40 protein-coding genes and 1 tRNA gene (1 of these 41 only partly in view) are annotated in these 42296 nt (G+C 72.6%); 17 read left to right on the top strand and 24 right to left on the bottom strand.

The window, feature by feature from the left end:
• Window positions 1-302: 302 nt before the first annotated feature.
• Window positions 303-1649, top strand: a complete 1347-nt coding sequence (locus ACZ60B_RS27095; RefSeq protein WP_469391275.1) for a UDP-glucose dehydrogenase family protein — start codon at window positions 303-305, stop codon at window positions 1647-1649.
• Between the two features lie 152 nt (window positions 1650-1801).
• Here ACZ60B_RS27095 and ACZ60B_RS27090 read toward each other — a convergent pair whose 3' ends face one another.
• Window positions 1802-2308 (bottom strand): CGNR zinc finger domain-containing protein, encoded by a 507-nt coding sequence (locus ACZ60B_RS27090; protein ID WP_469391273.1) that lies wholly within the window; start codon window positions 2306-2308, stop codon window positions 1802-1804.
• A 120-nt stretch (window positions 2309-2428) separates the two neighbouring features.
• Here ACZ60B_RS27090 and ACZ60B_RS27085 point away from each other — a divergent pair, with 120 nt between their 5' ends.
• Window positions 2429-2788 carry a VOC family protein gene (locus ACZ60B_RS27085; RefSeq protein WP_469391271.1) on the top strand — a complete coding sequence of 120 codons (360 nt, stop codon included), beginning with the start codon at window positions 2429-2431 and terminating at the stop codon, window positions 2786-2788.
• Between the two features lie 91 nt (window positions 2789-2879).
• Here ACZ60B_RS27085 and ACZ60B_RS27080 read toward each other — a convergent pair whose 3' ends face one another.
• The 3 genes from ACZ60B_RS27080 to ACZ60B_RS27070 are packed head-to-tail and all read right to left on the bottom strand — an operon-like array spanning window position 2880 to window position 5730.
• Window positions 2880-4061 carry a dipeptidase gene (locus ACZ60B_RS27080; protein WP_469391269.1) on the bottom strand — a complete coding sequence of 394 codons (1182 nt, stop codon included), beginning with the start codon at window positions 4059-4061 and terminating at the stop codon, window positions 2880-2882.
• An 8-nt stretch (window positions 4062-4069) separates the two neighbouring features.
• Complete coding sequence (purE, locus tag ACZ60B_RS27075; protein WP_469391266.1) at window positions 4070-4594, bottom strand: 5-(carboxyamino)imidazole ribonucleotide mutase; 525 nt, start codon at window positions 4592-4594, stop codon at window positions 4070-4072.
• Window positions 4591-5730, bottom strand: a complete 1140-nt coding sequence (locus ACZ60B_RS27070; protein ID WP_469391263.1) for a 5-(carboxyamino)imidazole ribonucleotide synthase — start codon at window positions 5728-5730, stop codon at window positions 4591-4593. The genes purE and ACZ60B_RS27070 overlap by 4 nt, the downstream gene beginning before the upstream one ends.
• A 197-nt stretch (window positions 5731-5927) precedes the next feature.
• Here ACZ60B_RS27070 and ACZ60B_RS27065 point away from each other — a divergent pair, with 197 nt between their 5' ends.
• Window positions 5928-6428, top strand: a complete 501-nt coding sequence (locus ACZ60B_RS27065; RefSeq protein ID WP_469391261.1) for a GtrA family protein — start codon at window positions 5928-5930, stop codon at window positions 6426-6428.
• A gap of 35 nt (window positions 6429-6463) precedes the next feature.
• Here the strand turns inward: ACZ60B_RS27065 and ACZ60B_RS27060 are convergent, their stop codons facing one another.
• Window positions 6464-7741, bottom strand: a complete 1278-nt coding sequence (locus ACZ60B_RS27060; protein WP_469391259.1) for an ATP-binding protein — start codon at window positions 7739-7741, stop codon at window positions 6464-6466.
• A gap of 45 nt (window positions 7742-7786) precedes the next feature.
• A complete protein-coding gene (locus tag ACZ60B_RS27055) occupies window positions 7787-8464 on the bottom strand; it encodes a response regulator transcription factor (RefSeq protein WP_064533465.1) in 678 nt (225 codons plus the stop codon).
• 564 nt (window positions 8465-9028) lie between these two features.
• Between ACZ60B_RS27055 and ACZ60B_RS27050 the strand changes: the two genes are divergently transcribed.
• Entirely contained in the window at window positions 9029-10525 is a 1497-nt protein-coding gene (locus ACZ60B_RS27050; protein WP_469391256.1) for an oligopeptide:H+ symporter, read from the top strand.
• 117 nt (window positions 10526-10642) lie between these two features.
• On the opposite strand, the gene ACZ60B_RS27045 is transcribed toward ACZ60B_RS27050, so the two are convergent.
• The 6 genes from ACZ60B_RS27045 to ACZ60B_RS27020 form a co-directional block, all read right to left on the bottom strand.
• A complete protein-coding gene (locus ACZ60B_RS27045) occupies window positions 10643-11884 on the bottom strand; it encodes a hypothetical protein (RefSeq protein WP_469391283.1) in 1242 nt (413 codons plus the stop codon).
• Window positions 11885-11958: 74 nt separating this feature from the next.
• Window positions 11959-13140, bottom strand: a complete 1182-nt coding sequence (locus tag ACZ60B_RS27040; RefSeq protein WP_469391254.1) for a hypothetical protein — start codon at window positions 13138-13140, stop codon at window positions 11959-11961.
• A complete protein-coding gene (locus ACZ60B_RS27035) occupies window positions 13137-13973 on the bottom strand; it encodes a COG1470 family protein (protein WP_469391252.1) in 837 nt (278 codons plus the stop codon). The genes ACZ60B_RS27040 and ACZ60B_RS27035 overlap by 4 nt, the downstream gene beginning before the upstream one ends.
• Window positions 13974-14010: 37 nt before the next feature.
• Window positions 14011-14724 carry an LPXTG cell wall anchor domain-containing protein gene (locus ACZ60B_RS27030; protein ID WP_469391250.1) on the bottom strand — a complete coding sequence of 238 codons (714 nt, stop codon included), beginning with the start codon at window positions 14722-14724 and terminating at the stop codon, window positions 14011-14013.
• Window positions 14725-15024: 300 nt separating this feature from the next.
• Window positions 15025-15561, bottom strand: a complete 537-nt coding sequence (locus ACZ60B_RS27025; protein WP_469391248.1) for an ATP-binding protein — start codon at window positions 15559-15561, stop codon at window positions 15025-15027.
• A 257-nt stretch (window positions 15562-15818) separates the two neighbouring features.
• The gene (locus ACZ60B_RS27020; protein ID WP_469391246.1) at window positions 15819-16271 is read right to left on the bottom strand and encodes an STAS domain-containing protein; all 453 of its coding nucleotides are present in this window, start codon (window positions 16269-16271) and stop codon (window positions 15819-15821) included.
• 249 nt (window positions 16272-16520) lie between these two features.
• Between ACZ60B_RS27020 and ACZ60B_RS27015 the strand changes: the two genes are divergently transcribed.
• Both ACZ60B_RS27015 and ACZ60B_RS27010 read left to right on the top strand, forming a co-directional pair.
• The gene (locus tag ACZ60B_RS27015) at window positions 16521-17438 is read left to right on the top strand and encodes an RNA polymerase sigma factor SigF (RefSeq protein ID WP_469391244.1); all 918 of its coding nucleotides are present in this window, start codon (window positions 16521-16523) and stop codon (window positions 17436-17438) included.
• 218 nt (window positions 17439-17656) lie between these two features.
• Complete coding sequence (locus ACZ60B_RS27010) at window positions 17657-19204, top strand: RICIN domain-containing protein (protein ID WP_469391242.1); 1548 nt, start codon at window positions 17657-17659, stop codon at window positions 19202-19204.
• 6 nt (window positions 19205-19210) lie between these two features.
• Here ACZ60B_RS27010 and hutI read toward each other — a convergent pair whose 3' ends face one another.
• The 4 genes from hutI to hutU all read right to left on the bottom strand — a co-directional run bounded on the left by hutI (window position 19211) and on the right by hutU (window position 24700).
• A complete protein-coding gene (gene hutI, locus ACZ60B_RS27005) occupies window positions 19211-20395 on the bottom strand; it encodes an imidazolonepropionase (protein WP_469391240.1) in 1185 nt (394 codons plus the stop codon).
• 62 nt (window positions 20396-20457) lie between these two features.
• Window positions 20458-21816 carry a formimidoylglutamate deiminase gene (locus tag ACZ60B_RS27000; RefSeq protein WP_469391238.1) on the bottom strand — a complete coding sequence of 453 codons (1359 nt, stop codon included), beginning with the start codon at window positions 21814-21816 and terminating at the stop codon, window positions 20458-20460.
• Window positions 21813-23030, bottom strand: coding sequence for an allantoate amidohydrolase (locus tag ACZ60B_RS26995; protein ID WP_469391236.1), 1218 nt, complete (start codon window positions 23028-23030; stop codon window positions 21813-21815). Before ACZ60B_RS26995 ends, ACZ60B_RS27000 begins: the two co-directional genes overlap by 4 nt.
• Window positions 23027-24700 carry a urocanate hydratase gene (gene hutU / locus ACZ60B_RS26990; protein WP_469391234.1) on the bottom strand — a complete coding sequence of 558 codons (1674 nt, stop codon included), beginning with the start codon at window positions 24698-24700 and terminating at the stop codon, window positions 23027-23029. Before hutU ends, ACZ60B_RS26995 begins: the two co-directional genes overlap by 4 nt.
• Window positions 24701-24815: 115 nt before the next feature.
• On the opposite strand from hutU, the gene ACZ60B_RS26985 reads away from it, so the two are divergent.
• From ACZ60B_RS26985 to ACZ60B_RS26965, 5 genes are all read left to right on the top strand, one after another.
• Complete coding sequence (locus ACZ60B_RS26985) at window positions 24816-26234, top strand: type III PLP-dependent enzyme domain-containing protein (RefSeq protein ID WP_469391232.1); 1419 nt, start codon at window positions 24816-24818, stop codon at window positions 26232-26234.
• Between the two features lie 266 nt (window positions 26235-26500).
• The gene (locus ACZ60B_RS26980; RefSeq protein ID WP_450663255.1) at window positions 26501-26908 is read left to right on the top strand and encodes a hypothetical protein; all 408 of its coding nucleotides are present in this window, start codon (window positions 26501-26503) and stop codon (window positions 26906-26908) included.
• Window positions 26905-27723 (top strand): transcriptional regulator, encoded by an 819-nt coding sequence (locus tag ACZ60B_RS26975; protein WP_469391229.1) that lies wholly within the window; start codon window positions 26905-26907, stop codon window positions 27721-27723. Before ACZ60B_RS26980 ends, ACZ60B_RS26975 begins: the two co-directional genes overlap by 4 nt.
• A gap of 46 nt (window positions 27724-27769) precedes the next feature.
• Window positions 27770-28441, top strand: a complete 672-nt coding sequence (locus ACZ60B_RS26970; RefSeq protein ID WP_469391227.1) for a roadblock/LC7 domain-containing protein — start codon at window positions 27770-27772, stop codon at window positions 28439-28441.
• A gap of 20 nt (window positions 28442-28461) precedes the next feature.
• Window positions 28462-28836, top strand: a complete 375-nt coding sequence (locus ACZ60B_RS26965; RefSeq protein ID WP_450663252.1) for a roadblock/LC7 domain-containing protein — start codon at window positions 28462-28464, stop codon at window positions 28834-28836.
• A 74-nt stretch (window positions 28837-28910) separates the two neighbouring features.
• On the opposite strand, the gene ACZ60B_RS26960 is transcribed toward ACZ60B_RS26965, so the two are convergent.
• The 3 genes from ACZ60B_RS26960 to ACZ60B_RS26950 form a co-directional block, all read right to left on the bottom strand.
• On the bottom strand, window positions 28911-29510 hold the full coding sequence (locus ACZ60B_RS26960) for a hypothetical protein (protein ID WP_469391225.1): 600 nt from the start codon (window positions 29508-29510) through the stop codon (window positions 28911-28913).
• A 104-nt stretch (window positions 29511-29614) separates the two neighbouring features.
• Window positions 29615-30487 (bottom strand): MurR/RpiR family transcriptional regulator, encoded by an 873-nt coding sequence (locus ACZ60B_RS26955; RefSeq protein ID WP_469391223.1) that lies wholly within the window; start codon window positions 30485-30487, stop codon window positions 29615-29617.
• Window positions 30487-32025, bottom strand: coding sequence for an aromatic amino acid ammonia-lyase (locus ACZ60B_RS26950; protein ID WP_469391221.1), 1539 nt, complete (start codon window positions 32023-32025; stop codon window positions 30487-30489). Before ACZ60B_RS26950 ends, ACZ60B_RS26955 begins: the two co-directional genes overlap by 1 nt.
• A gap of 252 nt (window positions 32026-32277) precedes the next feature.
• Between ACZ60B_RS26950 and ACZ60B_RS26945 the strand changes: the two genes are divergently transcribed.
• The gene (locus ACZ60B_RS26945) at window positions 32278-32700 is read left to right on the top strand and encodes a hypothetical protein (RefSeq protein WP_469391281.1); all 423 of its coding nucleotides are present in this window, start codon (window positions 32278-32280) and stop codon (window positions 32698-32700) included.
• Window positions 32701-33107: 407 nt separating this feature from the next.
• Here the strand turns inward: ACZ60B_RS26945 and ACZ60B_RS26940 are convergent, their stop codons facing one another.
• Entirely contained in the window at window positions 33108-34496 is a 1389-nt protein-coding gene (locus ACZ60B_RS26940; RefSeq protein ID WP_469391218.1) for a cystathionine beta-synthase, read from the bottom strand.
• 149 nt (window positions 34497-34645) lie between these two features.
• On the opposite strand from ACZ60B_RS26940, the gene ACZ60B_RS26935 reads away from it, so the two are divergent.
• The 3 genes from ACZ60B_RS26935 to ACZ60B_RS26925 all read left to right on the top strand — a co-directional run bounded on the left by ACZ60B_RS26935 (window position 34646) and on the right by ACZ60B_RS26925 (window position 38195).
• Window positions 34646-35701, top strand: coding sequence for an SGNH/GDSL hydrolase family protein (locus tag ACZ60B_RS26935; RefSeq protein WP_469391216.1), 1056 nt, complete (start codon window positions 34646-34648; stop codon window positions 35699-35701).
• Window positions 35702-35827: 126 nt separating this feature from the next.
• Window positions 35828-37048: an acetyl-CoA C-acetyltransferase gene (locus ACZ60B_RS26930; protein ID WP_469391214.1), complete on the top strand. Its 1221-nt coding sequence runs from the start codon at window positions 35828-35830 to the stop codon at window positions 37046-37048.
• 364 nt (window positions 37049-37412) lie between these two features.
• Window positions 37413-38195 (top strand): hypothetical protein, encoded by a 783-nt coding sequence (locus tag ACZ60B_RS26925; protein ID WP_469391279.1) that lies wholly within the window; start codon window positions 37413-37415, stop codon window positions 38193-38195.
• 21 nt (window positions 38196-38216) lie between these two features.
• Here ACZ60B_RS26925 and ACZ60B_RS26920 read toward each other — a convergent pair whose 3' ends face one another.
• Window positions 38217-38528 carry a hypothetical protein gene (locus tag ACZ60B_RS26920; RefSeq protein WP_469391212.1) on the bottom strand — a complete coding sequence of 104 codons (312 nt, stop codon included), beginning with the start codon at window positions 38526-38528 and terminating at the stop codon, window positions 38217-38219.
• Window positions 38529-38631: 103 nt separating this feature from the next.
• Here ACZ60B_RS26920 and ACZ60B_RS26915 point away from each other — a divergent pair, with 103 nt between their 5' ends.
• The gene (locus ACZ60B_RS26915) at window positions 38632-38862 is read left to right on the top strand and encodes a DUF4287 domain-containing protein (protein ID WP_450663244.1); all 231 of its coding nucleotides are present in this window, start codon (window positions 38632-38634) and stop codon (window positions 38860-38862) included.
• A gap of 127 nt (window positions 38863-38989) precedes the next feature.
• Here ACZ60B_RS26915 and ACZ60B_RS26910 read toward each other — a convergent pair whose 3' ends face one another.
• From ACZ60B_RS26910 to ACZ60B_RS26900, 3 genes are all read right to left on the bottom strand, one after another.
• Window positions 38990-39898: a Bax inhibitor-1/YccA family protein gene (locus tag ACZ60B_RS26910; RefSeq protein WP_469391209.1), complete on the bottom strand. Its 909-nt coding sequence runs from the start codon at window positions 39896-39898 to the stop codon at window positions 38990-38992.
• 216 nt (window positions 39899-40114) lie between these two features.
• Complete coding sequence (locus tag ACZ60B_RS26905; RefSeq protein ID WP_469391207.1) at window positions 40115-41290, bottom strand: 4-hydroxybenzoate 3-monooxygenase; 1176 nt, start codon at window positions 41288-41290, stop codon at window positions 40115-40117.
• Between the two features lie 163 nt (window positions 41291-41453).
• A tRNA-Leu gene (locus tag ACZ60B_RS26900) sits at window positions 41454-41536 on the bottom strand.
• 427 nt (window positions 41537-41963) lie between these two features.
• On the opposite strand from ACZ60B_RS26900, the gene ACZ60B_RS26895 reads away from it, so the two are divergent.
• Window positions 41964-42296, top strand: partial view of an ABC transporter ATP-binding protein gene (locus ACZ60B_RS26895; protein ID WP_469391205.1) — the beginning only. Its footprint extends 468 nt past the window's final position; the window shows 333 of its 801 coding nt (coding positions 1-333); the start codon lies at window positions 41964-41966; its stop codon lies beyond the right edge, outside the window.

The raw sequence follows: 42296 nt of genomic DNA, 5'->3' as shown, positions 1-42296 counted from the left end.
GGCCGCGAACGGGGCTATCTTCGCCTCGGCCAGCGAACGGATCGCGTCACGGAGCATGTCGTGCTCCTCGGACGGGCGGTACAGGTCGAAGTCAGCCGATCCGGCCAAGGTCTCTCACGCTCCAAGGAAACTGCGCTAACTACCGTTAAGTAACTCAAATTTTAGGGGCCCGCCCACCGGGCGGATACGTGAGCTTGGCGACAGGAGGGAATCTGCCCGTTGAAGAGGCGCGGGACGCCCCGACTATGCTCGGGCGGCACCGCCCAGCGCGTATCCGACGCCGTACACCCCAGGAGCACTGCATGGCCGCCCTCAGGATCACCGTGATCGGCACCGGTTATCTCGGCGCCACGCACGCCGCGGCCATGGCCGAGCTCGGCTTCGAGGTGCTCGCGCTCGACGTGGTGCGCGAGAAGATCGAGATGCTGGAGCGGGGCGAGACCCCGATGTACGAGCCGGGGCTCGAGGAACTGCTGCGCCGGCACGTCGCGGGGTTCGAGGGCACCACCGGCCGCCTGCGCTTCACCCAGGACTGGGCCGAGGTCGGGGCGTTCGGCGACGTCCACTTCGTGTGTGTGAACACGCCGCAGAAGCACGGCGAGTACGCCTGCGACATGTCGTACGTCGAGTCTGCCCTCTCCTCCCTCGCGCCACACCTGACCAGGCCCGCCCTCGTGGTCGGCAAGTCCACCGTGCCCGTCGGCTCCGCCGACCGGCTGGCCCGCATGGTCGCCGGACTCGCACCGGCCGGCGCGGACGCCGAGCTGGCCTGGAACCCGGAGTTCCTGCGCGAGGGCTTCGCCGTCCAGGACACCCTGCACCCCGACCGGATCGTGGTGGGCGTGCGCAGCGAGCGGGCGGAGAAGCTGCTGCGTCAGGTGTACGCCACCCCCGTCGGGGAGGGCTCGCCGTTCGTCGTCACCGACTTCCCCACCGCCGAGCTCGTGAAGACCTCCGCGAACTCCTTCCTCGCCACCAAGATCTCCTTCATCAACGCGATGGCGGAGATGTGCGAGGCAGCGGGCGGCGACGTGGTCAAGCTGGCGGAGGCGATCGGGCACGACGACCGGATCGGCAAGAAGTTCCTGCGGGCCGGGATCGGCTTCGGCGGCGGGTGCCTGCCCAAGGACATCCGGGCCTTCATGGCGCGGGCCGGCGAGCTCGGCGCCGACCAGGCGCTGACCTTCCTGCGCGAGATCGACTCCATCAACATGCGCCAGCGCGGGCAGATGGTGGAGCTGGCCCGCGAGGCGCTGGGCGGCGGTTCCTTCCTGGGCAGGCGGGTCGCCGTGCTCGGCGCCACCTTCAAGCCCGACTCCGACGACGTCCGGGACTCGCCCGCGCTGAACGTCGCCGGTCAGATACACCTCCAGGGCGGCCAGGTGACCGTCTACGACCCCAAGGGCATGGACAACGCCCGGCGGGTCTTCCCCACGCTCGGCTACGCCGACTCGGCGCTGGAGGCCGTGCGGGGCGCCGATGTCGTCCTGCACCTGACCGAGTGGCGGGAGTTCCGCGAGCTGGACCCGGCGCGGCTCGGCGAGGTCGCGAAGGCCCGGCTGATCCTCGACGGGCGCAACGCCCTCGACCCCGAGCTGTGGCGGAAGGCCGGCTGGACCTACCGGGCGATGGGGCGTCCGACCGCCTGACCGGGACGGAACACGAGGCGACGCCGGTTCGGCCGAGGCTCAGTCGGCCGAACCGGCGTACCGCTGCATTCTGCCGCACCCGGACCGCACGTGACGTAAGAACTTCCTGTGCGTCGCCGCCCGGGGCCGCACACGACGCCCCGGGCCGGCCCTCACCGGTCCTTGGCCCGGTACCGGCGCATCTTCGCGCGGGCCCCGCACACCGACATCGAGCACCAGCGGGCCCGGCCGGCCGGGCTGCGGTCGTAGTACGCCCAGTGACAGGTCACGTCCTCGCAGGCCTTCAGCCGGGTCCAGGTGCCCGCGACCAGGGAGTCCGCCACGGCTGCCGCGATCCGGGACCGCAGGGACGCCCCTGCGCCGGGTATCAGCCGCGCGGAGCCGTCCCGGGCGTCGACCGCCACGTACAGCGGCGCCGCCGCCAGCAGGGCCCCCAGGCCGGTCACCTCGCGGTGCGGCGGACGGCCCGCGTGGGCGAGCAGCGCGACACGCAGGGACTCACGCAGGTCGCGGGCGTCCGCCAGGTCGTCCGGGGCGAGTCCGAAGCGCGCCCTGCCGTCGGGCGTGTCGAGCGCGTCGGCGCCGGTCCCGAGGTCCAGCGTGTTCACCAGGGACTCGATCAGCGCCAGGCCGCCCGGTGCGGGCGATCTCTCACTCATGGCGGCGCGCCACCTCCGGCTCCCGGTATTTCCCTTGTGACGTTACCTCCGGTGCGGCAGCATGAGGTGCCGGTTACCGGTTACCCGTCTCTACAGGTAACGCCGATCGAGGAGGAAGTCATGGCTCTCGCCAAGCTGGACACCGTCGTCCTGGACTGTCCCGACCCCCGCGCCCTGGCCGGTTTCTACGCCGCGCTGCTCGGCGGCACCCCGGAGGAGCAGGAGGGCTGGATCGACCTGAGGATCGACGGCGCCCAGGCCCTGGCGTTCCAGGCCGCTCCCGGCCACGTACCGCCGAAGTGGCCCTCGCCCGACGGGTCGCAGCAGTTCCACCTGGACCTGACCGTCGACGACCTGGACACGGCCGAGCAGGAGGTCCTGAGGCTCGGCGCCCGCACCCTGGACGCCGACGACCGCTCGCGCAGCTTCCGGGTGTACGCGGACCCGGCGGGACACCCGTTCTGCCTCTGCCGGGCCTAGTACCGGTACGGGATCCGGCAGGAATGCGGGAGCGGGGCGGCCGTGTCGGCCGCCCCGCTCCGTTCCGTCAGCTGCCGGACGACCCGTCCGGTCAGCCGTCCAGCGACTCGATCGTCGCGTTGGACGGCGCGCGGGTGGCCCGCAGATCGCGGGCCACGTCCTCCGCCGCACCCAGTACCCGCACCGAGTTCTGCCAGGTCAGCTTGGCCAGGTCGGACCTGGACCAGCCGCGGTCGAGCAGTTCGGCGATCAGGTTGGGGTAGCCGGAGACGTCGTTCAGCCCGTCGGGGGTGAACGCCGTGCCGTCGTAGTCGCCGCCGATGCCGAGGTGGTCGATCCCGGCGACCTCGCGCATGTGGTCGAGGTGGTCGGCGACCGTCGCGACCGTGGCGACCGGCCGCGGGTTGTCCTCCTCGAAGGCCCGGTGCACCCGCATGGCCTCGGCCGTGGTGTCGAGGTGGTGGAAGCCGTGCGCACGCATGTTCGCGTCGGCGGCGACCGTCCAGTCCACCGCCGCCTGGAGCACGAACTTCGGCACGAACGTCACCATCGCGACGCCGCCGTTGGCGGGCAGCCGCTCCAGCACGTCGTCCGGGATGTTGCGCGGGTGGTCGCAGACGGCCCGGGACGAGGAGTGCGAGAAGATCACCGGCGCGGTCGAGGTGTCCAGCGCGTCGCGCATGGTCGTCGCCGCCACGTGGGAGAGGTCGACGAGCATGCCCAGGCGGTTCATCTCCCGGACCACCTCGCGGCCGAACGCCGACAGTCCGCCGACCGCCGGCTTGTCGGTCGCCGAGTCCGCCCAGGCCACGTTGTCGTTGTGGGTGAGGGTCAGATAGCGCACGCCGAGGTCGTACAGCCCGCGCAGGGTGCCGAGCGAGTTGGCGATCGAGTGGCCGCCCTCCGCCCCCATGAGGGAGGCGATACGGCCCTCGGCGCGCGCGGCCTCCATGTCGGCCGCCGTCAGCGCCCGGCGCAGGTCCCCGGGGTGGCGGTCGAGCAGCTGGCGTACGCAGTCGATCTGTTCCAGCGTCGAGGGCACCGCGTCGGGCAGGTCCGAGCGGACGTACACCGACCAGTACTGCGCGCCGACCCCGCCCTCGCGCAGGCGGGGGATGTCGGTGTGCAGGTGGGCGCCCTGCGGGGCGGCGATGTCGCGGGCGTCCAGGTCGTAGCGGACCTGCTCGCGCAGGGCCCAGGGCAGGTCGTTGTGACCGTCCACGACCGGGAACTCGGCGAGCAGCGCGCGGGCTTCTTCGAGGGACGTCGTCATCCGCGCGCTCACTTCCGGAAGCCGAAGCCGCCGGCCGAGCCCTCGACCTTGGCGCGCAGTCGCTTGCCCTTCTCGGTGGCCTGGTCGTTCAGCTCCTGCTGGAACTCGCGCATCCGGGTGAGGAGGTCCTCGTCGTGGGTGGCGAGGATCCGGGCCGCGAGCAGACCGGCGTTGCGGGCGCCGGCGACGGAGACGGTCGCGACCGGCACACCGGCCGGCATCTGCACGATCGACAGCAGCGAGTCCATGCCGTCGAGGTACTTCAGCGGCACGGGGACGCCGATGACCGGCAGCGGGGTGACCGAGGCCAGCATCCCGGGCAGGTGGGCGGCGCCGCCGGCGCCCGCGATGATCACCTTGAGACCCCGGTCGGCGGCCTGCTCGCCGTACGCCACCATCTCGCGCGGCATCCGGTGCGCGGAGACGACGTCGACCTCGTAGCCGATCTCGAACTCGTCGAGGGCCTGGGCGGCGGCCTCCATGACGGGCCAGTCGGAGTCCGACCCCATGACGATGCCTACGACAGGGCTCATTCGGTGATCGTGCCTCTCAGGTAGCCGGCTGCGTGACGGGCGCGCTCCAGCACGTCGTCGAGGTCGTCGCCGTAGGTGTTGACGTGACCGACCTTGCGGCCCTGCTTCACGTCCTTGCCGTACATGTGGATCTTCAGCCGGGGGTCGCGGGCCATGCAGTGCAGGTACGCCGCGTACATGTCCGGGTAGTCGCCGCCCAGGACGTTGACCATGACCGTCCACGGCGCGCGCGGACGCGGGTCGCCGAGGGGCAGGTCGAGCACGGCCCGGACGTGGTTGGCGAACTGGGACGTGATCGCGCCGTCCTGCGTCCAGTGGCCCGAGTTGTGCGGGCGCATGGCGAGTTCGTTGACGAGTATCCGGCCGTCCCTGGTCTGGAACAGCTCGACGGCGAGGTGGCCGACGACGCCGAGTTCCTTGGCGATGCGCAGCGCCATCTCCTCGGCCTTCAGGCCCACGGCCGGGTCGAGGTCGGGGGCGGGGGCGATGACCGTGTCGCAGACCCCGTTCACCTGGCGGGACTCCACCACGGGGTAGGCGACGGCCTGGCCGTGCGGGGAGCGCACGACGTTCGCCGCCAGCTCCCGGACGAAGTCGACCTTCTCCTCCGCGAGGACCGGGACACCGGCCCGGAAGGGTTCGGCGGCCTCCTCCACGGAGTCCACGACCCACACGCCCTTGCCGTCGTACCCGCCGCGGACGGTCTTGAGGACGACGGGGAATCCCTCGCCCTCGGCCGCGAAGGCGGCCACGTCCTGCGGATCGGAGACGATGCGGTGCCGCGGGCACGGCACGCCGATCGCGTCGAGTCTGGCCCTCATCACGCCCTTGTCCTGGGCGTGCACGAGCGCGTCGGGGCCCGGACGGACGGGGATGCCGTCCGCCTCCAGGGCCCTGAGGTGCTCGGTGGGCACATGTTCGTGATCGAAGGTGATCACATCGCACCCGCGGGCGAACGCGCGCAGCGTGTCCAGGTCGCGATAGTCGCCGATGACGACGTCGCTCACGACCTGTGCCGCGGAATCCTGAGGGGTGTCACTGAGGAGCTTGAACCTGATGCCGAGCGGAATGCCTGCCTCGTGTGTCATACGAGCGAGCTGGCCACCGCCGACCATGCCGACTACCGGGAACGTCACGCCCCTAGGGTATCGGCCACGCCCGGACGGCCGGTTCCATCCCTCTTACCGACGCCTTTCCCGTCTCATACCGGGCGTTTTCCGGGTTCTTTCCAAGCTGTTCCCGGCCTGTGGGCCCGTCCACAGGAAAGCCCGCAGGGGGCCGGTTAGCATGGCTGGGTTGACGTAAACCGACCCGGACGGGGGCACGCACAGCCATGGAACACGGTTCCTCGGGGCTGCGACGACTCGTGCGCGAGGTCGCGAAGTTCGGCGCCGTCGGCGGCGCCGGGCTTCTGGTCAATCTGGGTGTGTTCAACCTGGTGCGCCATACGACGGAGCTGCCCGTCGTGCGGGCCAGTGTCATCGCCACGATCGTCGCCATCATCTTCAACTACCTGGGCTTCCGCTACTTCACCTACCGGGACCGCGACCGCACCGGCCGCACCCGGGAGCTGACCCTGTTCCTGCTGTTCAGCGCGGTCGGTCTCGTGATCGAGAACGGCGTGCTGTACGCGGCGACGTACGGGTTCGGCTGGGACAGCCCGCTCCAGAGCAACGTCTTCAAGTTCATCGGCATCGGCGTCGCCACGCTGTTCCGGTTCTGGTCGTACCGCTCGTGGGTGTTCCGGACGCTGCCCGCGCGGGAGGCCGTCGCGGACGCGGAGTCGCTGCTGAAGGCGGAGTCGAAGAAGACGCGGACCCAGCGGGTGAGCTGACCCGGCCGACGCCTCGCACCCCCGCCGGACACGCCCTAGCGGACCGTCGGCTCGTCGTCCTCCGTCACGCGCGTGCGCTTCAGCGGCGTACGCGACAGGAACAGGCCGAAGACCGGCGGCTGCGCCTGGAGCATCTCCAGCCGGCCGCCGTCCGCCTCCGCGAGGTCACGGGCGACGGCGAGACCGATGCCCGTCGAGTTGCGGCCGCTGATCGTCCGCTCGAAGATCCGCGCCCCCAGATCGGCCGGGACGCCGGGTCCCTCGTCCGTCACCTCGATGACCGCCTGGTTGCCGGTGACCCGGGTGCGCAGGGCGACCGTGCCCCCGCCGTGCATGAGCGAGTTCTCGATCAGCGCCGCCAGCACCTGGGCCACCGCGCCGGGCGTGCCCACGGCCCGCAGATGGCGCTTGCCGGAGCTGACGATGGCGCGGCCCGCGCTGCGGTACGCCGGACGCCACTCCGCGAGCTGCTGCTGGATGACCTGGTCGAGGTCGAAGGAGACCGCCGAGCCGGTACGGGGGTCCCGGGCGTTGGTCAGCAGCCGCTCCACCACGTCCGTCAGGCGCTCCACCTGCGTCAGCGCGATGGTCGCCTCCTCCTTCACGATGTCCGGGTCGTCGGTGAGGGTGATCTCCTCCAGCCGCATGGACAGCGCGGTCAGCGGCGTACGGAGCTGGTGGGAGGCGTCGGCCGCCAGGCGCCGCTCGGCGGTCAGCATCCGGCCGATGCGCTCGGCGGAGGCGTCGAGGACGTCCGCGACCCGGTCCAGCTCGGGGACGCCGTACCGCTTGTGCCGGGGGCGCGGGTCGCCCGAGCCGAGCCGCTCGGCGGTCTCCGCGAGGTCGGTGAGCGGTGAGGCGAGGCGGTTGGCCTGGCGGACCGCGAGCAGGACCGCGGCCACCACGGCCAGCAGCGCCACCGCCCCGATGATCAGCAGGGTGCGGCCGACCTCCCGGGTCACGGACGAGCGCGGCTCCTCGACCGTGACCGTCTCGCCCTCCTCGCCCTTGGCGGTGGAGCGGATCACCTCACCGGTCGGCCTGGTGCCGATCTCGATCGGCCGCTGGCCGGGCATCACGATGCGGGCGTAGCGCTCCTGGGCGACCTGACCGCGCAGTATCCCCGCGGTGACGGTCTCCTCGCCGAGCAGCCGGCTGTCCACGATGCTGGCCAGCCGCAGGGCCTCGGAGTCCACCCGTTCCTGGGCGCTGTTGCTGATCGTCCGGGTCTCGACGATCACCAGGGACACGCCGAAGACGGCGATGACGACGAGCACCACGGCGAGCGTGGACTGGATCAGTCGGCGGCGCATGACCTCTTACCTAGGACCTGGACGCGTCACCTGGCGGACGCGGCCTCAGCTCTTCTCGAAGCGGAAGCCCACGCCTCGTACCGTCGCGATGTAACGGGGGTTGGCGGCGTCGTCGCCCAGCTTCTTGCGCAGCCAGGAGATGTGCATGTCGAGGGTCTTGGTCGACGACCACCAGGTGGTGTCCCAGACCTCGCGCATCAGCTGGTCGCGGGTCACGACCCGGCCCGCGTCCCGGACCAGCACCCGCAGCAGGTCGAACTCCTTGGCGGTGAGCTGGAGTTCCTCGTCGCCCATCCACGCGCGGTGCGACTCGACGTCGATGCGCACGCCGTGGGTGGCGGGCGGCTGCTGCGGCTCGGCGGCGCCGCGCCGCAGCAGGGCGCGGACGCGGGCGAGCAGTTCGGCGAGCCGGAAGGGCTTGGTGACGTAGTCGTCGGCGCCCGCGTCGAGACCGACGACGGTGTCCACCTCGTCGGCGCGCGCGGTCAGGATGAGGATGGGCACGGCGTGGCCCTCGGCGCGCAGCCGGCGGGCCACTTCCAGGCCGTCCATGCCGGGCAGGCCCAGGTCCAGCACGACCAGGTCGACGCCGCCCTGCATTCCTGCGTCGAGCGCGGTGGGGCCGTCCTCACGCACCTCGACCTCGTACCCTTCCCGGCGCAGTGCGCGGGCCAGCGGCTCCGAGATGGACGCGTCGTCCTCGGCGAGCAGTACACGGGTCATGAGGTGATGGTAGTCCGCCCCGGACCGGCGCCGAGGTGTGATCGCCCTTGCGGTTTCTTACCGAGGGACATGCCGGACATGGTCAGGGATCGACCGCCACGCGAACTTCCCCGGACGCGCCCGCGATCTTGTTACGGATCCTGGAACAGAAGATGTCATCCTTGGATCGGCCCGTCGGCCTTCGAATGAACGTGAATGGTTCCAAGATCGCCTGTGATCCCGGTCTCAAGTCCTTCCATATCAGGCACTGTACTGACGTATGGTGAATCAACGCCTCTAGCACTGCGGGGACCTTTGGCGAGCGGTTCGAACGCTGAGGGTCCCTTTCATGTGCGGGCTGGCCTCGCCAGCCTCCAGAAGGAATGACCTGTGGCCGGGCCTCTCAGCGCATCGACGCGCGTAGAGGCGTGGATCCCGGTGGTCGCCGTCCACCGCTCCGTGATCCGGAGCGGAACCCCCTGTGGGCGTGGGGCGGACATGACAGGACCGCCGGTGCCGGCCGCCCCCCACCGGGCGCCGCGACGCTCCAGCAGCGCGCGCGTCCCGAGCAGCAAGGAACGACCAATGGCGTCCAGCCTGACGAAGGATTCGGTCCGTCCGGGCACCCCCGGCTCCGCGAAGACCTTCTTCGGCCACCCCCGCGGACTGGCCACTCTCTTCATGACCGAGATGTGGGAGCGTTTCTCCTACTACGGCATGAAGGCCCTGCTCCCGCTGTACCTGGTGGCACCGGGGGGCCTGCACATGAGCGCGGCCACCGCCACGGCCATCTACTCGGTGTACCTGTCCCTCGTGTACCTGCTCGCCCTCCCCGGCGGCTGGTTCGCGGACCGGGTCCTCGGCCCCCGCAAGACCGTCGCCGTCGCCGGCCTGGTCATCATGCTGGGACACCTCACCCTGGCCCTGCCCTCGTCCGGCACCTTCTTCGCGGGCCTCGGCCTGGTCGCGATCGGTTCCGGTCTGCTGAAGTCCAACATCTCCACGATGGTCGGCCACCTGTACAAGGGTGCGGACGACCCCCGTCGTGACGGTGGCTTCACGCTCTTCTACATCGGCATCAACCTCGGCGCGTTCGCCGCGCCGCTGGTCATCGGCACCGTCGGCGAGAACGTCAACTGGCACCTGGGCTTCGCGCTCGCCGCGCTCGGCATGGCGCTGGGTCTCGCCCAGTACCTGCTCGGCAGCCGTCACCTCGACGCCCGGTCGAGCGTCGTCCCCACCCCGCTGTCCCCCGCGGAGAAGGCGGCCACGCTGCGCAAGTCGGCCCTGTGGGCGGTCGTCGCGGCCGTCTTCTACACGGTCGTCGTCGTCTCCGGGCACTACACGCTGAACTGGCTGCTGGTCCCGATCACCATCGCCGGTCTGCTCATCCCGGTCCTGGTCATCGCCCGGATCAAGCGGGACAAGGACCTCGACCGCACCGAGCAGTCGAAGATGTCCGCGTACATCTGGTTCTTCGTCGCCGCGGCCGTGTTCTGGATGATCTACGACCAGGGCGGCTCCACGGTGTCGCTGTTCGCCGACTCCTCGGCGAAGAACACCATCTTCGGCTGGGACTTCCCGGTCTCCTGGTACCAGTCGGTCAACCCGGTCATGATCATGGCGCTGGCCCCGGTCTTCGCCTGGGCGTGGCTGGCGCTCGCCCGGCGCGGCAAGGAGCCGAGCACCGCGGTGAAGTTCGCCATGGGCCTGATCCTCGTCGGCGCGTCGTTCTTCCTGTTCCTCGCCCCGCTGGCGATCGCCGACGGCGGTCACAAGGCGGCCGCGATGTGGCTGGTGGCGATCTACTTCGTGCAGACCGTCGGTGAGCTGACCCTCTCCCCGGTGGGCCTCTCGGTCACCACGAAGATGGCGCCCGCGAAGTACGCCTCCCAGATGATGGGCGTCTGGTTCCTGGCCGTCACCGCCGGTGACGCCACGACCGGTCTGCTCTCCATCGCCGGCGTCGACCTCAACAAGACGGGCATCGTGACCTTCCAGGCCGTGCTCGCCGTGGCCGCCGGTGTCGCGGTGTGGATGTACCGCAAGAAGGTCAAGGAGCTCATGGGCGACGTCCACTGACGTCCCTCCCCTGCGGCCGACGCCCACCGGCGTCCGGCCGGGGCTGATCCGTACGAGGGCCGCCGCACCCCACCGGGGTGCGGCGGCCCTCGCGCGTGCCGGGGCGGACCCGCCGCGCTACCGCGTCCGTCGGCGCGGCATGAACGTGAACACCGCGCCGCCCAGCAGGATCGCCGTCCCGGCGACCAGGCCGAGGGCCTTCAGGGCGCCGTGGTCGCCCGCGCCCGTCTCCGCGAGGCCGCCGGTGGAGGTGCTGCCGGAGGAGGTGCTGCCGGAGCCGGTGGACCCGGAGGCGCCGCTCGCCTGCTCGGTGGTGTCCAGGGTCAGGGAGACCTCGGACGACGTCGGCGTGCAGGTCGTGGTCGTACCCAGGGCCTCGATCGTCAGGACGCCCGGGGACAGCGTCGACTCACCGCTCGCGCCCGGCTTGTAGGTGCCGGTCAGGTCGGGGATCTCGATCGGGTCGCCGGACTTGATCACGTCCGCGTTGAGCGGGCCCTCCACGTGCACCGTGCCGTGGTCGGCGCCGCCGAGCACGACCTCCATCGACGGCTTGACCGAGCCCGCCGGGATGTCCGCGGGGCTGTCCATCACCGACTGTCCGAACTTCACCGTGAGCGCGAAGTTCCCGCCGTCCTTCCTGGCGTCGATCTGCACGGCCGAGGTGGCGTTCTTGTCGCCGATGGGCGTCCTGCACGCGTACGGGACCTGCACCTGCTTGCCGGTGAACTCGGTCTGCCCGGTGCCGTCGCTCGCCGAGGCGGACGCGGAGGCCGAGGCGGACCCGGTCGGGGACGCCGTGACCGTCGGGGACCCCGAGGGCGACCCGGTCGCGCTGGACGAGGGGCTCGACGTGCCCCCGCTCCCCGCCGACACCTCGATGGTCGCCGCCTGCTGCACCGTCGACGTCGGTGTGCACCTGGTGTCCGTCGACATGGCGTTGACGGTGTAGGCGCCCGGGGTCAGCGTCACCGTCCCGGCCGTCGTGAGCTTCAGGGTGCCCTTCATGTCGGACAGCACCATGGCGGCGCCCTTGGGGATCGCCGGGTTCTCGCGCGGCCCCTGCATCGCGATGTCGGCGCTCTGCGCGCCGGCCGCCTCGAGGGTGCCGGACGGCTGCACGGAGTTCGCGGGCAGGTCGATGATGTCGGGGTTCCTCGACGCGGCCTGGACGAACTTCCACACCACGTCGACCGTGTCGCCCACCTTCGCGGTGGCCGGCGCGGTGATCTCGACCTTGGTGGTGCCGTCCACGGGGTCGAGGCCGGCGGGCGGCACGCAGTGCGTCGCGAACGACACCTCGGCGGCCTGGGCGGGCGTCGCCGCCACACCCAGCAGGAGTCCCGCCCCGCCCAGCATCAACGCGGCCCCCGCCGCCCCGGCTCTGCGTACGCCGCCGGGGCGGCCCACCGGTGTGACTCTCCTTCGCATGCTCACGTGGGTCCCTTCGTGACGGGAGTCGTAGGACTCGCCGGGTTGTCGTCGTGCGGTGCGGAGAGCCGACCGGCCGCCGGGCCCGGAGCGGAGTCCGGGACGAACCACGGCAGGGTCGAGGTCGGGGCGGGCTCGGCGGCCGTCGTGGCGCTCGCGTACGACCCGTCCCGCGCGTCCGGTGCGTCCGGCACGTCCGGCGCGTCCGTGCGGTCGCCGCGGCGCAGCCCCGCCAGCCACGGGAGACGGGCCGCCCGGCCGGGGGACCGGCCGCCGTGCGCCCGTCGCGGCCGTCGTGCCCGGTGCGGCCGTCGTGCCCGGTGCGGCCGGACGCGGTCCACCACCGCCATCCCGATCCGGAACACCGCCACCGGTACGACCACGCAGAGCAGGATCCAGAACAGGGTCACGCCCCAGGGGCGGCCGACGCCCCACGGCTGCTCGCCGAGCACCCGCCCGTCGTACGCGAGGGAGACGGTGTAGTCGCCGTGCGCGCCGGCGGAGAGCTCGACCGGCAGCCTGATCCGTGCCTTCCCGCCGGGCGCGAGGGTGCCCCGCCACTGCTGCTCGTCCCACTGCGGGGCGAACACACCGTGGGAGACGCCGACCCGGAAGACCGGGTCCGTCACGGCGTCGGAGCCGACGTTGCCGACGGTGAGGACCAGCGTGCGGGAGGGCGGGGCGCCGAACCAGGTCAGCACGCCGCTCGATCCGTCGAGCCGGATGTCGGTGAGGACGGACAGCCGTCCGCCGCCGGTCGGCGCGGGCAGCGGCCGCACCGGATGCCCGGCCACCCGCAGGACCGCGTCGGCCTGCGCCTTCGCGCCGGTCACGGTGGCCACATGCACCACGCACGGGCACGGCACCGGCGGTTCGGTCACCGGCAGCACGCGGCTGAAGCGGCCGTCGGCGTCGGTGGTGACGGCCCGTCCGTCGGCGTTCGCGCAGGAGTTGGTGCCGCCGAGCACGCCCCGCGAGGGCGCCGACCGCCCGCACACCAGCAGCATCAGCAGGGCGTGCGACCGCCAGCCGCTGCCGCTGACGGTGATCGAACCGCCGGTTCCGGCCTGCGCCTGCGACAGTTGGACGGTGGGCCCGGCGGCCGCCGCCGGTGCCGTGGGGGTCAGCAGGAGCAGTGCCGCGAACGCCACCACCAGTACCCCGATCCGCTGTCCGCCGCTCATCGCAGCCCTCCCGTCGACTCGACCCGCGCACCCGGCCGCCGCACCCCGGGGCGCGCCGTACGGGCCCCGCGCCGCCGTACGACGAGAAGTCCGGCGGCGGCCGCCCCCGCCACGCCCGCCGTCCCGCCGACCGCGCCCCAGGGCACGAACCGCGCCGACCCGCTCGCCGTGTCCCGGGCGCCGCCCGCCGCCGTCGCGGTCAGCGTCACGTCCACCGCGTCGAGGACGGGCCGGCCGGGCCAGGGTTCGCTGAGCTTCAGCCGTCGCCCCGGAGGCAGTTCGACGGGCAGGGCGCGCGGGGCGCGGTCCAGGAGCCGGCGGCCGAACACGCCGTCCGCGCGCACCGCCAGCCGCGGGGCGAGCACCGTGGTGCCACGGTTGACCAGTTCGTAGGTGATGCGGTCGGCGCGCACGGTGACGTGTTCGACGGTCAGCGCGGACAACTCGGGCCCGCCGACCCGCAGTCGCAGCGGCACCGTCGCCGTACGGCCGTCGCCGCCGCGCGCCACGATCGTGCCGGAGCGGTCGCCGGGGGCCGCGTCCGCCGGGACGGTCACCGTGAAGGGGACGTCGGCCCGGGTGCGGGCGGGGACGCGCACCTCGGCACCGGCGAAGGTCACCGGCACACCGGTCCCGCGCAGCCGTACGGTGACCGGGCGCTGTCCGCGGTTGGTCAGGGACACCGTGTCCTGCTGGACGGCGCCGGGCGCGCCCTCCACGTAGAAGGCGGGGCGGCCGCCGCCCGCGGGCGCGGCCGACCAGCCGCCGTCGGCGGGCGCGGCACCCAGCAGCAGCAGGACGGACAGGGGCAGGACACGGGCGGCGTACGACATCGGCGGCTCCATCGGGCAGGGGCGTCGCGACGGACGGTCAGTGGCGTTGCCGTGCCGTCCGGTCACGGCGTGTCAGCCACAGCACGCCCGCCGCGCCGGCCAGGAACACCGTGCCGCCGAGCGTGCCGAGGGCGACGGCCGAGTCCGCGGGCCCGGTCTGCGGAAGGGCCGTACCGGAACCGCTGTCGCTGTGTGTGCCCCCGCTCGTGCTCCCGGTCGAGCCGCCGCTCGTGCCGCCGCCCGCCGGGGTCACGTCGAGGGAGAGCGAGGGCCCGGGGTTGCCGGAGGGCGTGCACGTGGTGGTCGTGCCGAGCGCCTTGATGGTGAGCACGCCCGCCGTGAAGGTGACCTTGCCGGTCTTCTTCGGGGTGTACGTCCCGCTCAAGTCATTGATCTTTATCGGTGTGTTGGCCGGGATCGCGGCCTGGTTGGCGGCGCCCGTGACGGTGAGGGTGCCGCTGTCGGCGCCGCCCAGCCTGACGGTGGCGCTCGGGTTCATCGCGCCCTTGCCCAGTTCGACCGGGCTGGACGAGACGCCCTTCTGCCAGGACATGGTGATCCGGTAGCCGCTGCCGCTCTTGACGCCCTTGATGTCGATGGGCGAGACGGCGCTCTTGTCGCCGATGGGCGTCTTGCACTGGTAGTTGACGTTCACGACCTCGGCCCGGGCCGCCGGGGCGGTGAGCAGGACCGCCGAGCCGGCCAGGGCCGCGACGGACGCGAACGCGGCGGTTCGTTTCTGGTACGACACGGTCCCCTCGTTTCTGACGGCACATCAGATCGGCCGTCAAGGTACGCCCGGGGCCGCGAGGAGGGAAGACAAGGCGCACACCGGAGTTGCGCCGGTCCGGTGGACGCGGGGCGGGGGTCGCGCGAGCGGCCGGGGAGCCCGGAACGGGAGCCCGGCCCGAGGGTGCGACCTGAAGGTAACCGCGGGTAAGGGTCTGGGGGCGATCAGGGACGCAGGGTCGGCCGGGGCCTGAGGGGCGGTCAGGCCCCGAGGGGGGCGACTCCCCCGGGACCGGGCGCGGCGGAACGGTCCCTCACCGGCTCACGCCGGCGCGCCCAGTTCCGCCCACACGGTCTTGCCGGTCACGCCCGGCGCGCGGACGACCCCCCAGTCCAGACACAGCCGCTGCACGATGAACATGCCGTGCCCCCCGGGCCGGCCGGCGCGGTGCGGGCTGCGGGGAGCCGGCTGGCCGGCGCCGCGGTCGACGACCTCGACCCGGATGACCTTGTTGTCGCAGGAGATCCGGAGCGACTCGGGTCCCTCGGCGTGCAGGCAGGCGTTGGTGACCAGCTCGGACACGACGAGCAGCACGTCCTCGGCGGCCGCCCGGCGGTCCGCGGTGGCGGCCGGCAACCAGCCCCACGCGTACAGCGCCTGGCGCGCGAAGTCGCGGGCGAGCGGCACGACGCCGCTCTGGCCTTCCAGGCTCAGCCGGCGGACCTGACGTCCCGTCGACGACGCGACCGCGTCCTCGCGGGACATGCCGCCACCTGGCACGTCACCCTCGGACGCCCCCGAAGCGCCGATCGGCTCCGGGCCTCGGTCGCCCGGCGAGCAGGGCCGGGTGGTGCTCATCAGCGCTTCACCTCACCGATTCACCAGTTCACGATTCAAGAGTCAGTACGTAGATCGACGGCGATTCCGTCGACGCGGCGCCGACACGGTCAGGATGTCTCCTGCCCGACCGGACGGACCGAACACCCCCCTGTCGGTACGAGCCGAGGTCACCCGAAGCCCCCTCCACGAGCGGACGCACAGGTTCACCCGGGCGGCGGCCGGACCGCACCCGGACGCGAGGGCCGGGAGCGCCGACGGCCGGTCCGCGGACCGGCTCAGGCCGACTCGCCGGAGTCCCCCGCCGCACGGCCACCTCCGGTGTCCTTCGTCACATCGCCGCCGTCGGCGCCGTTCGCGCCGTCGTCGGCCAGAGCCGAATCGACCGAGTCGTGGACGGCGAAGACCGCCTCGGCCCCGGTGATCTCGAACACGCGCGCCACCACGGGCAGCATCCCCGCGAGGTGCACCCCGCCCCCGGCGGCCTCCGCCTTCAGCCGCGCGCCCAGGAGCACGTTCAACCCCGTGGAGTCGCAGAACTCCAGGCGTGAGCAGTCCACGACCAGCTTGCCGAAGCCCTTGGAGAGGCAGTCGTCGAGCGGGTCGCGCAACAGATCGGCGGTGTGGTGATCGAGCTCACCCACCGGTGTCACGACGGCGCTGGAGCCCTCTTCCCGCACCTCCACCAGAAGCCGGCCCGACTGTGCACTGCCGACCGTCCCGCGGTCCATGCCTCTCCCACTCCCGAGCTCGTGACTACTGACAGATGCTCTCGAACACTACGCCTTCTCCACACACCCCGACACCCGAACAACCGCCCACAAACGGACATTTCCCACTGAAACGGACTTGCGGTGAACTCGGTGGAACGGGTAGGGCTAGTAGAGACACGCACCCGACACGGCCGGCTTTGGAGGCGCCGCACACCGCTGTGCAGCACTGGCTTCGGCAGCCATATGCCGAGAACGATGGAGGACATCATGTCACCCCGGCTCGACGCGTCGCATACCCATCGGACGACGCCGACACCCCTTCCGGAACATCTGGATCCCATCGAGCGGAACCACCCCGCGCCCGTCCCGCAGGACGACGCGCTCGCCGGGCTTCCGGAGATCCCGCCGTACGAAGAGGTCGGCCCCGTCGACGCGCGGGCCCTGTCCAAGACGCTGTTCGAGCGACTGGAGTCACTCGAGGAAGGGACGCACGAGTATTCGTACGTCCGTAACACCCTCGTCGAACTCAACCTCGCCCTGGTCAAGTTCGCCGCCTCCCGCTTCCGCTCGCGCAGCGAGCCGATGGAGGACATCGTCCAGGTCGGCACCATCGGCCTGATCAAGGCGATCGACCGCTTCGACCTGGCCCGCGGCGTCGAGTTCCCCACCTTCGCGATGCCGACCGTCATCGGCGAGATCAAGCGCTTCTTCCGCGACACCTCCTGGTCCGTGCGCGTCCCGCGCCGGCTCCAGGAACTCCGGCTCGACCTGGCCAAGGCCGGCGACGAACTGGCCCAGCGGCTCGACCGCGCCCCGACGGTGGCGGAGCTCGCCGAGCACCTCGGCATCGACAAGGACCAGGTCGTGGAGGGCATGGCGGCGTCGAACGCGTACACCGCCGCGTCACTGGACGCGCAGCCCGAGGAGGACGACTCCGAGGGGACGCTCGCCGACCGCATCGGGTACGAGGACCACGGGATCGAGGGCATCGAGTACGTCGAGTCCCTGAAGCCGCTGATCGCCGGACTGCCGCCGCGGGACCGGCACATCCTCTCGCTGCGCTTCGTCGCCAACATGACCCAGTCGCAGATCGGCGAGGAACTCGGCATCTCCCAGATGCACGTGTCGCGCCTGCTGTCACGGACGCTGGTGCGGCTGCGGAAGGGCCTGACGGCCGAGGAGTGACGGCCGCGGTGGACAGCCGCGGCGTGCCGGTCGTCGGGTGACGGCCGGGGAGTGACGGGTGCTCGGTACTGTCCCGACTCCCCGCACCAGCAGCCACTTTGATTACCCGGAGATAACCCTTTACCCAAAGCCTCTCCTCCCTCACCATGGGCATCCCAAACTGGCTGGTACGTCAGGACGGTCGGGCGACCGCCGGGGTGCGAGGAGGGCCGGAGAACATGGCACAAGGCGGCGACGATGTCCACGCGGGGGCGCCCGACGCCCGGCTGACCGAACTGCTGCGCGCCGACACCGCGTCCGCCTATCCGGCGCTCCAGGAACTCCGGGCCCGCCACCAGCCGTCGGTCCTCGCCTACGCCCGTCTGTGCGTGACGGGCGAGGCCGCGGCACGGCAGCTGGCGGCACAGACCTTCACCGCCGCGGCCCGCGAGACGGCCCGCGGCACCGACCCCGACGTCCCGTTGCGGCACCGGCTCCTGCTGCTCACCGGCGGCTCGGCCGCGTCCTGGGCCACCGACGGGCGGGCCGCCGGCCTCGACTCCGGGCTGCTGCTGGTCCTGAACACCGCCCGGCCGGGCGGCCCCGTCCCGCCCATGCTCGCCGCGTTCCGCTCCCTGCCGTCCCGCGCGCAGGGCCTGCTCTGGTACGGCGTCGTGGACCGGGAGCCGGAGAGCCGGACCGCCGGATTCCTCGGGCTCACCGAGTGGGACGTCCGGCACGGCACCCCCCAGGCGCTGCTGGCGCTGGGTCAGGCCTGTCTGCGCGCCCGGCTGGCCGCCTCCGACGACCCGCGCTGCGGCGACTTCCGCCGGCTGATCGAGGAGTCCGCGCGGCCGGACAACCCCCGGCACAGTCCCGACCTGCACGCCCACATGGCGCACTGTCCGTACTGCACGAGCGCGTACGAGGAGCTGTCCGCCCTGCGCGACGACCCGCGCACGGCGCTGGCCGAGGGCCTGCTGCCGTGGGGCGGCACCGCGTACGCCCGGACCGCCGCGGCTGCCGCGACGCGCGCCGTCCCGCGGGTCGACGCGGGCGTCACGGATCCGTCCGCGCCCCGGACCCGGCCGCAGTCCCGCCGCATCGTCGTGGCCTCCGCGGCGCTCAGCGCGGTCCTGGTGCCGCTGCTGCTGTTCCTGAACTCGTCGGACGACTCGCGGGACCGGCAGCAGTCGGCGGGTGCGGCGACCCTCCCCTCCAGCCCCGCGGTGACGGTCACGGCGACGGCCACGTACTCCGCGCCGGCCCCGTCCGCGTCCCCGACGCGCACCTCGCCGTCGCCGAGCCACAGTTCGGCCCGCCCGAGGCCGACCACCCGCAGGCCGACGCCGACCCCGCCCCCCTCGCCCGCCGCGCGGCCGCCGGGCGCGGCCTACGCCCAGGTCGTGAACGTCTCCACGGGCCGCTGTCTGGACGTCGGCGGGGACTTCGACAACGGCACGGACGTCGTCACCGCCCCCTGTTCGGGCGCGGACACCCAGCGCTGGCGGGTCGACGCGGACCGCGGTGTCCTCCAGTCGTACGCCGACCCGGACTTCTGCCTCGACAGCCGCGGCGACGTCGACAACGGCGTCGGGGTCTGGAACTGCGACTCGGTCGACGGCCGCAACGGCCAGAACCTCACCTTCACGGTCGACGACGACGGGGTGATCCGCCCCGCGATCGCGATCGAGACCGGGGTGACCCCGCAGTCCTACGGCGACGGGGTGTCGCTGGAGCCGCTGAGCGGGGGTCCGGCCCAGCGGTGGCGGGCGGGATCCGCCTGAGCGGACTCAGCGCACCCGCGTGCCCCGCCGCCACACCCCGCTGACCAGGGGCACGCCCGGCCGGTAGGCGAGATGGACATGGCTCGGCGCGTCGAGGAGGGTCAGGTCGGCGTACGCGCCGGGGCCGACCCGGCCGACGTCGTCGCGGCGCAGGGCCGCCGCGCCGCCCGCCGTGGCCGACCAGACCGCCTCGTCCGGCGTCATCCCCATGTCCCGTACCGCGAGCGCGATGCAGAAGGGCACGGAGGACGTGAAGGACGATCCCGGGTTGCAGTCCGTCGACAGGGCGACCGTGACGCCCGCGTCCAGGAGGCGGCGGGCGTCGGGCCACTGCGCGCGGGTGGAGAACTCGGCGCCGGGCAGCAGGGTGGCGACGGTACGGCTGTGCGCGAGGGCGTCCACGTCGGCGTCGGTGAGGTGGGTGCAGTGGTCGGCGCTGGCCGCGTCGAGTTCGACCGCGAGCTGCACGCCGGGGCCGTGGGAGAGCTGGTTGGCGTGGACGCGCGGGTGCAGGCCCTTGGCCTTGCCCGCCGTGAGGATCGCGCGGGCCTGGTCGCCGTCGAAGGCGCCCTTCTCGCAGAAGACGTCGATCCAACGGGCGTACGGGGCGCAGGCGTCGAGCATCTCGCCGGTGACCAGGGCGACGTAGGCGGCCGGGTCGTCGGCGAAATCGGGCGGGACGATGTGCGCGCCCAGGTAGGTCACCTCGTCGGTGTGCCGGGCCGCGATGCGCAGCGCACGGGCCTCGTCGGCGACCGTCAGGCCGTAGCCGGACTTCGTCTCGAAGGTCGTGGTGCCCTGGCGCAGGGCCTCGTCGAGGTAGCGGGTGAGGTTGCGTTCGAGGTCCTCGTCGCCGGCCGCCCGGGTCGCCGCGACGGTCGTGCGGATGCCGCCGGCGCTGTAGGCCCGGCCGGACATGCGGGCGTTGAACTCCTCGGTGCGGTCGCCCGCGAAGACCAGGTGGGAGTGGGAGTCGACGAAGCCGGGCAGCATCGTGCGGCCGCCGGCGTCGACCCGGTTGTCGGTGGCGGGTGCTTCGCTCGATTCACCGGTCCACACGACACGGTCGCCCTCGATGACGACGGCCGCGTCCCGGACCAGACCGAGCGGCGAGCCGTCGCCCTGGGAGGGATCGTTGGTGACCAGAGTGGCGATGTCGGTGACGACGGTGCTGACCGTGCTGCTGCTCATGGCGTCCTCGTGGGGGGCGGCGGGGCTGGATGCGGGTCGGGGGGCGGGCGCCTGGCGGCCCGTCAGGCGTGCAGGGCCGCGACGGCGGCCGCCAGTTCGCGCGGCACGTCGGGGACGAGCGTGTGCGCCCCGTCCCGTACGACCTGGCGTCCACCGACGACCGTGTGGCGTACGTCCGCGGCGGTCGCCGCGAATACGGCCGTCTCGGCGCCGAGCCTGGGCACCGGTCCCGCTGTCCTGACCGAGTCGAGCGCGACCGTCGTGAAGTCGGCGAGGGCGCCCGGCCGGAGGACGCCCGCGTCGGTCCAGCCCAGTGCGGTGTGGCCGTCGGCGGAGGCGGCGCGCAGCAGTGCGGCGGCCGTCCAGTGGCCGCGGGTGCGGGTGCGCAGCCGCTCGTTCAGCTCCATCGCGCGCGCCTCTTCGAGCAGGTCGATGACGGCGTGGCTGTCGGAGCCGAGGGAGAGCGGGGAGCCGGCCCGCTGGAGGGCGACCGCGGGGCCGATGCCGTCGGCCAGGTCGCGTTCGGTGGTGGGGCACATGCAGGTGCCGGTGCCCGAGTCGCCGAGCAGCGCGATGTCGGTGTCGGTGAGGTGGGTGTTGTGCACGCCGGTGGTGTGCGGGCCGAGCACGCCGTGGTCGGCGAGCAGCTGCGTCGGGGTGCGGCCGTGGGCGGCCCGGCAGGCGTCGTTCTCGGCGGTCTGCTCGGACAGGTGCACGTGCAGCGGGGCACGCCGCTCCTGGGCCCACCGCGCCACGGTGGCCAGCTGGTCCGCGGGCACGGCCCGGACGGAGTGGATCGCGGCCCCGATCCGTACGTGATCCCGTTCCTTGAGAGCCGAACAGCGTTCGGCCCAGGCGGCCGCGCTGCCGTCGGAGAAGCGCAGCTGGTGGTGGCTGGGCGGCTCGCCGAAGCCGGCCGAGAGGTAGGCGGTGTCGAGGAGGGTGATGCGCACGCCGGCTTCGGCGGCGGCCGCGATCAGGGCCTCCCCCATCGCGTTGGGGTCGGCGTAGGGGGTGCCGCCCGGGGCGTGGTGCACGTAGTGGAACTCGCCGACCGCGGTGATGCCCGCCAGTGCCATCTCGGCGTACACGGCGCGGGCGAGCGCGTGGTAGGTCTCCGGGGTCAGCCGGTCGGCGACGGAGTACATCACCTCGCGCCAGGTCCAGAAGGTGCCGGACCCCACCTGGACGGTGCCGCGCAGGGCGCGGTGGAAGGCGTGGCTGTGGGCGTTGGCGAGGCCGGGGAGGGTGAGGCCGCGCAGGATCTCGGCGCCGGGCGGCGGGGTGGCGACGCCGGTGCGGACGGCCGTGATCCGGCCGTCGGACACCTCCAGGGCCACGCCCGGCTCGACATGGGTGTCGAGCCAGGCGTGCTCCAGCCAGTACGTCCGTGTGTGGGTCTGCGGGTGGTTCCGGTTCACCTGCGGGCCAGCCCTTCCAGTACGTCGGCGAGCGCGCTCACCCCGGCCGTGCAGTCGTCCTCGGCCGCGGACTCGGACGGGGAGTGCGAGACGCCCGTGGGGTTGCGCACGAACAGCATGGCGGTCGGGACGCTGCCGGAGAGGATGCCGGCGTCGTGTCCCGCTCCGGTGCCGAGGACGGGCACCTTCAGATCGGTGTCGGTGCCCAGGATGCGGGCGAGTTCGTCGCGCAGGGCGTGGTCGAACTCGACGACCGGCGTGAACGACTCGCGGACGATGTCCAGGTCGACGCCGTGGCTCTCGGCGTGGGCGCGGGCCGCCTTCTCGATGCCGGCGAGCACGGTGTCGAGGGCCTCCTGCCCGGCGGCCCGCGAGTCGAGCCAGCCGCGCACCAGGGAGGGGATGGCGTTGACACCGTTCGGCTCGACGGAGATCTTGCCGAAGGTGGCGACGGCTCCGGCGAGTTCGGCCTCGCGGCGGGCGGCGAGGACGGTCTCGGCGTACGGCAGCATGGGGTCGCGCCGGTCGGCCGGCCGGGTGGTGCCGGCGTGGTTGGCCTCGCCGCGGAAGTCGAACCGCCAGCGTCCGTGCGGCCAGATGGCGCTGGCGATGCCGACCCGGTCGCCGGACAGGTCCAGCGCCCGCCCCTGCTCGATGTGCAGCTCGACGAAGGCGCCGATCCGGGCGAGCCGTTCGGGGTCGGGGCCGATGGTCTCGGGGTCGTGCCCCGCGGCCTCCATCGCCTGCGGCAGGGTGATGCCGTCGCCGTCGGTGAGGCGGTGCGCCTGCTCGACGGTGAGCGCTCCTGCGGTGAGCCGGGAGCCGACGCAGGCCAGCCCGAACCGGGCGCCCTCCTCGTCACCGAAGTTGACGACGGCCAGCGGCCGGTCGAGCCGTGCGCCGCGGGCGCGCAGCTCGTCCAGGGCCGCGAAGGAGGACACCACGCCCAGCGGCCCGTCGAAGGCACCGCCGTCGGGCACGGAGTCGAGGTGCGACCCGGTGACCACCGCGTCCCCCTGGGCGGGGTCGCCGAGCCAGGCCCACTGGTTGCCGTTGCGGTCGAGTTCGTAGGTCAGCCCGCGGGAGCGGGCCTGCTCCTCGAACCAGGCCCGGCACTCGGCGTCGGCGGCGGTCCAGGCGAAGCGGCGGTAGCCGCCGGAGGCGGAGCTGCGGCCGATCGGCAGCAGCTCCGCCCACATGCTGTGGAACGTCACGCGGAGGCCTCTTCCTGGCCTTCGCGCATCGGCACCCGGACCCCGCGCTCGTCCGCGACGGACTCGGCGATGTCGTACCCGGCGTCGACGTGCCGGATGACGCCCATGCCCGGGTCGTTGGTGAGCACCCGGCGGATCTTCTCGCCCGCCAGCTTGGTGCCGTCGGCGACGGAGACCTGGCCGGCGTGGATGGAGCGGCCCATGCCGACACCGCCGCCGTGGTGGAGGGAGACCCAGGACGCGCCGGAGGCGACGTTCACCATGGCGTTCAGCAGCGGCCAGTCGGCGATCGCGTCGGAGCCGTCGAGCATGGCCTCGGTCTCGCGGTACGGGGAGGCGACGGAACCGCAGTCGAGATGGTCGCGGCCGATGGCGAGGGGGGCGGCGAGCTCGCCGGAGGCCACCATGTCGTTGAAGCGCTCGCCGGCCTTGTCGCGCTCGCCGTAGCCGAGCCAGCAGATGCGGGCGGGCAGGCCCTGGAAGTGGACGCGCTCGCCGGCCATCTTGATCCAGCGGTGCAGCGACTCGTTCTCCGGGAAGAGGTCGAGGATCGCCTTGTCCGTCTTGTGGATGTCCGAGGCCTCGCCGGACAGGGCCGCCCAGCGGAAGGGGCCCTTGCCCTCGCAGAAGAGGGGGCGGATGTAGGCGGGGACGAAGCCGGGGAAGGCGAACGCCCGCTCGTACCCGGCGAGCTGGGCCTCGCCGCGGATGGAGTTGCCGTAGTCGAAGACCTCGGCACCGGCGTCCATGAAGCCGACCATCGCCTCCACGTGCCGGGCCATGGACTCGCGGGCGCGGGTGGTGAAGCCCGCCGGGTCCTTGGCGGCCGCGTCGGCCATGTCGTCGAAGTCGACGCCGACCGGGAGGTAGGCCAGCGGGTCGTGGGCCGAGGTCTGGTCGGTCACGATGTCGACGGGTGCGCCCTCGGCGAGCATCCGCGGCAACAGCTCCGCCGCGTTGCCGAGCAGGCCGATGGAAAGCGGCCTGCGCTGGTCACGGGCCTCGACGGCGAGCTGGAGGGCGTGCTCCAGGGAGTCGGCGCGTACGTCCAGGTAGCGGTGCTCGATGCGGCGCTCGATGGCGCGCGGGTCGCAGTCGATGCAGATGGCGACGCCGTCGTTCATCGTCACGGCGAGGGGCTGGGCGCCGCCCATGCCGCCGAGGCCGGCGGTGAGGGTGATCGTGCCCGCGAGGGTGCCGCCGAACTTCTTCGCGGCGACCGCGGCGAAGGTCTCGTAGGTGCCCTGGAGGATGCCCTGGGTGCCGATGTAGATCCAGGAGCCGGCCGTCATCTGGCCGTACATGGTCAGGCCGAGCTGCTCCAGGCGGCGGAACTCCTCCCAGTTGGCCCAGTCGCCGACCAGGTTGGAGTTGGCGATGAGGACGCGCGGGGCCCACTCGTGGGTCTGCATGACGCCGACCGGGCGGCCGGACTGGACCAGCATGGTCTCGTCCTGCTTCAGCGTCCGCAGGGTGCGGACCATGGCGTCGAAGGAGCGCCAGTCACGGGCGGCCTTGCCGGTGCCGCCGTAGACGACGAGCTTGTCGGGGTGCTCGGCCACCTCCGGGTCGAGGTTGTTCTGGAGCATCCGCAGGGCGGCTTCCTGCTGCCATCCCAGGGCGCTCAGTTCCGTACCACGCGGGGCTCGTACCGGGCGGGGTCCTGACATGGTCTGCCTCCTGGCGGATTGTTGCCGTCGTTATTCACATCCTGACTATCTGAATAGAACTAGTCAACACATGGGGCCGTCGACGCGGGCGGGTCGCGGGTGTTTGGCTGAATGCATGGCATCCGAGTCGCGGGCCGACCCGACGGGGGACGCAGTGGACGACGACGGCAGCGGGGACGACCGGGTCGCACGGCGCGACGACGCGGTGCGGGCCGCGGTGGAACAGGGACTGCTCGGCCCCGGTACCCCGGTCGTCGCCCTGCTCGACGTCACCGGCGTCAGGGAGTCGGCGGCGGCGCTGCGGGCCGCGTTCGACGCCGTGGTGGCGCCCGGCACACCCGTGCTGCACGCCTTCGCGGTGAAGGCGACCCCGCTGGTGCCGGTGCTGCGGCTGCTGCGCGGGGAGGGCGTCGGCGCGGAGGTGGCCAGCCCCGGCGAGCTGGCGCTGGCGCGGGCGGCCGGGATGCCGCCCGCCCGCACCGTGCTCGACTCACCCGCGAAGACCCCCGCCGAACTGCGCGAGGCACTGGCGCTCGGCATCGCCGTCAACGCCGACAACCCGCAGGAACTGGAGCGCCTCGACGCCCTCGTGCGGTCGGCCGGCAGCCGCTCCCCGCTCGGCGTCCGGGTGAACCCGCAGCTCGGCGCGGGCTCCATCGAGGCGCTGTCCACGGCCACGGCCACCTCGAAGTTCGGGGTGGCGCTGCGCGACGAGGGGGCGCGCGAGTGGGTCGTGCGGGCCTTCATGGACCGGCCGTGGCTGAGCCGGCTGCACACGCACACCGGGTCGCAGGGCATCCCGCTGTCGCTGATGGCGCGCGGTGTGGCGGAGGTCCACTCGCTCGCCGAGGAGATCAACCGGCGGATCGGGCGGCCGCAGATCGACACGATCGACATCGGCGGCGGACTGCCGGTGAACTTCGGCTCGGACGCGACGGCCCCGACGTACGCGCAGTACGCGCGGCTGCTGCGCGAGGCGGTGCCGGGGCTGTTCGACGGGCGGTACGGACTGGTCACCGAGTTCGGGCGGTCGCTGCTGGCCAAGCACGGGACGGTGGTGGCGCGGGTGGAGTACACCAAGAGCGCCGGGGGGCGCCGGGTGGCGGTCACCCATGCGGGCGTGCAGGTGGCGACCCGGACGGTGTACGCGCCGGAGTCCTGGCCGCTGCGGATCGCCGGGTACGACGCGAAGGGACGGCCCAAGCAGGGTCCCGCGGTCGTGCAGGACGTGGCCGGACCGGCCTGCTTCGCGGGCGACCTGCTGGCCCGTGGCCAGGTGCTGCCACGGCTGGAGCAGGGGGACCACGCGGCGGCGCTGGACACGGGCGCGTACTGCTTCGCGCACCACTACGCCTACAACTCGCTCGCCCGGCCGGGCATCTACGGCTTCGCCGCGGACGACGGCGGCCGGACGGTCTTCGCGACGGTGCGCGAGCCGCAGACGGTCGAGGAGATCGTCGCCGAGTCGGGAGGGGCGCACGTGTCGGCGCTCACCACCCTGCACGCCTCCGGACGCGCTCGCCCGCACGGGTGAACTCCGGCTGACCCCGCCACCCGTACGGGTGGCCGGAGAGCCGGGACGGGCGCGGGTGCGGACCGGGCGAGGGCGCCCGGCGACGGCGTACGGACGGATACGCAGGTGAGCATGCAGGTCATCCCGTAGGAAAACCTGCACAGCCGACCCACCCTAGCCACCCTCAGCATGTTCCACCGGGAAATGCCATATCCCCACCAGTCGCCCACGACGGTGCGTAGTTTCATGGTCACTCAGCCGGACCCCAAGGTGGGAGGGGAGCTACGGTGCCCGGAATCGACGAGTGCCTACTGGAAGCGATGCGGCTGCCCGGCGCCCGGGGCGCGGCACTGGTCGACTGGACCAGCGGGCTGGCCCTGGGTGTCGTCGGGGAGTCACCGGGCGGCGACCACGAGGCGGCCGCCGTCGAGGCCGCGGAGCTGGCCCGGCTGGCCGCCGAGCACCGGGCGTTCGCGCCCGGCGACGGCGGCGCCGGGGCACCGGGCGGCGCCACGGCGCTGCCGGTCGAGGATCTGATCCTCAGCAACCGCGACAGCTACCACCTGCTGCGGTTCGTGCCCACACCGTTCGACAGCAGCGTGTTCCTGCACGTGTGGCTGGCCCGCGCGGAGGGCAACCTCGCGCTGGCCCGCATCCGGCTGGGCGAGATGGCCGGACGGCTGGTGCTCGGATGACCGTGATCGGCACCACTCCGCCGCCCCGGCTGCCGGTGCGGGACCGGTCCGCGGCGCACGAGGGGGCGGGCGGCCTCTCCCCGATGCTCACCCGGCTCGCCGCAGAGCGGGCCACCGGCGTCCTCGTCCGCGAGCACGGCACGCTCCACCTCGCCGAGGGCGAGGTGGTGCACGCCGAGAGCCCGCACGCACCCGGCTTCGACGTGCTCCTGACCACCCACGGCACGCTCGACGCCACGACCTGGCAGGAGGCACTGGCCCAGACCGGCAGCAAACCCGGCGCCGTCCGGCTGGTGGTCGACCGCGGCCGGCTCACCGCGGGCGCGCTGGAACTGTGCCACCTGGGGGCGCTGTTCGACGCCGCCTACTTCGCCCTCGCGCCGAGCAGCACCCCGGGCCGCTTCCGTTACGGCGGCGGACACCAGCCCGGGGCCGTGCGCCCGGTCACCGTGGACGTCGTGGAGCGCGAGACGCTCCGCAGGCGCGAGCTGCTGCGGCGCGTGTGGCCGGATCCGCTGGCCGACAGCGCACCGCTGGTCCGGGTCGCCCCGGCGGCGGCGCCCGCGGTCACCGCCCGCCAGACGGCCGTGCTCACCCTGGTGAACGGTGTGCGCACCGCGACCGACATCGCTCGGGAGCTGGGCAGACAGGCGTTCCACACGCTGGTGGACGTACGGCGGCTGGCGGCGGCCGGGCTGGTGACGCCCCAGCCGCCGCCCGTCCGGGTGCCCCCGCCCGTCCCCTCGGTCCTTTCCGTGTCCGATCCCGACATCACGCTGCTGAAGAGGCTCAGGGATGCGCTGGAGGCCCTTTGAGCGGCAGAGCCCGCGACAGCGACCCCGTGCCGAAAGGAGAGAGCTGATGGCGGCCGAGCCCGACATACGCGAGGAGCTGTGCCGGCTGAGGGCCCGGGTGCCCCAGCTGACCGGCGCCCTCGTGGCGAGCGCGGACGGTCACGTCCTCGCCCAGGACACCCCCGGCGTGGCGCCGGAGACGGTGGCCGCGCTCACCGCCACGGCACTCGGCGTCGTGGCGCGACTGTCGGACGCGACCGGCCAGGGCGAGTTCCGTGAGCTGCTCGTGCGTGGGGTGTACGGCTATGTCGCCGCGTACCCGGCGGGCCGCGGCGCCGTGCTGACGCTGCTCGCCCAGGACCGTGTCAACGTCGGCCGGCTGCATCTGGAGGGCCGCCGGTCGGGGGTCCGGATCGGCGAGCTCGTCGACGCGGAGACGGCGGCCACCGCCGTGCCCCGGACCGCGCCCGCCCTGCCGCCCGCCGCCTCGGGCCCCGCCGCTCCCCCGCCCCCCGACAGGCCTCCGGCGGTGGGGCCCGTCGGACCGCCGACCGGCCCCACCGGCCCCACCGGCCCCACCGGACCTCCGGCCGAACCGTCGGCCGGTGCTCCGGCCGAACCACGGCCCGAGCCGGCACCCAGGACACCGGCCAAGACGCCGGCCAAGTCCGCCGCCCGGACCAGAACCCCTCGCGCGCCACGCACCACCAGCAACGCGCGTACCACCACCGAAAGTTGAGAGAACGAGGAGACTCAGTCATGGCCAACACCGAGACCACGCTCAAAGAGGCGCTCTCGTCCATCGAGGGCGCGACCGGAGTCGCGCTCGTCGACTACACCAGCGGAATGGCGCTGGGCACGATGGGCGGCAGCAAGGGCTTCGACCTGAACGTCGCGGCCGCCGGCAACACCGACGTCGTACGCGCCAAGATGCGCACGATGGAACATCTGGGCCTCAAGGCCCAGATCGAGGACATCCTGATCACCCTGTCCGACCAGTACCACCTGATCCGGCTGATCAGCGGACGCGGGGGCAACGGTCTGTTCATGTATCTGGTGCTGGACGCCAAGCGCGCCAATCTGGCGATGGCCCGCCACCAGTTGAAGAAGATCGAGGAGGACCTCGAAGTCTGATCCCGGGCGTCCGGACCGGACCTCCCGAGTCCGGTCCTCCCGATCCGGACGTCCGGGCCCTTGTGAACGACCGGCTACACCAGCACCGCGGTGTGGCGCCGTGCCCCGCCCGGGGCCGCGTCGCCCGCCGCGATGCCGGTGCCGCGGTAGCCCTTGACGGCCGGGCCCGCCGGACGTCCGCCCCGCGCGTCGAGCCAGTCGACCCGCACCCACAGCAGCATGTCCTCGGCCCGTTCGCGCCGTCCGAGCCAGGCGGCCTTCAGCCGCAGCCCGACACCGGCGCCGACCAGCAGCAGTCCGCCGGCGGCGGGCACCGCGAGGGAGCTGCCCAGCGCGGCCACGAAGGCCAGCAGCAGCCACCAGCGGTGGGCGCGGCGCCAGTTCCGCACGGTCACCGCACGGTCCTGGAGCACGTCGTGCCGGCCGGCCCGGGCGGCACCGCGGGCGAGGGCGCCGTAACGCTTGCGCCGGCCGTACGACACCACGGCGGCCGCGACGAGGAACAGCGCCGCCCCCGCCATGACCCCGATCCGGCGGCCGGTGAAGCCCGGCACCAGGACACCGACACCCGCCGCGAACACTCCGGCGCCGCACAGCGGCGCCGCTCCGGCCCGCACCACGACGGCCACCCGGGCCAGCCCCTGGCCTCCGCGCCCCTGACTTCCGCGTGCCACGTCAACGCCTCCTCGCCACCGGCACAGTCCTGCAAGTGCGGACACGCTAGCGAGCGAACGTGAGACGAATCTGAGAGCACCGGCCGGCGGCCCCGGCCCGTGGCTCACTCGACGAACAGCCCCCGCGCCGCCGCCCGCGCGTCGAACTCCTCCAGGCGGGTCTGCGCGTCGGGCAGGTCGTCGCACATGGCCTCCAGCAGCACCCGTCCGAGCAGCATCGGCGCGCACGCGGTGTCGAAGGCGAGCCCGGTGCCGACCGCCGCGGGCAGCAGCAGGTCGGAGACCTTGGCCACGGGCGCGAACGCGGAGTCGGCGACGGTCACCACGGTCAGCCCGGCCTCCTTCGCGTAGGCGAGGGTGTCCAGGACCTCACGGGGGTGCCGCGGCAGCGCGAAGCAGAGCAGGGTCGTGGCCCCGGCCCGTACGGCGGCGTCGATCCGGTCGTGGATCATCGTGCCGCCCTCGTGGACCAGCCGTACGTCCGGGTGGACCTTGGCGGCGAAGTACGCGAAGCCGTAGGCCTGGGACGCGGCGGCCCGCAGCCCGAGCACCGGCAGCGGGCGGCTGGCGGCGAGCAGCCGGCCCGCCCGCTGCACCGGCCGCGGGTCCGCGAGCACCTCCGCGAGGTGCCGCAGGTTCTCGATCTCCGCCTCGACGGCCTGCTGGTACTCGTTGTACGCCCGCGAGCCCGCCGGCTGTTCCGCCGGCGCGACCTCGCGCAGATGACGGCGCAGGGCGGGGTAGCCGTCGAAGCCGAGGGCCACGGCGAAGCGGGTGACGGAGGGCTGGCTGACCCCGGCCAGTTCGGCGAGCTCCACGCTGGACAGGAACGGCACGTCGGCGGCCCGCCGCACCATGCTGTGCGCGATGCGCCGCTGGGTCGGCGTCAGCCGGTGCCCCTCGAAGAGCGCCTGCAGCCGTGCGGCGGGGCTGTCGGGTCCGCCGGTGTCCCTGTCCGCGCTCGTGTCCGCGGTCATCACTCGCTCTCCCTCCAGATCTGCGTGAACCGGTCGAGCAGCCGGGCCGCGGCCGTCACGTCCCGGGTGAGCGGCCGGTCCGCCATGTCCTCGTCGAGCACCGACTCGGCGATCGCCAGCGCCCGGCCCACCGGGAGCCCCGGTCCGGGCCGCAGGTCGCGCAGCCTCAACGCCCGCACCGCGGCGACCAGTTCGCAGCCCACGACGAGACGGTACGCGTCGCAGGCACGCAGTGTCTGGCGGGCGGCGAGCGAGGCGAAGCTCGCCTGCTCCTCGACGCCCCGGGAGAGCACGGCGTGGCCGAGCGAGGCGGGCGCCGAGCAGGCGCGCAGCTCACCGAGGGCGGCCCCGGCCGCGTACTCCAGGATCATCACCCCGGACGAGGCGGGCTCCTGGTCGGCGAGGAAGGGCTTGAGCCGGGTGAAGGCGGGCTCGTTGAGGCTGGACAGCCGGGACGTCGACAGCCGGGCCACCTGGGTCACCGCCAGCCGGAAGTGGTCGAGCGCGAGGACGAGCTGGGCCATGTAGAAGCCGCCGTGGTGGTAGGCGGCCATGCCGTCGGGGGAGATGAGGGGGTTCTCCGCGGCCGCGTTGAGCTCGATCGCGAGCACCTCCTCCAGCGCGTCCGCCGCGTCCTGCGCGGGTCCGTGGATCTGCGGCAGGCAGCGGAAGCCGTACGGGTCCTGGATCCGGCCGAGCGGAGGCGTCGGCCGGTCCTCGGCGCCGATCAGCTCCCGCATCCGGCGGGCGACCTCGCCCGTTCCCCGGTGCGGGCGGGCCGCGTGCACGGGGGCGGCGTACGCCTCGTGGGAGCCGTCGACCGCGAGCAGGGACAGCCCGGCGACCACCTGGGTGGCCTCGATCAGCCCGCGCAGCTCGTGCAGGGCGAGCGCCGACTGGCCGAGGGTGAGGGCGTTGCTGCTGATCAGGGCCAGTGCGTCGTTGTTGTCGAGGGGTTGTGGGGCGGGTGCGCCCGGGCCGCGCCACGGGTGTTCCCCGGCGAGGGCCAGCCCGAGCTGGGCCAGCGGTGCGATGTCGCCGGTGCCGACCGAGCCGAACTCGTTGACGACCGGGTGGGCGCCGCTCTCCAGCGCCTCGCACAGGGCCGTGACGACGCCGGGGCGCAGTCCGGCGCCGCCCGCCAGCAGCTGGTTGACCCGTACGGCGAGCATCGCCCGCACCTGCCGGGCCGGCAGTTCCTCGCCTATGGCGCCGGCGTGGCTGCGCAGCAGGCGCATGCCGTGTCCGGCGGCGGCCTCGGTGGGCACGGTCTCGTTCCGGTTCGCGCCGACGCCGGTGGAGCGGCCGTACACCCGGCCGGTCGCCGCGATCTGCCGGGCGGCGTCCCAGGCCTCCTCGGCCCGCCGCATCGCCTCGCCCGCCGGAACGGGCCGCGCGCTCCCGTCGGCGAGGCGGACGACGTCGTCGACGCCGAGGCCGCTCCCGTCGAGGACCACGAGGTCCGGGGGCCCTGGGCGCGCCGCATGCACGTCCGGCACGTCCGGTGCGCCCGGCACGTCCACGGTCCGAGACGACATAGGACCCGAGCTCCCCTCCACCCTCGATCCGGACTTCGACCTATTCAGACATCAAGAACTCTGCATGACGATATACAGCCGAGCAAGGTGCGTCTCATGATCCGGCTCGACGGCCGCACCCGGCCCCGGACCGGGGCACGGCCCCGACCCCGGGGCACGGGTGCGGCCCCGGGGGGAAGACGGGGGCTACCCCCAGTGCGCCGGGGCCGCCCGCTGCCTAGCGTGAACCCCATGACGGGAATGGAGACGATCATGGACGCGCGGGACGCCGACCTCAAGAGGGAACTCGACGCCACCCTGCACGCCCGCAGGGAACTGGGCGAGGAGTACGAGTCCGCACTGGTCGACTCCTTCCTGGAGAAGGTCGACCAGCGCATCGACGGCGCGGTCGAGCGACGGGTGCGCCGTCATCTGGCCGAGGCGCAGATGACGGCGGCCCGCAACTCCCGTGCCCCCAGGGCCACCGACTCGTGGGGCGAGCGCTTCGGCTTCGGCATCGTCTCGCTGGTGCTGGCGGTCCCGCTGTCCGCGATCGGCGCGGGCACCGCGCATCTGCCCGGCCTGATCGTGTCCTGGGTCGGCATCGTCGGCGTCAACGCGGTCCAGGCCGTCCGCTCCAACCCCGGCCTCTTCGGCCGTCGCCGGCCGTCCCGGGACAGCGACTGGGAGGACTGACCGGAACGCGGGCTCGCCCACGGAAGAGGCGGGGATCCCGGGTCGGCACCCGGACGGAAAAGGCTGTACGCGGGGACCGCCGCACCCCCGTTGCCGGGGGGCGGGACGACGGCGGTCCCCGCGAGGGACGCGGGCCGGGTCAGGCCGGGCGTTCGCGTCCATGGCGTCCGTGGAGGTCCGGGAGCCGCTCCGGAGGTCCGTGACGCCGTTTTGGTGCCGGCCGGGGCGGGGAGCCGCTCCCGCCCTGCCGACACCCCCTAATGTGCCGGACTCGTGTTAAGCGTGTGCTGCATGCACGTGACACGCTCGTACCACTTCCGCGAAGTCCACCTTCTCGGCGAGCCCACGAAAGTCCTCCGCGAATCCCGGCTGTTCACCGCAGGTTCCACGCCAGGGCGTGGTTCGCCCTAGTTCCCGCCCTTGGCGAGGAAGGACAGCAGGTCCTGACGGCTGACCACACCGGTCGGCTTGCCCTCGACGAGCACGATCGCCGCGTCCGCGCCGCCCAGGACGGACATCAGGTCCCCGACCGGCTCGCCGGAGCCGACCTGCGGCAGCGGGGCGGACATGTGCTTCTCCAGCGGGTCATCCAGCGAGGCGCGCTGGGTGAACAGCGCGTCGAGCAGTTCCCGCTCCACCACGGACCCCACGACCTCGGCGGCCATGACGTCCGGGTGACCGGCGCCCGGCTTCACGATCGGCATCTGCGAGACGCCGTACTCGCGCAGCACCTCGATGGCCTCGCCCACGGTCTCGTCGGGGTGCATGTGGACGAGGGAGGGGATGGTGCCGCCCGCCTTGTGGCTGAGCACGTCGGCGACCCGGGCGCTCGGGCCGGTGTCCTCCAGGAAGCCGTAGTCGGCCATCCACTCGTCGTTGAAGATCTTGCTGAGGTAGCCGCGCCCGCTGTCGGGGAGCAGGACGACCACGACGTCGTCCGGGCCGAGCCGCTCGGCGACGCGCAGCGCGGCGACCACGGCCATACCGCAGGAGCCGCCCACCAGCAGGCCCTCCTCCTTGGCCAGCCGACGGGTCATCTGGAAGGAGTCCTTGTCGGACACGGCGACGATCTCGTCGGCGACGCTCCGGTCGTAGGCGGTCGGCCAGAAGTCCTCACCGACGCCCTCGACGAGGTACGGACGCCCGGAGCCGCCGGAGTACACGGACCCCTCGGGGTCGGCGCCGATCACCTGGACCCGGCCGTCACTGGCGTCCTTGAGGTAGCGCCCGGTGCCGGAGATGGTGCCGCCGGTGCCCACGCCCGCCACGAAGTGGGTGATCCGCCCCTCCGTCTGCTCCCACAGCTCGGGGCCGGTCGAGTGATAGTGGGAGAGCGGGTTGTTGGGGTTGGAGTACTGGTCGGGCTTCCAGGCGCCCGGCGTCTCGCGCACCAGACGGTCGGAGACGTTGTAGTACGAGTCCGGGTGCTCGGGGTCCACGGCGGTCGGGCACACGACCACCTCGGCGCCGTACGCGCGCAGCACGTTGATCTTGTCCGTGGACACCTTGTCGGGGCACACGAAGATGCACTTGTACCCCTTCTGCTGCGCCACGATCGCGAGCCCCACGCCGGTGTTGCCGCTGGTGGGCTCGACGATGGTGCCGCCGGGCTTGAGCTCGCCGCTCTTCTCCGCCGCCTCGATCATGCGCAGGGCGATGCGGTCCTTCACGGATCCGCCCGGGTTGAAGTACTCCACCTTGGCCAGGACGGTCGCCTGGATGCCCTCGGTCACGTTGTTGAGCCTCACCAGCGGGGTATTGCCGACGAGGCTGATCATCGAGTCGTGGAATTGCACCGTTGTCTCCGGTCGATTGCAACAGATGTGGTCGAAGTGGTTCCGCCAGCCTACGGCTCGGCGCAGACGTTCACGCCTGGTTGCGATTGGCCGACGGTCCGTACGGGGCAAGGAGTGGTTGTACGGCTACGAGGAGGTGGCGGCGACACATGACGAGCATGTCGAGGGCGCGGGTGGCCCGCCGTATCGCGGCCGGGGCCGCGTACGGCGGTGGCGGCATCGGTCTGGCCGGTGCCGCGGCCGTCGGTCTGCTGCTGGCGGAGGTCCAGCTCGCCCGGCGCCAGGTGGGCAACGGGGAGCGCCCCCGCGTACCGAGCGCGGAGGGCCGCTACGGCCATGTCTACGACGTCCCCGGCGAGGCACCCCTGTTCCTGACCCTGCTGGGCGACTCCACGGCCGCGGGCCAGGGCGTCCACCGGGCCGGCCAGACACCGGGCGCGCTGCTCGCCGCCGGGCTGTCGGCCGTCGCGGAACGTCCGGTGGTGCTGCGCAACGTGGCGATGCCCGGCGCCCAGTCGGACGACCTGGACCGCCAGGTCGGGCTCGTCCTCGCGGGGCCGGACCAGGTCCCCGACATCTGCGTGCTCATGATCGGCGCGAACGACGTGACCCACCGGATGCCGCCGACCCGTTCGGTGCGTCACCTCTCCGCGGCGGTACGGCGGCTGCGCACGGCCGGCGCGGAGGTGGTCGTCGGCACCTGCCCGGACCTGGGCACGATCGAGCCGGTGCAGCAGCCGCTGCGCTGGGTGGCCCGGCGCGCCTCCCGCCAGCTCGCGGCGGCGCAGACGATCGGGACGGTCGAGCAGGGGGGCCGGACGGTGTCGCTGGGCGACCTGCTGGGCCCCGAGTTCGCGGCGAACCCGCGCGAGCTCTTCGGCCCCGACAACTACCACCCCTCCGCGGAGGGGTACGCCACGGCCGCGATGGCGCTGCTGCCGACGGTCTGTGCCGCGCTGGGGCTGTGGCCCGCGGAGGAGGAGCGTCCCGACGCCTCCCGCCGCGAGGGCTTCCTGCCGGTGGCCCGCGCCGCGGCCGAGGCCGCGGCCGAGGCCGGTACGGAGGTCACGGCCGCGATGCCGACGGGTCCGCGGGGCCCCTGGGCCCTGCTCAAGCGCCGCCGGCGGCGGCGCGTCCCGGAGACCGCCCCGGCCCCCGTCGACGCCCCCGACCGCCCACGGGCGCCCCTCGGCGACCCCGGGTGACCCCAACGGGAAAGCAAGCGCTTGGAAACTGCGGCCAGGGTCACATGGCAACCCGCGTGACCTGAACCATACGTACGGGTAACTTCCCAGACAGTCCGCCTTGCCGTACCCGTCTCTGGAGCCGTGATGCCCGAAGCCGTCATCGTCTCGACCGCCCGCTCCCCCATCGGCCGCGCTTTCAAGGGCTCGCTGAAGGACCTGCGCCCGGACGACCTCACCGCCACGATCATCCAGGCGGCCCTCGCCAAGGTTCCGGAGCTGGACCCCCGGGACATCGACGACCTGATGCTCGGCTGCGGTCTGCCCGGCGGCGAGCAGGGCAACAACCTCGGCCGTATCGTCGCCGTCCAGATGGGCATGGACCACCTGCCCGGCTGCACGATCACCCGTTACTGCTCCTCGTCCCTCCAGACGAGCCGCATGGCGCTGCACGCGATCAAGGCCGGCGAGGGCGACGTCTTCATCTCGGCCGGTGTCGAGATGGTCTCCCGGTTCGCGAAGGGCAACTCCGACAGCCTGCCGGACACGCACAACCCCTTCTTCGCCGACGCCGAGGCCCGCACCGAGGCCGTCGCCCAGCAGGAGGGCACGACCTGGCACGACCCGCGCGAGGACGGCATCGTCCCGGACGCGTACATCTCGATGGGCCAGACCGCGGAGAACCTCGCCCGCTGGAAGGGCGTCACCCGCCAGGACATGGACGAGTTCGGCGTCCGGTCGCAGAACCTCGCCGAGGAAGCCATCAAGAACGGCTTCTGGGAGCGCGAGATCACCCCGGTGACGCTCCCCGACGGCACGGTCGTCAGCAAGGACGACGGCCCGCGCGCGGGCGTCACCCTGGAGGCCGTCCAGGGCCTCAAGCCGGTCTTCCGCCCCGACGGCCTGGTCACCGCCGGCAACTGCTGCCCGCTCAACGACGGCGCCGCCGCGCTCGTCATCATGTCCGACACCAAGGCCCGCGAGCTCGGCCTGACCCCGCTCGCCCGCATCGTCTCCACCGGCGTCTCGGGCCTGTCCCCCGAGATCATGGGCCTGGGTCCGGTCGAGGCCTCCAACCAGGCGCTGCGCCGGGCCGGGCTGACCTCCGCCGACATCGACCTGGTCGAGATCAACGAGGCGTTCGCCGCCCAGGTGATCCCCTCCTACCGCGACCTCGGCTTCGACCTCGACAAGGTCAACGTCAACGGCGGCGCCATCGCCGTGGGCCACCCCTTCGGCATGACCGGCGCCCGGATCACCGGCACGCTGATCAACTCCCTCCAGTTCCACGACAAGCAGTTCGGCCTGGAGACGATGTGCGTCGGCGGCGGCCAGGGCATGGCCATGGTCATCGAGCGCCTCAGCTGACACCGCACCCGGCGCACGCCCGGCCGCCGGCCGGCGCGCGCCGGATCGTGCGCCGGAACACACGCCACGAGCGGCTCTCGGCAAGCTGTCGGTAGCCGCCGTCGGACCCAGCGTCACGCATCGGCCCAGAACCCGGAAACCGCCCGGGTTCTGGGCCGTTTTGTGATCCAATCTCACCCAGGATGTGACCTACCTCGCTCAGGTCGGGCATCTCCGCAGGTCAGAGCCGCTTCGCCAGGAAACCTCAGGAGTAGATTCCTGCCCCTTTCGTGACGTTACGCACTGACAGCTGGATGGTCCGCCCTTCAAGCTGAGGTAGGAAGTCGGGGGTCGACTTTGAACCGGGAGTACGTCAGTGAGCGCCATGCCGATCGCCCTGCTGCTCACCACGGTCGCCACTGGCGCCGTGGGCGTCGCCGTCCTGCGCACCCTCATGGTGCTGCGCCGGCAGGTGGCGGCCCTGCACACCGAGATCGCGCAGGGCAACGCGGCCGCCGCGCGGGGTCTGGTCCCCGCCGCCCGTCACGCCGCCGACGCCGACGAGATACGCGCGGCCGTCGCCGATGCGCTCGCCGAGGAACGGGAGCGCGAACTGGCCGAGGCGCGCGCCTTCTGGGCCGCCCAGGAGGCCCGGGACGGCTCCGACACCCCCTCCCTGCTGGGCCTGCCGGACAGCGAGCTGTTCCTGCCCCGGCAGAGCGACTTCGCGGGCCTGGAGTCCCTCGAACCGGTGGCCGAGCCGGGCGCCGACGCGGACGAGTTCGCCGGGGAGTCCCCCGAACTGGCCGCGGCCCGCCGCAGGCACCCCTCGCACCCCGACTTCGTACCGGTCCAGTCCCCGGTGGTGAACGACCACGAGCGCACGGTCGCCGCCCTGGAGGAACTGGCCTCCTCCGGCGTCGAACTGACGGACGTCCGCCCGGGCCCGCTGGGCACCCTCGACGTCTACGTGTTCGCCGACGGCACGACCCTGTGCATGACGCCGGGGCACCGCGAGACCGCGGAGCGCCTGGCCGCCGCGCTGCGCGCGGGCGTGGTCCCGGTCCTGCTCGGCGGCTCGGGCATCTCGGGCGCCTACACCCTGACCTTCGCCTGCGGCGAGGAGACCGTCTACATCCTGGCGGACCGCGTCATAGCGTCCCTCTGAGGAACCCCCTCCGAGGGACCGTCACACCCCCGCCCGGATCTGCGCCTCCTCCACCAGCCCCACCGCTTCGGCGACTTCGGCCTCGCTGCGCAGCACGACCGCCAGATCGTGCCCGGCGACGGTGATCTGATCGGCGACGGCGAACATCCCGGCGTCCGGCATCTCCCGCGGCTCGGTGCCCGGTTCCTCCACGCTCTGGGTGCGCCGGGCGAACTCGCGGGCCAGTCCCAGCGCCGCGGCGGCGGCGCTGCGCTGCAACCGGCTCTGGGGCGCGGCCCGCAGAAGGTCGGCGAAGTGATCCACGGCACGGGTCAGGGGCGTCGTATCAACCACGTCGCGAGACTACGCGCCGTACCGGCACTGTTGCCAACACGCCGACGCTCAGGCACGGTGACGTGAAGGACCGGCTTACACCCCATTGCGTCCGGAGGCGCCGATGTCCCACGTCCTCTCCGAGGAGACCCATCGCAACATGCTCGCCCGCATCCCCCACTGCACCGGTCGTGAAGTCTCCGACTGGCTGCGCACCGTCGACGAAGGCCCGTCCCTCTTCCGCTTCGAGGAGAAGGTCAGCTGGCTGCGTCACGAGTACGACCTGGCGTACGGGCACGCCAAGGCGATCATCCACGAGTACGACCTGAGGAGGGCCGCGCGCAAGCTGCTCTAGGGACGCGAACGACAGGCCCTGGAGCAGGTCCCGGCCGCGCAATCACGCAGGACACGACGAAGGGCCCCGGGCGAACCCGGGGCCCTTCCACGTCCGGCCGCGACGTCGCGTCGCGGCCGGACGGCCGCTAGTCGTTGCTGTTGAGGATCGCGATGAGCCGCAGGAACTCCATGTAGATCCACACCAGCGTCATCGTCAGGCCGAAGGCGGCCAGCCAGGACTCCTCGCGCGGGGCGCCGTAGGCGATGCCGTCCTCGACCTGCTTGAAGTCGATGGCGAGGAAGCAGGCGCCGAGGATGACGCCGATGATGCCGAACATGATGCCGAGGCCGCCGCTGCGGAAGCCGAGGCCGTCACCGCCGCCGAAGACCGCGAACAGCAGGTTCACCGTCATCAGCAGGACGAAGCCGAGCGCGGCCGCCATCACGAAGCCGTAGAAGCGGCGGTTGACGCGGATCCAGCCCGCCTTGTAGGCGACCAGCACGCCGGCGAAGACCGCCATCGTGCCGAGCACGGCCTGCATGGCCGCACCGCTGGCGATGCGGTTGTCGACGATGCTGGAGATGACCCCGAGGAAGACACCCTCGAGACCCGCGTAGGTCAGGATGAGGGCCGGCGACGGCTTGCGCTTGAAGGACTGCACGAACGCCAGCACCATCGCCACCACCGCGGCGGCGATCCCGATGCCGTACGAGCGGTTGATGTTGGCGTTGTCGACCGGCAGCAGCGCCCAGGAGAGCGCGGCCGTCACGATCAGCAGGCCGAGGGTGCTGGCGGTGCGCAGGACGACGTCGTCCATCGTCATCCGGCCGGTGGTGGCCGGGGCCTGCGGCGCGCCGTACTGAAGGTCCTGCTGGGCGTACGGGTTCTGCGCGTAGGGGTTGCCGGACGGCTGGGCGTACGGATTGCCCTGCGCGTACGGGTTCGCCTGCGTGCCGACTGCTGGTCCCCCGGCCTGCGGCGCGGTGTTGAAGCCCGCGTAGCCGTTGTCGCGGCTGAACCCCCGTCGCGAGAAGACCGGGTTTCTGCTCCTCATTTCACTCCTCCATGGCCACTCTGCGTGGGCCTTGGGCTCAAGAGTAATAGGTAGGCAAAGGATTGACCCTAGTGCTTGGGGAGGATCTTTCCCTCGTCGTGCTGCGCAACACGCTACGCGGGTCCTTGATTCCCAGGGGTGGAGGGCCGCATTCATGACCAAGCTGCGACACGCCCGGAACCGGTCGGAGATCAGCCGTTCCGCGGACCGGGGCGTTCACCCGAACGGGAAACCGGTGTAGCCCTCGGCGAGGTCGGTCTCCGCCGCGCGCGACCCGGCTATCCGCTCCAGCCGGGCCAGTTGGAGGCGGTCCTCGAAGGGGGTGGTGCCGGGGACGCGGTGCAGCATCGTGGTCATGTCGTAGGAGAACCGCTCGGCCTGCCAGACCCGGCGCAGACAGGTGGCGGAGTAGGCGTCGAGGAGTTCCTCCGATCCGGTCTCCTTGCGGTGGGTCAGGGCCCGCGCGAAGGTGACCACGTCGCCGACGGCGAGGTTCAGCCCCTTGGCCCCGGTCGGCGGCACGATGTGGGCGGCGTCCCCGGCGAGGAAGAGCCGGCCGTGCCGCATGGGCTCGTGGACGTAGGAGCGCATGGGGGTGACGGACTTCTGGGTGACCGGGCCGCGCTCCAGGCGCCAGCCGTCCGCCGTCTCGAAGCGCCGCTCCAGTTCGTCCCAGATCTCCTCGTCGCCCCACTCCTCGGCGTCGGTGCCGGCCGGGACCTGGAGGTAGAGCCGGGAGACGGACGGGGAGCGCATGGACAGCAGGGCGAAGCCTCGGTCGTGGCGGGCGTAGACGAGCTCGTCGTGGGAGGGGGCGACGTCGGCGAGGATGCCGAGCCAGCCGAAGGGGTACGTCCGCTCGAACACCTGGGTGAGCTCGGCCGGGATCGCCTTCCTGGCGACCCCCCAGAAGCCGTCGCAGCCGACGACGTAGTCGCACTCCAGGACGTCCTCGACGCCCTCGTGCCGGAAGCGGACGCGCGGGCTGTCGGTGCCGGCGCCCTCGACCGCGAGGGCCTCCGCCTCGAACAGCAGCGGGCCGCCGTCCCGGAGCCGGAGGGCGATGAGGTCCTTGCAGACCTCGGTCTGGGCGTAGACCGTCACCGAGCGGCCGCCGGTGAGGGCGGGGAAGTCCACCCGGTGACGCCGCCTGGCGAACCGCAGTTCGATGCCGTCGTGCGGCAGGCCCTCGCGGTCCATGCGTTCCCCGGCGCCGGCCGCGCGCAGCACGTCCACCGTCCCCTGTTCCAGGATCCCGGCCCGCTGCCGCTGTTCGACGTAGGCCCGGTCGCGGCTCTCCAGGACGACCGAGTCGATGCCGGCGTTGTGCAGCAGTCGGGCGAGGAGGAGGCCGGCCGGGCCGGCGCCGATGATCCCGACGGTGGTGCGCATCGGACGTTCCCTTCGGTCTGTTCGCCTGACGATCTGTTCGCCTGGTGAATTTTTCTTCACCTCGTGCGCCTGTGAGTCTGCGCGCGCGGAGAGCCGCTGTCAACGGTCGTACGGGGAGACCGGCCTCGGTGCGGACGGCAAGGGAGGCGGTCGACGTCGGAGATGCCCGGAACCGGACTTGAACCGGTACGCCCGCGAGGGGCAGCGAGGTTTAAGCTCGCCGTGTCTGCGTTCCACCATCCGGGCAGGCCATGGCTCCGCGTCGAGACCCCGAGCCTATCGGGGCGCACACCCCGAACAGCCGCTGGGTGAACCGATGTTGTCTTATTTTATTGATGGCTGAGGGATCATCAGCCTAGGGAACTGGCCGTCCGCACTTGCCAATAGCCTCGCGTGCGCTGCCCGGGCGTGTACGCGGAATGACGGAATTTCACCGCCCGAACAAGGGTGCCCCACCCGTTATCCACGTCAGCGCCGTCAGGGTCGGCCGTCATCCCCAGGTATGACACCGCGCGGTGTGGTCCGCCCGAAGTCTGCCCCCGGAACCGGAACAGCGGCTGACTCCGCCGCGCCCGGCGGCCAGGACGATGGTGTACATCCCCAGAACCCGGATCCGGATCCCCGGAACCCGGCACCCCGGAGCACCGTCTTCCCCGCAAGGAGCACCCTTCCCGTGACCACCACCCCCGTCGCCGGCCGGAGCACCGCCGTGGCAGCGCGCGCCACGGAGCTGTCGAAGATCTACGGACAGGGCGAGACCCAGGTGGTCGCCCTCGACCGGGTCTCCGTCGACTTCCGGCAGGCCGAGTTCACCGCGATCATGGGGCCGTCCGGCTCCGGCAAGTCCACCCTGATGCACTGCGTGGCCGGTCTGGACACCTTCAGCAGCGGCTCCGTGCGCATCGGCGAGACCGAGCTGGGTTCCCTGAAGGACAAGCAGCTCACCAAGTTGCGGCGGGACAAGATCGGCTTCATCTTCCAGGCGTTCAACCTGCTGCCGACGCTG

This window comes from Streptomyces sp. NPDC104096 (assembly GCF_055584385.1).
This window is presented reverse-complemented; position numbering and strand designations above follow the sequence as displayed.

Excerpts from the sequence above, each read along its gene's own strand:
- ACZ60B_RS26975 (WP_469391229.1), top strand. The coding sequence starts at position 26,905 with ATGACCGTGATCGGCACCACTCCGCCGCCCCGGCTGCCGGTGCGGGAC.
- ACZ60B_RS26970 (WP_469391227.1), top strand. The coding sequence starts at position 27,770 with ATGGCGGCCGAGCCCGACATACGCGAGGAGCTGTGCCGGCTGAGGGCC.
- ACZ60B_RS27080 (WP_469391269.1), bottom strand. The coding sequence starts at position 4,061 with ATGACGACGTCCCTCGAAGAAGCCCGCGCGCTGCTCGCCGAGTTCCCG.
- ACZ60B_RS26910 (WP_469391209.1), bottom strand. The coding sequence starts at position 39,898 with ATGAGGAGCAGAAACCCGGTCTTCTCGCGACGGGGGTTCAGCCGCGAC.
- ACZ60B_RS26935 (WP_469391216.1), top strand. The coding sequence starts at position 34,646 with ATGACGAGCATGTCGAGGGCGCGGGTGGCCCGCCGTATCGCGGCCGGG.
- ACZ60B_RS27060 (WP_469391259.1), bottom strand. The coding sequence starts at position 7,741 with ATGCGCCGCCGACTGATCCAGTCCACGCTCGCCGTGGTGCTCGTCGTC.
- ACZ60B_RS26915 (WP_450663244.1), top strand. The coding sequence starts at position 38,632 with ATGTCCCACGTCCTCTCCGAGGAGACCCATCGCAACATGCTCGCCCGC.
- hutU (WP_469391234.1), bottom strand. The coding sequence starts at position 24,700 with ATGTCAGGACCCCGCCCGGTACGAGCCCCGCGTGGTACGGAACTGAGC.
- ACZ60B_RS27085 (WP_469391271.1), top strand. The coding sequence starts at position 2,429 with ATGGCTCTCGCCAAGCTGGACACCGTCGTCCTGGACTGTCCCGACCCC.
- ACZ60B_RS27045 (WP_469391283.1), bottom strand. The coding sequence starts at position 11,884 with ATGCTGGGCGGGGCGGGACTCCTGCTGGGTGTGGCGGCGACGCCCGCC.
- ACZ60B_RS27095 (WP_469391275.1), top strand. The coding sequence starts at position 303 with ATGGCCGCCCTCAGGATCACCGTGATCGGCACCGGTTATCTCGGCGCC.
- ACZ60B_RS27015 (WP_469391244.1), top strand. The coding sequence starts at position 16,521 with ATGTCACCCCGGCTCGACGCGTCGCATACCCATCGGACGACGCCGACA.
- ACZ60B_RS27090 (WP_469391273.1), bottom strand. The coding sequence starts at position 2,308 with ATGAGTGAGAGATCGCCCGCACCGGGCGGCCTGGCGCTGATCGAGTCC.
- ACZ60B_RS27065 (WP_469391261.1), top strand. The coding sequence starts at position 5,928 with ATGGAACACGGTTCCTCGGGGCTGCGACGACTCGTGCGCGAGGTCGCG.
- ACZ60B_RS26905 (WP_469391207.1), bottom strand. The coding sequence starts at position 41,290 with ATGCGCACCACCGTCGGGATCATCGGCGCCGGCCCGGCCGGCCTCCTC.
- ACZ60B_RS27035 (WP_469391252.1), bottom strand. The coding sequence starts at position 13,973 with ATGTCGTACGCCGCCCGTGTCCTGCCCCTGTCCGTCCTGCTGCTGCTG.
- ACZ60B_RS26930 (WP_469391214.1), top strand. The coding sequence starts at position 35,828 with ATGCCCGAAGCCGTCATCGTCTCGACCGCCCGCTCCCCCATCGGCCGC.
- ACZ60B_RS26985 (WP_469391232.1), top strand. The coding sequence starts at position 24,816 with ATGGCATCCGAGTCGCGGGCCGACCCGACGGGGGACGCAGTGGACGAC.
- ACZ60B_RS26965 (WP_450663252.1), top strand. The coding sequence starts at position 28,462 with ATGGCCAACACCGAGACCACGCTCAAAGAGGCGCTCTCGTCCATCGAG.
- ACZ60B_RS26945 (WP_469391281.1), top strand. The coding sequence starts at position 32,278 with ATGGACGCGCGGGACGCCGACCTCAAGAGGGAACTCGACGCCACCCTG.
- hutI (WP_469391240.1), bottom strand. The coding sequence starts at position 20,395 with ATGAGCAGCAGCACGGTCAGCACCGTCGTCACCGACATCGCCACTCTG.
- ACZ60B_RS27010 (WP_469391242.1), top strand. The coding sequence starts at position 17,657 with ATGGCACAAGGCGGCGACGATGTCCACGCGGGGGCGCCCGACGCCCGG.
- ACZ60B_RS27020 (WP_469391246.1), bottom strand. The coding sequence starts at position 16,271 with ATGGACCGCGGGACGGTCGGCAGTGCACAGTCGGGCCGGCTTCTGGTG.
- ACZ60B_RS27055 (WP_064533465.1), bottom strand. The coding sequence starts at position 8,464 with ATGACCCGTGTACTGCTCGCCGAGGACGACGCGTCCATCTCGGAGCCG.
- ACZ60B_RS27025 (WP_469391248.1), bottom strand. The coding sequence starts at position 15,561 with ATGAGCACCACCCGGCCCTGCTCGCCGGGCGACCGAGGCCCGGAGCCG.
- purE (WP_469391266.1), bottom strand. The coding sequence starts at position 4,594 with ATGAGCCCTGTCGTAGGCATCGTCATGGGGTCGGACTCCGACTGGCCC.
- ACZ60B_RS26950 (WP_469391221.1), bottom strand. The coding sequence starts at position 32,025 with ATGTCGTCTCGGACCGTGGACGTGCCGGGCGCACCGGACGTGCCGGAC.
- ACZ60B_RS27040 (WP_469391254.1), bottom strand. The coding sequence starts at position 13,140 with ATGAGCGGCGGACAGCGGATCGGGGTACTGGTGGTGGCGTTCGCGGCA.
- ACZ60B_RS26955 (WP_469391223.1), bottom strand. The coding sequence starts at position 30,487 with ATGACCGCGGACACGAGCGCGGACAGGGACACCGGCGGACCCGACAGC.
- ACZ60B_RS26925 (WP_469391279.1), top strand. The coding sequence starts at position 37,413 with ATGCCGATCGCCCTGCTGCTCACCACGGTCGCCACTGGCGCCGTGGGC.
- ACZ60B_RS27050 (WP_469391256.1), top strand. The coding sequence starts at position 9,029 with ATGGCGTCCAGCCTGACGAAGGATTCGGTCCGTCCGGGCACCCCCGGC.